The organism is Streptomyces sp. NPDC058579 (assembly GCF_042718575.1).
GTDB lineage: Bacteria > Actinomycetota > Actinomycetes > Streptomycetales > Streptomycetaceae > Streptomyces.
Window position 1 is genome coordinate 522,254 of the sequence record NZ_JBHXPI010000002.1, and the last position, 44,908, is coordinate 567,161.

A 44,908-nucleotide genomic window follows, 5' to 3' on the forward strand; every position below is an offset into this window, starting at 1 on the left:
GCTCGTGGCTGGGCCAGTCCACCTACTCGGGCCGTTGGCGGGAGGCGGTGGAACGCTCGGCGGTGGCGCTGAAGCTCATGACCTACGCGCCCACCGGCGCCCTGGTGGCCGCACCCACGACGGGTCTGCCCGAGCAGTTGGGCGGCGAGCGCAACTGGGACTACCGGTTCACCTGGATCCGTGACGCCTCGTTCTCGGTGTACGCCTTGCTGGGCCTGGGTTTCAGGGAAGAGGCGAGGGCGTTCATCAACTGGCTTCACGACCGCGTCAAGGAGAAGGCCGGCGAAGGAGACGGCACCGGGCCGCTGAACATCATGTATCGCGTCGACGGCTCCTCCGACCTGGTCGAGGAGACCCTGGAGCATTGGGAGGGGTACTGCGGCTCCGCCCCGGTCCGCATCGGCAACGGAGCGGCGGGCCAGCTGCAACTGGACATCTACGGTGAGGCGCTCGACAGCATCTACTTCGCGCACCAGCACGGCATGCATCTCGACACCGGGGGCTGGCGGGGGCTGCACACTCTGCTCGACTGGCTGGTCGATCACTGGGATCAGCCCGATGAGGGGCTGTGGGAGACCCGTGGCGGCCGGAAGGATTTCACGTACGGCCGTGTGATGTCCTGGGTGGCGTTCGACCGTGCCCTGCGGATCGCCTACGACGACGGCCGTCCCGCGGCCGGTGGCCGCTGGGTGGAAGGGCGCGACGAGATCTACGCGCAGGTGCTCAGCCGGGGATGGGATCCTGGTAAGCGGGCATTCGTTCAGCACTACGACGACGATGTCCTCGACTCGTCGTTGCTGCGGATGCCGACGGTCGGGTTCATCACGCCGGACGATCCGATGTGGCAGTCCACCTTGGAGGCGATGGGGCGAGAGCTGGTCAGCGACAGCCTGGTCTACCGCTACAACCCCGAGGCGTCACCCGACGGACTGCGCGGCTCCGAAGGAACGTTCTCCCTCTGCACGTTCATGTACGTCGACGCCCTCGCCCGGGCCGGACGCACCGATCATGCCAGGCTGGTGCTGGAGAAGATGCTCAGCTACGCCAACCACCTGGGCCTGTACTCGGAGGAGATCGGTCTGACGGGGCGGCAGTTGGGCAATTTTCCGCAGGCTTTCACGCACCTGGCGCTCATCGACGCGGCGATCACCCTGGACAGGATGCTCGAGGAAATACGCAGGGGTGGAAAGTAGTCGCACGGAGCGCGTGGGCAACGTGCACTATCCGGCAGCTGTCGGGACGGAACCGAGGAGAACGACGGTGTCACCCTCCTGGGGGACGGCCTCCTGCCTCTCGGTGACCGGGTCCAACCGGTGGTCGGCCCGCACCACGAAGAGAGTCTCGTGCTCCGGCGGCAGCGGGGCGGAAGCGGGCTGCACCACGAACCGGGCGCCCCGCTCGTAACGCTCCGCAAGGACGTGACGGACGAGGGAACGGCCGAAGAGGATGTCGCCGCCGGTGTAGGGAGCGACCACGCCGTGGCTGTCGTGCGGCGGCCCCACCCGGAAGACGGGCCCCTCGACGTTGTCCTGCATCACGACCGAGGCGAGCGCGTTGAAGTCGTCGTCGTCGGTGGCCAGGAACACGGCCGTCACTCCCTCCAGCCGCGCCCCGGGGTTGATGGCAGTGGCCAGCAGGTCGCCTGTGGCCAGGTCGATCCCCGTCTCCTTGATGCGTTCGCGCTGCTCGTCGAGTCCCGCCCACATCAGCACGTCCAGTCCCGCGGACCGCAGAGCCCGTCCCAGGTCGACCACCCACGGCTCCCCGCCCACCAGAAGAATGCGCGTGCCCGCCTCTCTGACGACGCCCAGCCGTCGGGCCATGGGCGCCGCTGTGAGCGAGTAGAGCAGGACGGTTCCCACGATCACCAGAAAGGTGACGGGAAGGATCCTCCCGGCCCCGTTGACTCCCCGGTCGACCAGGTTGGAGGCGAAGGCCGATGCCGTGGCGGCCGCGACGATGCCGCGCGGGTCCATCCATCCGATGAAGGCCCGCTCGCCTCGTGTCAGACCCGAGTGCGTCGTCGAGAGGTAAGCCACGAGCGGCCGCACCACCAGGACGAGGATCGCGATGAGGGCGAGCGAGGGAAGAAGGACCGGTACCAGGGATGCCGGGGTGACGGTGGAGGAGATGGAGACGAACAGCAGACCGATGATCAGCTGGACGAGGGTCTCGAGGAAGGGGCGCCGAGCGGGCATGTCGAAGCCGCGGATGTTGGCGACGGCCAGTCCCGTGACGATCGCGGCGATGAGCCCCGTGTCGTCCCGCACGATGTCGCAGCCCGCCGACACGGCGATCACCGCGGCCAGTTGAGACAACGTCCCCAGGGTCTCGCCGAGTCTCAGGGTGCGCAGTGCGAACCACAGCAGGGCGGTTCCCACGGCCCCGCCGACCAGCCCTACGGCCATGCTGATGGCGAACTGGCCCAGCTGGTATCCCCGGCCGATGTCGACCTGGTGCGTCGTGGCGATGGCGTGGAAGGTGAGCGCGCCGAGGATGCCGCCGATCGGGTCGGTCAGCGTTCCCTCCCAGATCAGGATGCGTCGCACCTTGTCGGTCGGCCGCACGAAGTCGAGCAGCGGACCCACGACGGTGGGGCCCGAGACGACGAGGATCACGCCGAGCATCGAGGCCACGCGGAGGGGCACGTCGAACATCGCGGGTGACACCAACGCCGTGACCAGGACCGTCAGCAGCACGCCGTACACCAGGAGTCGTCCCACGATGCCGCGGGTGTGGCCCTTGAGCTTGCGCAGGTCGAGCCCCAGACCCGCGTCGTAGAGGATCACCGCGACGGCCAGCGAGACGAGGGCGGAGAAGGTCGGCCCCATCAGCCTGTCCGGATGGATGACGTCCGTGATCGCGCCGGCGGCGAAGCCGACCGGCAGCAGGATGATCAGGGCCGGGACGCGCAGCTTGCTCGCCAGGATCTGCGAGCCGGTGGCGAGCACCAGCGTCAGGGCGAGTCCGAGAAGGATCTCGTCGTCGGTCACAGTGGCTTCCTCCGTCGGAGTCCGGGCCTGAGGTGGGTGTCCCGCGCGGGTACGGGAGCTCAGTGGCCGGACGCGGCGTCACCTTCAGGGCTGCTTCCCCCGCGCAGTTCGGCGTCGGTGAGCTCTTCCAGCTCGCCGTGGGTGTCCAGCCAGTAGAGGAGGATGACGGCCGGCATGACGAGGACCAGGGCCACCAGGGTGACGATCGCCAGCCACGTCAGCGTGGCGGGTGCGCCCGCGGCGTCGGCCACGGTCAGTGAGGTGGGGATGAGGTAGGGGCGCTGGGCCATGCCCCAGGCGATGACGGCGGAGGCGACGACGCCGACCGCCGTGACGCGCACCCACGCGTTCGGCGTCCGCAGGAGCAGCCAGGCCGTCGCGAGTGCGGCCACGCCGGCAAGGACGACGAAGAGCAGCCCCAGGCCGTGGGTGAGCCCGTGCCACACATGGGGCGAGTCCTCGTGGGTGACGAATCCGGTGATCACGGCCAGGACGGTGAGGACGGCGAGAGCACTCAGCGCCCGCAGCCGGAAGTAGCCGACCAGATCGGGAGCGTCGAACCGACGGGCGTCCCCGGTGAGGAACACCGAGCCCAGGAGGGCCGTGGTTGCGATGGCGACCAGCCCGAACATCACGGAGGTGGGGTTGGCCCAGGCGTCCGCCGAAGCCTCGGTGCCGCGTGCCGCCCGCCCCGACGCGACTCCGCCGACGGCGGCCCCGAGGAAGAACGGCGTGACGACCGAGGCCACGGCGAACACGGCACCGTACAACCGTCGACCGGCGAGCCGCTGGGTGGGCTTGCGGAACGCGAAGCCGGCGCCGCGCAGGACGAGGCCCATGGCGGCCAGCGCCAGCGGGAGCCACATCGCGGAGAACAGGGTCTGGAAGAGGACGGGGAAGCCGGTCCACATGATGACGAGGACGAAGATCAGCCAGACGTTGTTGACCTCCCAGACGGGAGCCATGGCATGGTCGATGAGCCATCGGGGCCGCTTGCCGCGTTCCGTGCCCCCGGCGGTCAGATCCCAGAAGCCGGCCCCGTAGTCCGTGCCGCCCCCGCAGGCGTACGCAGCCACGGCGAGGAGCAGCACCACGGCGATGAGGTCGGCGGTCATGGGCGGCCGTCCTCTGACCGGGCGGCTCCGCCGCCGGTAGGGGCGTCGCCCGCTGGGATTGGCTCCCGCGGCCCGTAGGGGGTGTCCGCCTCCGGCGCGTGGACCGCACCTCCCGCGGCCCGTCGCTCGTCGGCGAGCCGCCAGCGCGTGCGCATCTTGAGCAGGATGACGAGGAACGAGCCGAAGAGGAAGACGTACACGACGATCACCACCCCGAGCATGATCCACAGGGTGGTGGAGCGGGTCGAGGTCACGGCCTCGGCGACGCGCATGTTCTGGTAGACGATCCAGGGCTGGCGTCCCACCTCGGTGGCGATCCAGCCGCACTCGACGGCCACGACGGAAGCCACGCCCGCACAGGCCGCGGAGCGGTAGAACCACTTCGAGGCGGGCAGGCGGCGGTGCCGCAGCCAGACCAGCCCGTACCAGAGCGCGAGCAGGACCAGTACGGAGCCGATCACGACCATGAGGTCGAAGGCCCAGTGGGCGATGGTCGCCTGAGTGGCCGTGGGCCGCTGGTCCGCAGGGACGGAGGTCAGCCCCACGACCTTGGTGTCCGGACTGAATCCGGCCAGGATGGAGTCGAGCAGGGGGATCTTGATGCCGCCCTTGACGGTCCCGTCCTCCTGCAGGCGTCCGAAGAGGTACTCCGGCACCCGGGTGTCGGTCTCCCAGACGATCTCCAGCGCGGCGAACTTCACCGGCTGCTTGTGGAACACCGACCGGGCGATGGAGTCGCCCAGGACGAACTGCACCGGAGTGGCCACCGCGGCGATGGTGAACGGAACGGCGAAACCGAGCCGGTGGTAGTGGTCCCGGCGGCCGCGCAGCCAGCCCACGGCGTAGACGCCCGACACCACGAACCCCGCGGTGATGATCATCGCTACGACGAAGTGCCAGTACTGCGGCCCGAACATCGGGGTGAAGATGGCCTTCCAGACGTTCACGTCGACCGGGTTGCCCTCGGAGTCCAGGGAGAAGCCCTGTGGTGTGTTCATCCATGAGTTGGCGGCCAGAATGCCGAACGCGCCGAGGAGCGCTGTGGCCGGGAGGGGCAGCCCGAGCAGGAAGTGCGTACGGGGCTTCAGCCGCCGCCATCCGTACAGATAGATGGCGATGAGCACGGCCTCCAGGAAGAACGCCCAGGCTTCGACGCCGAATCCGATGCCGAATACATCACCCCACCTGCCCATCAGCCCCGGCCAGAGCAGGCCGAACTCGAAGGAGAGCACCGTGCCGGTGACGATGCCGAGCGCGAACTGCACGGCCATGACGGCCGACCAGCGCCGCGCCAGAAGCAGCGCCGTCTCGTCCTTGCGGCGCAGCCCGCGGTAGTGCATCACCAGGGTGATGAAGGGGAAGGCCACGCCCAGGGGCACCAGGATGATGTGGGACGCCAGGGTGAAGGCCATGAGCTCTCGGGCGGGCAGAAGTTGGGCCGGGGCGTCCGCCAGCAGGTGGAACGAGGTGGACATGCACGCCTTCGCTGTTCGTCACGGTCCGGGAGAGGGTCAGCCGCCGGTGGCGAAACCCGGGAGAGGGTCAGCCGCCGGTGGCGAAGCCCGGGAAGAGGGTCATCCCGCCGTCGACGTACAGGGTGGTTCCCACCACGTAGTCCATGAGGTCGGAGGAGAGTGCGACGACGGCGTGGGCGATGTCCTCGGGGTCACCGATCCGGTGGTACGGGATGAGCCTCAGGAGGTCCTCACGGGCCTCGGGCGTCTCCCAGGCGTCGCGGTTGATCGGCGTCCTGATCGCCCCGGGGGCGACCGCGTTCACCCGGATCTTCTCCGGTGCGAGCTCCTGGGCCAGGGTCTGCATCATCATCTGCACACCTCCCTTGGAGGAGGCGTAGTTGACGTGTCCGGCCCAGGGGATGATCTGGTGCACCGAACTCATGCAGATGATCTTCCCGGCGGAGGAGGACACCTCGGGGACCACGCCGCGACGCCGGAACTCCTTGGCCGCTTCCCGTGCGCACAGGAACTGACCGGTGAGATTGACGTCGATCACCTTCTGCCACTGGCCGAGGGTCATGTCGGTGAGCCGGGCGTCCCTCTGCAACCCCGCGTTGGCGACGAGCACGTCGATGGTCCCGAACTCCTCGACCATCCGGTCCATCATGGCCGTGACCTGGTCCTCCTGGGACACGTCCGCCTCGTAGGCCGCCGCACGCACCCCGAACGAAGCGATCTCCTCGACCACTTCCTCGGCGGCCTCTCGGCCCGCCACGTAGTTCACGACCACGTCGGCGCCGGCTCGGCCCAAGCCGATGGCCGTGGCCTTGCCGATGCCCGAATTGGCGCCGGTGACCAGCGCCTTCTGGCCCTGCAACAGACGTGTGGGGATCACACCCTGCGGTGCTCCCCCAGTGGATTCCACGATGCCCTGCCTCCTCGCCCGGACGCGCTCCACCCGGCTTCGGCCGGGCGGACACGGGGGCCACGCAATCACCGGCTGCGGCCGTCCGCGTTCCCCGAGCAGCGCCGTTGGGCCGTTGGGCCGAGCATCTTCGTCCGATCGGGCCAGCGGGGCCGGACCTCGGCCTCAGCCCAGCCGCTCCAGGAGGTGGTCGCCGACCCGTAGGGCATTGGCCATCGCCGTCAAGGACGGGTTGACCGCGCCGATGCTCGGGAAGAAGCTCGTGTCGACCACGTAGAGGTTGTCGAGGTCGTGGGCTTTGCAGTGGACGTCCAGCGCGGAGGCGGCGGGATCGGTCCCGAAGCGCACGGTGCCCGCCTGGTGCGCCGTCGCGCCGATCGGCATGCCCTTGTGCAGATAGATGCTGTGCGACAGCAGGTGGTGCTCGTGCATGCCCAGGTCGCCGAGCATGCCCTGCAGCTTGTGCCTCAGCCGCTTCAGGCCCTCGATGTTGTTCTTCTCGTCGAGAGCGAGACGGATGCGGCCGTCGCCGTCGAGGGTGACCCGGTTGTCGGCGAGCGGCAGGTCCTCCCCGCACAGCCAGAAGTCGACGGCATGATGCGCGAGCACCTCGAAGGGCATGTCCGGCGTGACCGTGCCGGCCCATCGCGGGGCCTCGCCGTGGATCTGCTCGGCGTCGGACTTGCCGAGCATCTGGATGCCGCCCAGCGGGAACTCCCAGTCGTCCGCGCCGAGGTACCAGTCGTGCAGCGCCAGCGTCTTCTGGAACTGGGTGTCGTTGGGCTCCTTCGACACCGCCATCAGAGCCAGGTTGTTGTGCCGCATGTAGTTCCGGCCGACCACGTCGGAGCTGTTCGCGAGACCGCGGGGATGGTGCTCGTTCGCCGAGGCCAGCAGCAGCGCCGCGGAGTTGACCGCGCCGCAGGAGACGACCACCACGTCGGCCGTGAACCGGACCTCCGAGCCGTCGGGGAGCCGGCCGACGACCGCGCTGACACTGCGTCCCCGCGCATCGGTCTCCAGCCGCACCACCTGAGTCTGCGTGACCATGTCGACGTTGGAGTGCTCCAGGGCAGGCTCGACACAGATCACCTCGGCGTCGGACTTGCCACGCACCAGACACGGGAAGCCGTCCACCCGATTGCATCGGATGCAGACGCTGGAGTGGGTGGCCCGCCCGCCGTTCTCCTGGCTGAGATCGACACCGATCGGCAGGTGGAAGGGGTGCAGGCCACGCTTCTCGAGGTCGTCGCTCAACTGCTGGATGCGCGGCTCGTGCTCCACGGGCGGATGGGCGTACGGAGCGCTCACAGGGCCCTCGGTCGGGTCCTCGCCGTGCCGTCCGTGCACCAGGTAGAGGTGCTCGGCCTGCGTGTAGTACGGCTCCAGATCCTCGTACCGGATCGGCCAGGCGGGGGAGAGGCCACCGTGGTGCCGGAGCTCACCGAAGTCCTCGGGCCGCAGCCGGAAGAGGGCGGCGCCGTAGAACTTGGTGTTCCCGCCGACGTAGTAGTTGACCTCGGGCGGGAACTCGCTGCCGTTCTTGTCCAGCCAGAACTCCGGTGCCCGGTACTTGCCCTTCACGAACACGGCCGTCGAGTCCCAGTTGTCCCGCTCGCGCGGCAGGTAGTCGCCACGCTCGACGAGGAGGACGCGTTTGCCGGACGGGGCGAGCCGGTGGGCGAGAGTGCCCCCGCCGGCGCCGGTACCGATGATGATGACGTCGTAGTGAGGGGCGTCGCCCACGACGACCACCGTCCTTGTGATCATGGCCCTGATCCGAAGATCAGGTCCTGTCCCCCCGCTGTGCGGGGGCCGGGAGGTCTCACCCGCTTGAACGTATCCGCCCTCCCCGTGCACGGCGACCGGGGGACACCCTGCCCGGTACGGCGTTCACAGCACCGCGATCGGGTTCACGGGTGATCCCGTGCCTCCGGGCAGCCGCAGCGGGGCGACCACGCACAGGAAACTCCAGCGCCCCGCCCGCGCGCACAGCCGGGCCAGGTCCTCGAACCGCAGGTAGTCCATCAGATGGACGCCCATGGCCTGCACGGCCAGGACATGGACGGGGAAGGCGATGCCCTCCACCGCGCTGGGCGCGGTGTCGTTGTTGCCGTCCCCGCCCAGGACCGAGACCTGGCGCTCGGCCAGGAACTCCATGGCGGTCGCGTGGAGGCCGGCCCGAGCCGCCGCCGCGTTCCACGGCCCGAGTTCCCTACGGCGGAGACGATGGCCCACCCGGACGAAGAGCAGGTCCCCCGGTCCGACACGAACCCCTTGCGCGGCCTCGGCGCGCGTCAGATCGTCCGGCGTCACATGGTCGCCCGGCTCAAGCCACGGCACGCCACGCAGCCGGGGGATGTCCAGCAGCACGCCCCGACCGACGATGCCGTCCGCGACCAGCTCCACGGAGAGCGCACGGGCCCCCTGGGCCGTCACGCTGCTCGCCGGTACCCCGCCGTACAGCTCCCCGTCGAACACCACGTGGCAGAGGGCGTCGAGGTGGCTGTCCGCGTCCCCGTGCACGTTCATGGCGAAGCGGTCGGTGGCGAAGTGGACACCCTCGGCACCGAGGTCATCCGGGGCGGGGCCGGTCATCCGGTGCACCGCGGGCTCGGGGTCGTCGGGGCCCGGCACGGTCTCGATCGGAGCGGCCAGCGACACCGTGCGTCCGAGGCGGACCTCCGAGACGGCGGCCACGACCCGATCGGGCGTCACGTGGCGGAGCGCGCCGGTCCGACCGTCCCCCGTCGACCGCGCCGCTCCGCGTCGCAGCCGCTCGTAGAGCGCCCTGAACTCGTGCGCGGGCATATCGGGACCGGGCACGGCCGAGGGCTGTGCGGTCGGGGTCATGGCCGCTCCCAGGGGCTGAGGCCCCATCGGAGCACATGCGTGTCGCCCGGCTCGAGCACGGTGAGATCCGTGCCGCTGCGAAAGGCGTCCGGCGGACAGGACATGGCCTCCACGGCGACACCACGCCGCCGTCTCTCGGGTTCCGCCAGCGTGTCGCCCGTGTACACCTGTACATACCGGGTGCCTTCGCCGAGCCACAGATCGACACCCCGCAGCCCGGAAGGGTGGGCCAGGCGCACGACGGCCCGGCCGTCGGGGCCGCGGTCGAGGCCGGTGAAGGCCGTGTCCAGCCGCAGATCGCCGATGGGGCGGGCCGCGCGGAAGTCGTACGCGGTCCCGTCGACCGACTCCTTGCCGATCGGCAGCCCCCGGTCGTCGGTACGGAGGAGGTACCTGGCGGGAACGGTCAGCAGCGCGGTGTCGACGAGGTCGGTGCCGACTGTCAGATAGGGGTGCTGACCCACTCCGTAAGGCGCAGGACCCGTACCGGCGTTGGTGGCGAAGACGGCGGTCTCGAGCCCGTCGGGGCCGAGCCGGTACTCGGCGCAGACATCGAGGAGGAAGGGATATCCGGGCTGAGGGCAGAGCGTCGTGCCGACCCGGACCGCGTCGTCGGTACGGGCCAGCAGCCTCCACAGGGACCAGCGCAGCAGCCCGTGGATCGCGTTGCCCTTCTCCGGTTCCGTCAGAGCGAGTCGCAGGTCCCGGTCGCCGAAGCGGTAGCGTCCGCCGCCCACCCGGTTCGGCCAGGGTACGAGCAGCTGCCCCCGCCCGCCCGTGACGGCGGACCCGGCGGAGAACCCGTCGAGCAGAGGGCGGCCGTTCATGACGTAATCCCGCAGGGCGCCGCCCAGCTGGACCACGACCGCGCTCTGCTCTTCATGCTCCAACCGCCACAGCGCACCCGTCGGGCTGGACGACGCGGAAGGGTCGTCGGGCACGACGGTCTGGACGGCCCGCTCCGTGACGGATCCGGCCTGTGGCCTCCCGGAGCCGGCTTCCCGGCGCATCAGCGAAAGCACCGCCGTGACGACGGCCTCCGGAGGCTGATCGATCTCCACCACCAACGGGTGCTCGTCGGGCTCCGGCTCCTGCAGATCCGCGAGCTGCGTCCCCAACAAGTCCGCAGGGAAGAAGTGACCGTGCCGTGTGACAAGCCGGGAACGCAGCACGTCGGGTGAGCCGTGCAGGTACACCAGAAGAACCTCGGGGCGCCCTGCCAGCAGCGGGTCCCGGTAGGCACGCTTCAGCGCGGAACAGGTCACGACGGCGTTCCGACGGGCCGCGATCGCCCCGTCCATCCACTCCCCGATCGCTTCGAGCCACGGCTCCCGTTCGCTGTCCGTGAGGGCATGCCCGGCGGCCATCTTGGCTCGATTGGCCTCGGAGTGGAACTCGTCGGCGTCCCGGTACGCCCAGCCCAGTCGATCGGCCAGGAGGCGCCCCACTGTCGACTTGCCCGACCCTGCGACGCCGACGACGAGCACCAGTCGAGGCAGCTGCTCTGTCACGGTTCCGTGTGTCACGGGAGCGGGTCCCGGACGTCAGTCCCGCATCCGCCGGGGCGCGACGCACAGCCCCCAGATGACGAGGGCGTCGATCGCGATGAACAACAAGGCCCACCACGGCGTGTACGGGAGCCACATGAAGTTGGCGATCATGCTGAGACCGGCCAGCCCCACGCCGACGACCCTGGCCCATGTGGCGCCCTTGAACACGGCGATGCCGGTGAGCACGATCAGAATGCCCAGGATGAGGTGGATCCACCCCCAGCCGGTGAGGTTGAGCTCGTAGACGTAGTTACGCGTGGCCAGGAACACGTCGTCCTTGGCGATGGCCGAAATGCCTCCGAGCAGCGTCATGATCCCGCTGAAGATCATGATGACGGCCGCGAACACCAGCCAACCGCTGCTGTACGTGTCCTCTCGCCGACCGGGTGAGCTCGCGTGGGTCGTCATGCCAGGCTCCTCCATGTCGTCCGGCCGATCCGCCGAGGCGTCTCCGTCCGGTGGACCACATACTCCAATCTGACCCCTGTCGCCCTCCGGGCGCACGTCGGCAAGGCGAGACCGGCCGGTGCCGCCGCGACCTCCAGCGCGACTGGAAGGCCACCTCCGCACGTCAGCGGCACGGGGGTCGCACCGGACGACGCCCACCGGGGGGCGTCGTGTTCCGTCCGGAATCCCACGATTCACCGCTGACAAGCCTTTGCCATGGCGAGGACTTGCCGTCATGAAGCCTTCACGACGTCGTTCACCGGTCGACAGACCCATGGCATGGACTCCCCCTCTCACGCTTTCGCCTTCCGGCGCACGCGCCGGCGGCTGATCTCGGCAGCCATCGCGGTACCCCTGCTGGCGTCGGGCCTCGCGGTTCCGCAGGCACCCGCACAAGCCGCTGCGGACGCCGTGCCCGCGGCGTGGCGAGCGCTGACCACCTGTATGTGAAGGCCGTGGCCGACGCCTGGCTGCGCGCTCGCGGCGCGCAGGCCGGCTTCGATTTCGTCCAGCCGAACGGGGGTGCCGATCGGCACCGAGGCGTTCGCACGGCCCACCGAGTGGTTCGCCCTGGACGAATGCGAGATCAGCGAGGGGGGTCTGTCCACACCGGCAGTCGAGCGGATCGTCCAGGCCCGCAGTGCGCCTCCTCCCACCCGATGGTCCCCGGGAAGGAAGCAGGAGGCACCGGCGCGGGACGTCCAGGCGCAGGAGCTGCTGCGCCGGCTGCTGCAAGCCGGGGTGGTCAGTCGGAGTCGTCCCGCGGGGCCGGGGCGCGGCCCGGTGGGTCGGCGGAGGCGAGCAGGTTCAGCACGGTGGCCTCCATGGCGTGCCGCGCCTGTTCGGCGTCGAGTCCCGTGGACCGCCAGTGGTGCCAGGCGCCCCACGTGGTCACCGCGTCCAACCCGTCGGCCAGGTCCCTGTGCTGCCGGGCCGGGAGCCGGTCGAGTTCTTCGGCGAGCACAGCCTCCAAGCGCTCGCGGGCATCGCGGAAGGCGTCCGCGGTGACCTGACGGATCCGTTCCGAGGGGTTGTCCATGCGGATCATCGCCAGACGGGCCGGGGTGATCCATTCGAGGATCCGGGAGCGCTGCTCGACCAGCGCCGCGACCCGCGCCTCCCGCGGCCCTTCGGTGGGCAACGGCCTTATCTGCGCCGCGAGTTGTTCCAGCCGGCGGGTGATGGCGGTGTCCATGAGCTGGGCCATGTCGGCGAAGTGGTGGAACACCGAGCGGCGCGAGACACCGGCGTACTCGGCGACCCGGTCGGCGGGGAACTCCGTCATGCCCTCGTCGAGCAGGGCGAGCAGCGCGTCGGCGATCTTCTCGCGGGTCTGCCGGCCGCGCTCGGTCCGGCCGTCCTTGGTCCCGGCGGGTGACAAGCCGGGCCGCCGGCTTTCCCGCACACCCTGCTCCGGCTCTTGTCCCCGCCTTTGCCGGTCCCGCTCCTCACCCTGCCGTTCCACCTGGGCTCCTCTCTCCGATTGACATTATTGCACTCCTAGTGCAACCGTAAATCTGCACTCAGAGTGCAACTTCATTAGTGGATCCGTGGAGGGGTACGCAGCACGATGTTCTTTGCCCTGGGCCGATGGTGCGCCCGCAGACCCGTACGCGTCCTCGCCGTGTGGGCGGCCGTGGTGATCGCCGTGGTGGCAGCCGTGGCCCTGCACGGCCGCGTCACCACCGAGGCCGTGGTCATCCCCGGCAGCGACAGCCAGGCGGCCCGGGACGCCGCCGAGACCCTCCCCGGACCCGCGTCCGGCAATCAGCCGATCGTCCTGCATACGACGCCGGACGGCCCGGAGTTGACCTCCGCGACCGCGCGGCGGGCGGTGGAGGCGGCCGCGGCCGACGTGGCCGCGGCGGACCATGTGGTCGCCGTCGCCACGCCGTACGGGCCCTCGGGCGGCGCGGCCATGAGCGCGGACGGGCACACCGCCTACCTGTCCGTCGGCTTGGACGTGACGGGGCGTGACATCACCCCGGAGATCAGCGAGGCCGTGCTCTCGGCCGCGGAACCCGCGCGCCGGGCGGGTATCGAGGTCACGGCAGGAGGCGACCTCGCTGCGGCCGTCGACAAGCGGTCCACCGCGCACAGTGAGCTGATCGGTCTCGCGGCGGCCGCAGTGATCCTCTTCCTCGCACTGCGCCGAATCCTCGCGGCAGGGCTGCCCCTGCTGGTGGGGGTCCTCGGGCTGGTGGTCTCGCTGTCGGTGATCGGGCTGGTGGGGCACCTCCTCGACATGCCCTCGTCCGGGGCCACCATCGCGGCGATGATCGGCCTCGGCGTGGGTATCGACTACACCCTGTTCTGTCTCACGCGCTTCCGTGGACTCCTGGCGCAGGGTCACGAGGTGCCGGAGGCGGTCGGGCACACCACAGCGAGCGCCGGCAAGGCCGCCGCTTTCGCCGGCGGCGCGGTGGCGGCGGCGCTGGCCGGGCTGGCGCTCGGCGGGCTGCCGCTGCTGTATGCCCTGGCGCTGGCCCCCGGCATCGCCGTACTCGTCGCGGTCCTGGCCGCCTTGACTCTGCTCCCGGCCCTGCTCGCCCTGCTGGGCCACCGCCTGGGTCACCGCACGGGCGGACGCCGCGAGGGCAGGCGGGCGCAGGCGAGGCCCGCGGCCACAAGGCCCGCGCCGGACCCGGCGGATCCGACCGCTTCGCCGGCCGTTCGCTCCGCGCCAACCGGCGCCGAGCACGTCGAGGACGACATCGAGGACAGCGAGGGCGCCGCCGACGTCACCGAGCCTGCGCACGCGCGTGCGCGGCGGTTTGCCGCGCACGTGGCCGACCGGCCCTGGCGCTACCTGCTCGCGAGCCTGGTCCTGCTGGCCGTCCTGGCAGCGCCGGCCGCCCGGTTGACGTTCGGCCAACTCGACGCGGGCGACAAGGCGGCCGGCACGGCGAGCCGCACCGCGTACGAGCAGCTGGCCGAGGCCTTCGGACCGGGCGCGAACGGCCCGGTCCAGGTGACCGAGACCCTGCCCACCGCGGCGGAGGGCCCCTCCGATCACCGCGTCGCCCCGGTCACCGAGGCCCTCGCGCGGACCCCCGGGATCGAGGCGGTCGGCCCGGCACGCATCGGCCCGGACGGCCGTACCGTCCTCTGGCAGGTCACCCCCACCACCGGTCCCGGCGACCGGCGGACCGTCGCCCTCGTTGAGCAGCTGCGCGGGACCACCCTGCCCGAGGCCACCGCGGGTACGGGGGCCGCCACCCACGTAGGCGGGCCCACGGCCGCCCAGGCAGACCTGAACGCCCGGCTCGCGGACCGGATGCCGGCGATCATCGCCACCGTCGTCCTGGTCGCCGGGCTGCTGCTCCTGCTCGCCTTCCGCGCGCCCGTGGTCGCGGCCAAGGCGGCCGCCATGAACCTGATCTCGGTCGCGGCCTCGTACGGCGTGCTGACCGCGGTGTTCCAGTGGGGATGGGGGGCCGACCTGCTCGGCCTCGACGGGCCGGTGCCGATCCCGGGCTACGTCCCGCTGCTGATGTTCGCCGTGCTGTTCGGGCTCTCCATGGACTACGAGGTGTTCCTGCTGACTTCCGTGCGCGAGTCCTACCTGCGACACCGCGACAACCGGCGCGCGGTCGTGGACGGGCTGACCGGTACGGCCGGGATCATCAGCTCGGCCGCGCTGATCATGCTCTGCGTGTTCCTGAGCTATCTGCTGTCCGAAGACCCGGTGGTCAAGATGTTCGGGATCGGACTGGCCGCGGCGGTGGCCCTGGACGCCACCGTCGTCCGCGGCCTCCTCGTCCCGACCAGCATGGTGCTGCTCGGGTCGCGCAACTGGTGGCTGCCGGCGTGGCTCGACCGGATCCTGCCGCGCGTGGACATAGAGGGCACCCCCACGCCCGCCCCGCGCGCTCGCGCCTGCACGGCGAAGCCCGCGGCCCAACCGTCCGAGGCCGACGCCGGTTCCCGAGCCGACCGCCTTCCCGCACCCTGATCCGCCCGCGTCGCGACCGAACCCCCGATCCTCAACCCCGACCGGACCACCTCCGCCACCCCACCCCACCCCGCCCCTACTCCGACCCGACCCCGAGGTACCGATCCATGCCGTTCCGCACCCCGCCCGCGCCCGCGTCCCCACCCGCCTCCGAGCGCCGGAACCTACGCAGGGGCCGCACTGGCCGCCCGAGCCGCCCGTACCGGCGGATGGCGGCCGTGACCGTCCTCGTGGGCGCCCTCCTGCTCACGGCCGACGCCCTGGCCCGCCAGCTCGGCGAAGAGCGGTTCGCCGACCGGATCGCCGCCCGCCAGGGCGGTGGTCTGACCTCGCCGGATGTCACCATCGACGGCCATCCGTTCCTGCTGCACGCCGCCCGGGGGCACCATCCCGAGGTCCGGGTCACGGGAGATGCCCGAACGCCCGACGGCATCCCCGTCAAGGCCGAAGTCGACCTCCACCGGGTGTCCGAACAGCTCGGCGGTTACGCGGCGGACTCGGTCGACGCCACGTTCACCGCATCGTTCGACGCGCTCGGCACGGCCGGCGACCGGGAGATGCGGCTCTCCGACGCCGGCGGCGGCCGGCTGCGGATCGAGAGCGGCGTGCTGGGTATGCCCCTGGTCATCACGGCCGAACCCCGCCTCGACGCGGGCGTCGTCACCCTGCACGCGGACAGCGCAACCCTGGCTGGCCGCACGCTCGATCCAACCGCCCGCGCCATCGCGGGGGCCCTGTCCCGCGAGCACCGGCAACTGCCGCCGCTCCCGCTGGGCATGAGGCCCACCGAGGTCACCGTAGGCCCGGACGGAATCACCGCCCACGCCGAGGCCCGCTGGGTGAACCTCACTTGACCCACCGGTTGGTGCGGCCCTTGGCCTCGCAGATCAGCCGTTCCTCGCCGCGTACGGCTTCCAGGTCGGTCCAGCGGTCGGTCGGATCGACGGGTGTCCAGCCTTTGGCCAGTAGCCACGTTCGGAAGGTGTCGGTGACCCGGTCCTCGTCACCTTCGCGGGCCAGGATCTTCTTCAGTGCCGCGAGGTCGGCCTCTTGGCTGCGGCGCAGTCGGCCGCGGCCGTCCGCATCCAGGTCGGCAGCCGCAGCCCGTATGCTGGAGGCGACGGCTCCGGCATACCAGCAGGGCCGAGCGACCGGACTTGGGGGCCCGATTGCGCGATGTCATCTATCTGTCCGTGGGCAAGCTCCAGCAGTTCCTGCCGGAGCCGCGCCGCGCGCCCCGCGCTGGGGCGGTGCGCCTGTCTACACCGTTCGGCGTCGGGGTCGACGTAGACGCGCAGGCCGCCGACAGCGAGCAGGGACGGATGCGGCATCTGCAGCAGGTGCAGAAGCATCTGGAGGGGTCGGCGCTCTGGTACGAGGAGCCTGGCCTCCGCCCCGGCGTGTGGGTGCAGTTCGAGGCGCCCATGCGCTGCGTCACGCTCCGCGGTGCCTACCGGGACCTCCTGCTCTTCGTCGACTCAGGGCCGGGCTCCGGCGGTGGCGGAGGCGCCGGCTGCCGTCTGTTGCTGCACGGCTCCGCCCAACACCTGCTGGGCTGGACGCCCCAGCTCACCGACGGCCCCACGCTGAACGAGATCGGCGGCGGCGACAGCGTCGGCTCCGTCTTCCTCACGAGGGCCGGACAGGTTGTCGAGGCGCTCTCCCCGAACTCCGATCCCGGCGCCGCCGCGCCCGCCGACGCGGCCTCGGCGTCACCCCTGGCCCCCGCCTTGAGCGCCGCGGGCATCCGTGACCTGCTGCGCGCCCTCGATGTCGGCCAGGAGGAGATCGACACCACCGCCCCGATGACCGGATACGCCCGCGTCACGGCACTGCTCCCCGAGCGGGACGGAGCACCTCGCTGTCTCGTGGCGAGCCCGCTCACGGTGGAGTACGTCGGAGAGACCCCCTGACCGGGGCGCCGACCGAAGAGGAGACGTCGATGCACGACGAGGGGTACCCCGTAGCGGTCCAGCAGCTCCGTGCCGCGCTGAGCCGGGAGTTCGGGGGCCTGATCGGCATGACGGACTTCCCGTCCGCTGTGCCTGATCCTTCGCGCGAGCGTGCCTTCCTCTCGCGGGCCCTGGCCGCCAAAGCCGTCTCCGTTCTCACGGACCGCGACCCGGACGAGGCCGCCGCGGCCGTCATCGACGGCGCCGGTGACATGGGCATCGACGCCGTCGCCTTCTCCATCGCCACTCCCGAACTGTGGCTCATCCAGGCCAAGTGGAGCGACCACGGAACGGCGGGGATCTCCGCCGACGACACCGACCGCCTGATTCATGGCCTGCGCCTGCTGACGAATCTGCGTCACAGAGACTCCAACGCCAGGTTTCAGCACCTCGCGGCCAGGGTCGACGACGTGCTCGCCTCCCCCGATTGCCGCATTCACCTGGTCCTTGCGGTGACGGGTGACGGACGACTGGCTCCTGCCGCCGAGACCGCCCTCACGCGTTCCGTCGCCGAGTTCAACGACTTCGGTGAGCTCGTGGACTTCCGCTCCCTCGCGCTCGCCGACTTCCACGCCGCGGTCCGCCAGGACGTCTCCCCGAATCGGTTCTCCGTGACCGCGACCATGGCCGACGGCTGGGTCGCCATGCACCACCCGTACGAGACCTACATGGGCGCGATCGCGGCGGACGAACTGGCCGGATGGTACGAGCAGCACGGCGAGCGGCTGTACGAGGGCAATGTTCGCCGCTACCTGGGCATGACGAAGGTGAACCAGGAGCTGGTGGGCAGCCTGATCAGCGATCCCGACCACTTCTGGTACTTCAACAACGGCGTCACCGTCGTATGCGACGACGTCCGGCCCCACTACTTCGCCCGCCGCACGGCCGGTCAGCCGGTGCGGCTGGAACTGACCAACGCCCAGATCGTCAACGGCGCGCAGACCGCCGCCTCGGCCTACCACGCCTTCCGGCAGGCCCCCGAGGCCACCGCGCAGGCCCGTGTCATGCTCCGCGTCATGTGCGTCAAGGACGCTCCGGACGGGCTCGCACGAAGCATCGCCAAGGCCAGCAACACACAGAACCACGTCGAGCCACGGGACTTCGTCGCCCTCGCCCCGGAACAGGCGCTGATCCGCGATGACTTCGCCCACACCCTGGGGAAGTCGTACGTCTACAAGCGCGGTGAACTCGACCCGTCACCGGCCAGCGGCTGCTCGATCGTCGAAGCCGCGACCGCTCTCGCCTGCGCCCACCGGGACGCGGGCCTCGTCGCACGCGTGCGGGCGGACCACGACCACCTCTGGCGCTCCGGACCGGACGGCGCGTACACCAAGCTCTTCGGCCGCCGCCCCACCGCACTCCAGATCTGGCGTTCGGTCCAGTTGACCCGTGCGATCGGCCAGGCATTGGAGGACACGTCCGACACCCTCTCCGGCCGCGACCGGGCCTTGACCGGCACCGGGTCGCTGCTGCTCAACCACATCGCCTTCCGGCTCGTCGGCGACGACGACATCGACGAGCCGGGGGACGCCTGGCAAAGCAGGGCCAACGCCGTCGCGGGGCGGATGGGCACGATCGTCCCTCTGCTGACGAGACTGCTGGCCGACATCTACGGTGAGCGCGCCCTTCTCTCCAGGGTCTTCAGCGACGCGGGCAGGTGCCGACAGATCACGGCGGCAGCGCTGGACACACTCGCTGCGGAGGGCCTTTCCAACTCGCCGGTTCTCACCTCTCCGGACCACCGCTTGCGCCCGTCCCGACGACGACCGAGCAGCGTGCGCCTGCTCGTCGACCACAGGCGGATCAAGGACGGCGCGCGACTCGTCTTCCGCACCACCACACGCCCGGAGGAGCAGGCGCTCGGCGAGTGGCTCGGCGAGGATCCGCGCCGCTATCTCGCCACCTGGGTCAATGACGCGGGTGCGCCCCTGATCTGGGCGGTGGACGGCGCTCGCTACTCCCCGAGCGGACTGGTGATGCGCATCTGGCAGGAGGCCGAGTGGGCCGAGGCTCCCGTGGCGGTGCAAGGACCCCGGTGCTGGGTCCTGCCCGGGGAAGGCACGCTCGTCGAGCTCGCCGAGGAACTCGTGGCCGACGGCGCGGCCGGATCGGGCGATGACGTCCGTGGATCGTGACATCGGGGTCCTGGGGGTCCTCGACGACCGCTACGAACTGCGCACGCGACTCGGCGTCGGCGCCATGGGGCAGGTCTGGCAGGCGTACGACCGGGAGCTGCGCCGCCCCGTCGCCGTCAAGCTCATCCATCCGCACCATCTCCCCGCCACCGGCGACCGCACGGCCGCCGACGAGCTGATCGAGCGCTTCCGCCGGGAGGCCCGGATCGTCGCGGGCTTTCGCCATCCCGGCCTCCCGGTGCTCTTCGACGCGCGCCTCGGACGCGATGCGGAGCATGTCTACATGGTGATGGAGCTCGTCCTCGGCGACACCCTCGAATCCGTGCTGAGGCACGGACAGCCGCTCACAGAGGCGCAGGTGGTCGACATCGCCCTGCAGCTCTGCGACATCCTCACGCACACCCATGCCCTCCCAGTGATCCACCGGGACCTCAAGCCGGCGAACATCATGGTGTCGCCCAGCGGCCGGATCACCGTGCTCGACTTCGGGGTGGCGGCGACGTTCAAGGGCGCTGCCCGAACCAGCCGGCGGCTGACGAGCGACCGCCAGGTTCTCGGCACCGTCGGATACCTGGCCCCCGAGCAGATCGTGAAGTCCGGGCTCATCGTCCCGCAGACCGACCTGTACGCCATGGGCTGCATCCTCTACGAACTCCTCACCGGAGAGCCGCCCTTCACCGACGTGCTGAACGCGCTCCTCCACGAGCCTCCGGTCCCGCTGTCGATGCTGCGCCCCGAGATCCACCCCATCCTGGACGCCGTCGTCACCGAGACGCTGGCCAAGCGCCAGGACGAGCGCCCCTCGTCCGCACGGGCCGTCCTCGACCGGCTGCTTCCCCTCCAGCCCGGTGCGGAGCCCACCTCCGCCGCCTCTGTCTCGCCAGCCGGCCCCGGCGCCGTGCCGGTACCGGTTCCCGAGCGCTTCAGTCACGCCCAGGCCCTCTTCGACGACGGAGACCTCGGTCAAGCCCTGCCCGCCTACACGGCCCTCGCGGAGGAACTCGGCAGGGCCGGCCCCCAGCACGCGGACCAGGCGGCCCAGTGCCGGGCTCACGCCGCCCACTGCCGCATGGGCCTCGGGCACCTCCACGAGGCGCACAAGCAGTACCGTGCTCTGCTCGACGAACTGGCACCCGTCCGCCCGTCCGACGACCCCCTTCTGCTGGAGGTTCGGCTCCACGCCGGAACTCTTCTGGTCAACCTGGGCGACTACGGCGCGGCGACGATCGAACTCACCGACCTTCACCAGTTCCTGCTGTCCCTGCCCAGGGAGCAGTACCGCCAGGAGCTGCTGGTGGTGAGCCAGCATCTGGACCGGATCAGGCGGGGTTACGCCGGCTGATGGAGGCCCGCCCCACGACGGCTGCCTCTCTGGTCCCGCGCCCGAAGGCGGCGCACCGCCCTGGGGACCGGTCGGGGACAGCCCAGCGGGGCCCGGCCGAATCGGCCGGGCCCCGCTGGGGTCGAGAGGGTGTGTCGCGTCAGCCGATGGTGAGTTTGTTCTTCCAGCCGACGCCGTCGCTGTTGCCGATGATTTCGATGCCGCTGCCTGCCATCTCCCCTCGGCTGCCGGCGTAGAAGCGGACCGCGCCGTCTACGCGGAGGGTCCAGATGTCGGGGATGCCGTCGCCGTTGGCGTCCGGGGTGCCGTGGAAGAGACGGATGTTGGTGCGGCCCCAGCCTGAGGCGCCGTACTGGGCGTCTACCCCGGTCGCGGAGTTGGCGGCGGATGCCAGGGACAGGATGTCGACGCCGCTGCCGTCGGCGTCCTTCTTGCCGGTGCGGAGCAGGAGGCGGGCGGAGACGTCGGTTCGGTAGATCATGTCCGTTACGCCGTCGCCCGTGATGTCCTGGACCGTGACGATGTCGCGTTCCAGCCAGGGCGAGCTGGACAGCTGGACGGCCTTCTCGATGCTCGCGCCGTTGTAGCCGACGAAGGCCCACAGCGCGTCGCCGACCTTCAGGAAGAAGTCCGTCTTGCCGTCGCCCGTGGCGTCCCCGGCGGAGACGATCTGGGTGATGGTGTCCGGTGCCGGCGCGTTCGACGGCAGCAGGATCTCCTGCCGCTTGTCGATGTTCACGCCGCCGTACCCGTCGCCCGGGTACACCCACAGCTTGCCCTCACGGCGGGCGACGAGGTCCTGGAGACCGTCGCCGCCGTAGACGTCACCGAGGTGGGTGATCAGGGTGTTCTTCCAGTAGCCCGACGGCGCCGAGATGTACTGCGGGAGGCCGTCGTCGCCGTTCGGGTCCTTCGCGGGGTTGCCGCGGTAGGAGCCCGACATGGAGTAGTCCAGGTCGCCCGTGCCCTTGATCAGGTCGGTGGTGGCCTCCGACGGGTAGAGCCGCAGGTTGCCGTTGCCGTCCACGACCATCAGGTCGGGCAGCTTGTCACCGGTGAAGTCACCGGGGTGGTCCGCCTGGTCCCGAGGGGTCACGTAGAAGAGGTACTTCGTCGGCTGCGACGGGTTGCCCGCGTCGTCGACCGCCCGTACGTAGAGCACGTTCGGCCCCGCGAGCGGAGGCTTGACGTTGTTCACGGTGGTCGTCGTGGTGACGGGCGCACCGTTCGTCCGCGGTGCCGAGAACGGGTACGACGCCTGGTTGAAGCCGTACTCGAACTTCACCACGTCCGTCTGGGCCGCCTTGAAGACGAAGGAACCGGCCGTGCCGAACTTCACCGTGCTCCACTTGGAGTCCTCGGAGTCGTTCTCGAAGCCGTTGTCCTTGGCATCGGCGTCCGGGAACTGCGCCGAGGAGGCCGTCGGCGACGACGGCTTCGAGTTGTCGAAGACGAAGCGGCACGGTGTCTTCGTGTGCGAGTACGGCGAGGTCGCGCCGAACTTGTCGACCGCCTTGGCCCGCCACGAGTACGTGGTCCCGTTCTTCAGGCCGCTGGTGGAGAAGGGATCGGTGTGGACCTTCGCCGAGCCGGTCTGGCTGCCGACCGACACCTTGCCCTTGCTGCCGAGCAGGTTGGTGGTGCTGCCTCCGGTCGGCCACAGCTCGAAGTGGACCGACTGGAGGTTGCTGTCCTTGTCGGTGCTGTTCGCCCAGAGGGTGATCGAGGACGCGCCCACGTTGAGGTACGGGGACGTGGTGTCGCAGCGCACCGCGTTCGGGTCGAGGACCAGGCTGGTCGGGGTCGTCGGCGGACGGTTGTACGACAGGTCGACGAACGGGTCCTGGCCGCCGTTCGCCTGGAACTTCTTCCAGGAGTACTGCGACCCCTCGTCCGAGGCCTTGAAACCGATGGTCATCGTCTTCCAGCCGCCGTCGACGGCCTTCTTCGCCGAGGACTTGACGTCGAACGCCACCCATTCGTCGGGGCAGGAGGAGGACTTCCAGCCGTGCGCGAAGCTGCCGCCGCCGATCTTGTTGCCGCTGTTCATGGACGGCGCGCTCTTCCAGTTCGTCTTGGAACTGATCGTGCCGGTCAGATGCACGGTCATGCTGCGCGCGCTGCACGACCACGAGTACGTCTCCAGGGCGCGCAGCTTGGCGCTGTGCACCGTGGAACCCTTCAGGTCGGGGTCCCAGTCGATGCTGAAGAACGACCGTGAGGTGCCCCAGGTGTCGGACTCGTAGCCGACGCGGGCCTCGTGCGTGCCGCCCTTGTTGAAGTTCTTGCCGTTGTAGAAGCTCGCGTTCGGGTGGCGGCTGTAGGCCGTCGTCCAGTCGTTCGTGTGCTTCTTGATCGACGGGTCGACGAAGACCGGGTACACCGTGCCGGGGTCGTTCAGGAAGTCCTGGTCCGGGGTCATCACCCAGTCCGAGCCCTCCAGGTCCGTCCCGACCAGCGTGCCCTTGGAGTCGGGCTGGGGGCCGTTCACTCCGGGCAGCGACAGCGTCGCCGCCGCACCCGTCTGCGACGGCTCGGGCGTCGGCTCCGCCGGCACGGGCGGCGCGGAACCCTCGATCTCACCGATCACGGACGGGTCGGCGGCCTCGTTGGTCGCCTCCGGCAGCACCTCGTTGAACGTGTCGCCCTGGTCGCCGTCGTTCATGCTGTCCGTCGGCTCGGCCGAAGCGGTCGGTGTCTCCTCCGGCTCACCGGACGGAACGGGCGACTCCGAGGGGATCACCTCGGGGGCGGTGGGGGAGGCGCTGGTGCCGCCCCCGCCGTCGGTGGACGTGGGCGTGCCCGCGCTGTCCCACATCAGCGGCGTGGGGGACTCGGCGATGTCCTGGCCCCCGGTGTCGGTGGCGGAGACGACGCCCGTGGTCGGGTCCAGCTTGAAGCTGAGGTCCGGCGAGGAAAGCCCGTACGCGAGTCGGGCGACGCGCGGGTCGGCCGCGGCCTGACGGTTCTTCACCACCAGGAGCTGGGCGAAGCCGCCGTCATCGGCGGTGAGGACGAGGTCGGCGCCGGGCAGGATCTCCGGATAGAGCGCCCTGGAGCCGTCGATGATCGGGGTGGGTACGGCGTCGGGCCAGGTCACCACGATGTCGTGGCCGTTGACGGTGAGGGTGGCGAGAACATTGCCCGTGGCCGTGGTCGCCATGGGCGCGCCGGCCACCGTTCCCGGCAGCAGCGAGACGCGCTGCGCACCGGCCCGTGACGCGCGGTCGTCCGCCTCGCCCTGTGCGCCCTCGCCCTGCGCGCTCTTGCCTTGCGCGCCCTCGCCCTGCGCGGCCCTGGCCTTCGAGCCTGCCGAGAAGACGACGCCCACGTTGGTGGCCTTCGTCGCCCAGCCGGCGTCGACCCGCTTCAGGTCGGTGTCGATGGCCTTCCAGACCCCGTCGACCTTGGCGCGGATCGGGCTGGCGTGGATCCGCCGCTGCATCAGGCCGTCCGGCCTGGCCCACGTCGTCGAGTACGCCGTGCGCATCGCGGTGGCCTCGACGGCCTTGCCGGTCTTCCGGGCCAGCGCCCCGGCGTCGGACTCGCTCAGCGGAGCGCTGTTCCTGGTGCGCGGGGCCGCGTCGCCCCGGCGGTCCTCGGGACCGCTGTCGAGACCGACGTACGTGAGGCCCGAGGCCACGACGACGGCTGCCGCCACGGCCGCGACCGGTCGACGCCCGGGCACGCGGCGCCATCTGCTCGTCATGAGCGAGGTTCCTTCCCCCTCGAGAACCGGCTTACGGCAGACGGCCGACCGGGCTCCTGTGGCTGGTCACGCGGGCACGGCGGTGCGCGCACCGGCGTGACGGATGCCTGCAGATCATGGCTTACGGGGGATCAGTCGTCACGCGGCGGCCACGAATTCTCCACACGGAGCCGGACGCTTTTCTTCGGGCGAGGACGGTCGCGCCGCCGGGACAGGGGAGTAATCGGCCGTAGACGAAGCGGGTATTCCTGCCCGTTATCCGGAGGAAATGCGCGCGGTATTGCCGCAGTTGATGCTCCTTCATCCCCTTGGGCGGGCAACAGCGCTTTACCTCGTTGACATGGTGGTTGAAGGGCTCTTGAGCGGGTTGTGAACGGGGAATTCCGATTCGGCCGATGTATGGCTGTGATCATCACCACGTGAACACTTTCCGCCTGGTCTTTACGCGCAACTCACACACAGAATGACCGCGTTCACTGGCCTCACCTGCGGTCCGCCCAGGCGCCGCTTCATGTCGTCCGGGGGGACCTCACCCGTGCCTGCTTTCCTGTCCGCGCGCCGAAGGCGCCTGCGTGCCGCGGTGGTTCCGGCCGTCGGTGCCGCGCTGCTGCTCACGCTCCTGCCGACGCAGGCCGCCGCCCTGCCGCCCGATCCGGCCAAGGACGAGGTGCCCCGCGAGGAACTCGTCCTGGAGAACCTCCCCGAGGAGAAGCCGGTCGACGGGGCGACCCGTAACGCCGGCCTCGGCACGATCGCGGCCGAGCCGCCGCCCGCCCACGACGAGGCTCCGGCGGGCACCGCGACCCCGCCGGCCGGCGGCACGGCCGCCGTGACCTTCGGCAGCCCCGCCCCGCAGCAGGCCTCCTCCACCTCCGGCAACACCGCTGTACGGCAGGCCGCGTTCACCACCGGCAGCACCACCCGCAGCACGACCGCCAGCGCCACAGGCACCACCGCCACCACCACCACCGCCAGCTCCACCGCCCCAGCCGCCCTCGAGCCCGTCGGCACCCTGCCCGTGAAGCTCGGCCAGGCACCCGGCGCCGCGACGCCCACCGGCACCTGGCAGGTCGGCGTCTACCCGCGCACCGCGCCCGAGGCCGACAGCGTCGACGGCGCGGTCGTCACCGTGACCGCGCCCTCCACCGGCTCCGTCCCGGTCTCCGTGCAGCTCGACTACAAGGCGTACCAGAACCTGTACGGCGCCGACTGGGCCTCCCGGCTGACGTTCGTCCAGTTCCCGGAGTGCTACCTGACCACCCCGGACGTCGAGGAGTGCCGTACCTACGACGAGCTGGAGACGGTCAACGACACCAAGACCAAGACCATCACGGCCACGGTCGACACCGCCGCCGACGGCACCGTCACCCCGGCCGTCGCCCCGCGCGCCACGACCCCGCCGTCGGGCGTCTTCCAGGCCTCCTACGTCCGCTCCACAGGCGTACGGCAGGTCGCCGACGGCGGCGACAGGGCCGTCGTCGGCGCCGTCGACTCGGGCATGGGCGAGGGCGGCTCCTTCCGGGCCACGCCCCTGATCTCCAACGGCAAGTGGGAGGCCGGAACCTCCTCCGGCGCGTTCAGCTGGTCGTACCCGCTCGACGTGCCGTCGGCGCCGGCCGGTCCGTCGCCGGAGATCTCCTTCGACTACAACTCGCAGGCGGTGGACGGCAGGACCGCCTCCTCCTCCCCGCAGACCTCCTGGCTCGGCGAGGGCTGGGACTACGACCCCGGCCACATCGAGCGCCGCTACCGCACCTGCAAGGACGACCGCGAGGCGACCTCGGCCGGTGAGCCGAACAACACGGCGAAGAAGGCCAAGACCTCCGACCTGTGCTGGGTCTCGTACAACGCCGTCATGTCCCACCAGGGCCGTACGCTCGAACTGGTCCGTGAAGGCACCGGCAACACCTACCGCCCCCAGCACGACGACGGCACCCGCGTCGAGCTGAAGACCGGCGGCACCAACGGGGACAACAACGGCGAGTACTGGGTCGTCACCGCGACCGACGGCACCCAGTACTTCTACGGCCTGAACAAGATCGGTGACGGTCACGCCGACACCCAGTCGGTGTTCACCGTGCCCGTCTTCGGCAACCACCCCGGCGAGCCGTGCCACGCCGAGACCTTCGCGGCCTCCCGCTGCAACGACGACGCCACCAAGCAGCAGGCCTGGCACTGGGGCCTGGACAAGGTGATCGACGTCCACGGCAACGTGATGATCGTCAACTGGCACAAGTCGACGAACTACTACGCCGTCAACAAGAAGTTCAAGACCCCGGAGAAGTACGACCGCGGCGGCCTACCGGACTCCATCGAGTACGGTCTGCGCGCGGGCGCGCTGGGCGCGGAGCCCGCGGCCAAGATCGACTTCCTGCTGTGGCAGCGGTGCGTGCAGGACGACACGGTCTGCGCCTCCGAGAAGTTCGACGACACCAAGAACCCCGCCTCCTACCGCCCCTGGTGGGACAGCCCCGGCAACCTCAACTGCAAGGCCGGCTCGAAGCTGTGCCCGGGCTTCCCCTCCTTCTGGAACCGGCTGCGGCTCGGCGGGATCACCACCTACGCCCACCGCCCCGGCACCACGGGCCTGGCCAAGGTCGACACCTATCTGCTCAACCACTCGTTCCCCCGCGACTGGTACGACACCGCGCCCGGACTTTGGCTGAACGCCGTCACCCGCTACGGCTTCAAGCCCGGCGACACCAGCGGCACCCTGCTGTCGAAGGCCGGCGTCAGCTTCAAGCCGTACGTCGTCGGCACCGGCACCGCCCATCCGCTGAGCGGCTACCTGAAGGACAAGCAGCTCCCCAACCTCGTACCCCGCAGCAGCTCCGACGCGCGCCCCGGCTTCACCCGCCCGCGCATCGGCACCGTCTCCACCGAGCACGGCGGTGACGTCGAGGTCACGTACAAGGGCGGCTGCAAGGTCCAGCCAAGTGTCGCGCCCGAGGACAACCACGGCACCTGCTTCCCGCTGCGCTGGTCCCCCGACGGTGAGGTGGAGAAGCCGGCCCTCGCCTGGTTCAACAAGTACGTCGTGCACACCGTGACCGAGACCGACCGCATCACCGGTGTCTCCGACCGGATCACCCACCGCTACGACTACGCCGACGCGGCCTGGACCAAGAGCGACGACGAGTTCACCAAGCCCGCCCTGCGCACCTACAGCGAGTGGCGCGGCTACCGGCAGGTCTCCACGGTCAAGGGCAGCAAGAACGTTCCCGCCACGGGCAGCCCGCAGACCCAGTCCCGTTCCGTCGTGCGGTACTTCCGCGGCGCGGGCGGTGCGGTCAAGGACTCCAAGGACGCCGTCACCCTCGTGGCGGACGACGCCGCCCAGTACGCCGGCATGCCCGCCGAGACGATCGTGTACGACGGATCCGGCGGCCGGGTCGTCAAGCGCACCCTGACGTTCCCCTGGTCCGAGGAGACCGCCTCGCGCACCCGCGACGGCGGCCTGTCACCCCTCAAGGCGTACCGCGCCGGCGTGAAGCGTTCGGACGCGATCCAGTACGTCGGATCCAGCTGGCAGGCGGTCCGTACGGAGACGGAGGCGGACCCCGACACGGGCATCCCCGTCCAGATGCAGACGGCCGTCGTGAAGCCGAACGGCACGGGCGAGACGCTCAGCGACTACAACTGCACCACGACCACGCTGGCCCAGAACACCACGGCCCACATCATCGGCGCCCCGACGGCCACCCGTAAGACGGCGACCTCGTGCGCGAGCCAGGCGTCCGCCGACCCGGCGACCCAGCTGATCAGCTCGGTCCGGATCTCGTACGACGACCAGGCGTGGGGCGCCCCGCCGCTCAAGGGCCTCGTCACCTCCGCCGCCGAGATCGACGGCGCGGGCACCTCGCACTCCGTCGTCACCACGACGACGTACGACCCGCTGGGCCGCACCCGCAAGGTGACCGAGCCGACGGTCGGCACCACCGAGACCCAGTACACCCCCGGCGACACGGGCGGTCCGGTCACCGGCGTCAAGGTCATCAACCCCAAGGGGCACGCGACCGTCCGCACCTTCGACCCGGGCCGCGGCTCGGAACTCACCGTCACCGACCCCAACGGCAAGGTCGTCAGGACCGAGTACGACGCCTTCGGGCGGCTCGTCAAGGGCTGGTCGACGGGCCGTTCCTCGGGCACGCAGACGCCTGACGTCATGATCGGCTACCAGATGGCCGAGACCACCCCGACGGTCACCAGGCCGACGGCCGTGATCGCCCAGAGCCTCAAGGACGACGGCACCTACGCCAAGCAGGTCACCGTCTACGACGGCATGATGCGCGCCGTCCAGACCCAGCGCGAGGCCCACGGCCCCGGCCGGATCATCACCGACACCCGCTACAACGACCACGGCCTGGTCGGCGAGCAGACCGGTGCGTACGTCGCGAAGGGAGAGCCGGAGGCCGCCCAGTTCAAGCGGGTGTCCGACGGGCTCGTCCCGAGCCTGGTCCGTACCCGCTACGACGGTCTGGAGCGACCGGTCCGGGCGACGACCTACCACAGCGGCGACACCGCGTTCTGGTCGACGACCACCTACGGCGACACCAACACCTACAGCCGGCCCTCCGGCGGCGCCGCGCCGGCCACCAACACCTGGACCGACGCCCGCGGCCGGATCACCCTGATCCAGCACTACACGAACAGCGCGAGCAGCCGCTGGCGCGACACCCGCTACGGCTACGACGCCCGCGGCAACCGCGACAAGGTCACCGACCCGGCGGGCAACGTCTGGACCTACACCCATGACGCCCGCGGCCGGATCACCTCCGCCACGGACCCGGACACCGGGGACATCTCCTACGGCTACGACAGCGCGGACCGCCAGACCAGCGTGACCGACCTCCGGGGCGCGATCCACACCTCGTACGACCAGTTGGGCCGCGTCGTCGCGGTCCGCGAGGGCACGACGGGCTCGGCGCCCGTCAAGGAGTACACCTACGACGACATCGCCGGCGGCATCGGACAGCGGACCTCCGCGATCCGTCATGACGCGAGCGGCGACTACATCAGCCGCGTCACCGGATTCGACGCGCGCTACCAGCCCACCGGCCGCCAGGTGGTGATCCCCGCCAACTCCATGACCACCGGCGTCTCCGGCACGTACGGCTACGCGTACAGCTACACCCCGACGGGCAAGCCGCTGTCGGTGACGCTGCCGGCCGCGGGCGGTCTCGCCCAGGAGAAGGTCATCACCCGCTACAACAGCGACGGCCTCGCCGAGACCACCTCCGGGGACACCTGGTACACCTCGGACATCACCTACTCGCCCTACGGGGAGCCGCTGCGCACGGTCACAGGACCGCAGCCCTACCGCGTGTGGACGACCAACTTCGTCGACCAGCACACCGGACGCGTCCAGCGCACGGTGGCGGACCGCGAGACCGTGAACTCCCACCGGATCTCCGACAGCACCTACGCGTACGACGTCGCGGGCAACATCAGCGGCTTCGCCCGTAAGCTGACCGACGGCGCGGTCACGACGAGGGACACCCAGTGCTTCACCTATGACGCGATGGGCGAGCTCACCCAGGCCTGGACGTCCAACCTCACGCCGCAGGGCGACGGCACGGGCTGCAAGGCGGCGAACGGCGCCGCCTGGGGGCCGCGCACGGACGGCTGGCCCTCCAGCGGTCCGGTGGCCGAGGCCCCCGACCAGGTGACCGACGGCGAGAGCCCGGACAGCGTGCTGACGGCCTCGCTCGCCGCCGGAGCCCCCGCCACCGGGACCGTCGACACCGGCACCACCTCCTACTGGCAGTCGTTCCGGTTCGACCTGATCGGCAACCGGGCCTCGCTCGTGGAGCACAACACCAAGGACGCGACCAAGGACGTCACGTTCACCTACGGGTACGGCAAGACCGTCACGGGCAACGGGACCTCCCCGTCGTACACGGCCCAGCCCCACACACTGTCCTGGGTCTCGACGGCCCCGGCAGGCGGCGGCAGCTCGTACGTCAACGACGCCTACGGCAACACCACCAAGCGCGACCTCGCCACCACCACGCAGGATCTGACGTGGACGCGCGAGAACAAGCTCGCGACGCTCACCGAAGACGGTGTCACGACGAAGTACGTCTACGACGCCGACGGCAACCGCATCCTGGAGAACAGCCCCGCCGGCAGCGTGCTCAACGTGGACGGCGCCGAACTGACCACCGCCGCAGGGAAGATCACCCGCGCGACGCGGGGCTACGCCCAGCAGGGCGCGCCCACGGTCGTCCGGTCCACGGTGAACGGCGCCACCACCGGCCACAAGCTCACGGTGCTGCTCTCCGACCACCTCGGCACCGCCACCACGGCGATCGAGCAGACCACCAACCAGCCCATCACCCGCAGGGCCTTCAAGCCCTACGGCGAGGTGCGCGGACCGAAGCCGGCCTGGGTCGACAGGCGGTCGTACCTGGGCGTCGGCATCGACGACCCGAGCGGCCTCACCCACATCGGGGCGCGTGAGTACGACGCGTCCACCGGCCGCTTCATCTCCGCGGACCCCGTGGTGGACCTGTCCGACCCGCTCCAGATGAACGGGTACGCGTACAGCAACAACAGCCCCATCACCAACAGCGACCCGACCGGCCTGTTCTTCTTCGGCCTCTTCATGAACATCAAGAAGATGTTCATGCAGCTCACCGGCATCGGGCTGCACGCCAACCCGGGTCTGAAGAAGCCGGTCGCCAAGGCTCCGGTGGTGAAGCACGAGGGCTTCCAGAAGATCCTGAACTCCATCTACCTCCGGGAGGTCAAGCCCGGGGCGAAGATCACCGGTGACGGCAAGGCCGGCACGGCGTTCATCCACGAGCTGAACTACGGCAAGCCCGTCAACGGCAGATGGCACGTCCCGAAGGTCCCCGACTTGATAACGCGTCTGTCCAACCTCCTGGAGGCGGACCGCAAGGCGCGGTTGAAGGGCGGCAAGGGTGTGCTCACCGACTCCGAGCTCAGGCTCGCCAGGGCCGAGTCGAAAGAGCTCTGGCACGCCGTGAACCTCAGGGACATCGACGGCAGGATGACGGCGCACGTGAAGGCGAACCCGGCGAAGGAGAAGAGCCTCATCGCCAGCCGCAAGACCGCCGTGAGCGCCGAGGCCATGTCGGACATCACCGGCCAGAAGTTCGAGGTCGATCCGAAGGACCAATCGCGCAACCCGAAGCCGAAGGCCACGGGCAACCCGAGCAGAGTGGGCGGCTTCATGAAGTCGTTCGGCATCGCCGGCGGCGCGCTGACCGGCGTGGGCGGGGCGGCCGGGAACATCAAGGAACACGGAGTGAAGGACGGTCTGAAGGAGACGTTCGAGGATATGGTCGACCCACTGGGGGTGGAGGACGCGATGAACGCCGATCCGTGTGCCAACCCCGCCGCCTGTATCGCGTAAGGGAATCGAGCACGTGGTGACGGAACCGATCGCATCGCGCACGTTTCTCGGGGAGATGCTGGAGAGCTTCCCCGAGATGCGTGAGCCGGTCGAGGAGAAGGTCCGGGCGGCCGTCGAGCTGACCGGCGACCCGGAGGACGGGGACACGGTCAGGACGGACGTGTACGGCCGTCTCTGGGACCTGTTCAACGACGTGCTGCGGCCGGCGCTCGCGGCGGAGCAGGGTCCCGAGCGGTCGGAGGTGCTGCGGCGCTCCTTCTCCTTCCTGGAGAGGGTCGCCGCCTCACCCGAGCCCGTCGTACGGGAGTTCCTCGGCGGCCTGACCGGCGACTACCTGATCGGCGAGGACGGCCCGGTCTCCTACGCCCACGCGGGGCCGGAGGTCCGCGCCGTCATGGTCCGCGCCTGCGAGGACTGGGGCATGCCGGTCCCGGCCGACTGGACGTCTTCGTAGAGCAGGAACTGAAGAAGGGCCCGCACCTCCGACGAGGTGCGGGCCCTTCCCGCTGTCCGTGCACGGTCGTCAGCCACCGCCCTCCCGCAGCCAGGCCAGCTTCTCCTCGGCGGCCCGCTGGCGGGGATGGCCCGGGCCGTAGATGCGCACGTAGTCGCGGACGCAGCGGTCGAGCAGAGCGGCCGCCTCGGCGTGCCGTCCCACGTCGATCAGTACGTTGGCGAGGTTGTCCCGGGTCGACACGGTGACCGGGTGGTCCTCGCCGTTCAGGGCGACCCGGCCGGCCAGGACCTCCCGCAGGACGGGGACGGCGTCCTCGTAGCGCTCCATGGCGTGGAGAACGGCCGCCAGGTTGTTGCGTGCGACGAAGGTGGTTTCGTCGTGGGGTCCCACGGTCGACTCGAAGGACCGGATGACGGCACGGAGCTGCGCCTCCGCCTCGGTATGGCGGTTCAGCCGGACCAGTACGGCACCGAGATTGGCCCGCGCCGCCGCGGTGCGCTCGTGGTCGGGCCCGTAGCGCTGCTCAAGGCGTGGCACGAGGCGGCGCAACGCCCGCTCGGACTCCTTGTGGCGGCCGCACTTGAGCAAGGAGGCGGCGTGGGAGTTGGCGGCGGTCAGCACGTCCGGGTGGTCGGGGCCGAGCAGCTTGGTGCGTCGCTCCAGGACGTCCCGCTGCAGCGGTTCGGCCTCGGGAGCGCGCCTGAGGTCCTCCAGGACGGAGGCGAGACCGGCCGCGCTGCGCAGGGTGTCGAGGTGATCGCGTCCCAGGGTCTCCGACTGGCCGCGGAAGGTGTCGCGCCAGGCCGATTCGGCGAGGCGCAGCTGTCCGGTCCGGTGGAGGACGTCCGCGAGTTCGGCCGAGGTGCGGAGGTACTCCTCGTGGCGGTCGCCGAGAACGGTCCACTGGCCCCGGGCCACCTGCTGGTAGTACGACACCGCGTCCTCGCCGCGACCGGGGGTCGCCGCGAGGACCCGGGCCAGCTCCCGCACCGCGTCGAGCGCCTCCGGGTGCTCGGGGCCGAGGCGCTCGACGACGGCCCGGGCACGCATGGTGTGCAACTCCTCGGGGGAGATCGCGATCCGCGCGATCTCCTGCTCCGGACTGCCTTTCGTCACCTCCGTGAGGGTGATGTGCCAGGCACCCGCCGCCGAGGCCTGCCCCTGCCCCTGTTCCTGTTCCTGATCCTGGGCCTGCTCCTGGTACCGGCGCCCGTCCGCACCGTTCCCCGAGTCCCCTTCTGCGGCCTTGCGCCGCCACCACCGGCTCATCGCGACTGTCTCCTCCTGTCCGGGCGAGTGCCTCAGGCACCCGCGTGTACGTGGGCGGCCCACAGGCTCGGGCTGGCGGCGAACGCGGTGCGGCACTCCAGGACCGCCTGGTGCAGCGCGGCCGCCGTGCGGCTGTCGTCCAGTACCGGACCGTCGTCGTCGGAACGCAGCCCCCGGTAGAGGAGGCGGGTGACACGGACGGCCACGGCGTCGTGCACCGCCCAGAGCGTGCCGACGGCGTGGGGATATCCCGCGAGCTGGAACGCGGACGTGATGTGGATGGACTCGTCGGCCAGGTCCCCGTCGGCGCGCGCCGTCTCGCAGGCCGAGAGCACCGCGAGCCGCGCGGCCGGCAGTTCGAGCCGGGCGATCTGGCGGACCGTCAACGGCCGGGTCCGATGGTCGTGCACGAGCAGCCGGCCCGCCGAGGGGTCGGCGGGTTCACTGACGCCGTGGCAGGCGAAGTGGACGCACGGGTGATCCGGCAGGGCGGCCATGACGTGGTCGAAGGTGGCCTCTTCCCCGTACAGCACATCGGTCGGCAGCAGCGCGCTCAGCGCCTTCACCTCGCGTCGTGCCCCGCCGAGCGGCCGGGCTCCCGGGGTGTCGGGGAGGGCCACGGCGAGCAGCCGGCCGGGCGGCCGCGGGGCGGCGGCGCGGTCCCGGGCGTACTTGAGCGCTCTGACGGTCGGCGTGTACGAGGAGACCACACGGTCCATGACGGTCCTGGGCCCTGCCGCACTCTCAGGACGCGGCACGCGATCGGGGCTCTCGCCGTGGTGACCCGCCGCGTGCAGGGGCAGGGCGGCCAGCGTCCCGCCCGGCGACCACCACAGCCGGGGCAGCTCGCCCTCGGGCGCACCGGTGAGACCGAGCCGGTCGAGCACCGGGCCTGTGACGTGGTCCCAGGTCCAGGCCAGGACCTCCGCGACGGTCCGCTGGGCGTCCTTGTCGCGGGAGGGGTCCATCGCGTCGGCGAGCGCGAGCCGGAGCCTGTCCGCCTGTTCGGCGACGGCGTCCGGGGTGGCACGCGGCAGCGGCACGAGGAGGACGCCTTCCGGGTGCAGGACCAGGGCGTCGCTGCGGTAGCCGCTGCAGTAGGCGAGCACGACGGGGCCGTCCGCCGCGCACGCGAGCAGGGTGTTCTCGTCCGGTGCGGTGAGGAAGTCGGAGAAGCCCGGTGCTCGGCGGATCCGCGCCACCAGCTCCTCCAGCCGGCTCGCCAGTGTGTGCCGCTGCTCCGAGGGGGTGATCGGTAGTCGGCCGAGGGCGGCTTCCGCCACGTCCGCGGCCTCCAGCGCTTCGATACGGTCCCGGATCGAGACGAACGCCTCGGCGAGACCCGGGTGGGCGGCGCGCAGCCGGCCGAGTCCGTCCCGGGTGGTCATGGCCCGGCTCAGCAGGACGCCCCGGCCCTGCTCCAGGAGCGCCACCGCGCGTTCCGGACGTCCCGCGTTGACCGCGCACGCGGCGGCCTCGGCGGCCAGGCCCCGCACCCGGGACAGACCGCGCTCCTGGTCACTGCGGGCAAGCCGACGCGAAGCGGCGAACGGCAGGAGTTCCAGGGCCACTTCATGGCCGCGCAGGGCCTCGTCCCAGCGGAGGCCGGCGGCCGCCGCGGCTCCCCAGTCCCAGGCCGCCAGAACCCGCTCGTGGGCGGGGATGGCCCTCGTGCCCGCGGCCTGCCGGTAGGCGTCCTCGGCGGCCGACAGCACCCCAGGGTCACCGTCCTGGTCGTGCAGGGCACGTAACGCGTCGCCGTACGCCCTCAGAAAGGTGCCGTGCGCCGAGCCGCCCTCCGGGGCCGACCAGACGGCCCGGCCCAGATCGCTGACCGCCTGCTCCAACAGCCCCTCACCGCCGCTGTGATGATGTCGCGTCAGACGGGCGGATCCGAGGTTGGAGAGCACGAGCGCAAGCGCCGGATCCCCGTACGGGGCGTGCTCCGCGGCCTCTTCGAGCAGGGCGATCGCCTCGTCGAGGTCCGACACGTCGGAACTCCCCCCGAACCGCGTGCGCAGGGCGTTGGCCAGGTGGTTCAGCCGGTCCGCGCGGACCGGTCCGGACCGCGGGGCCAGGGCCAGGGCCCGGCGGGCCGCGCGGATCGCCTCGTCGGAGGCGGCCGTGTCGCCGGTCGAGCCGTGCCAACTCTGCAGAACCACACCGAGGTTGGCGAGGCGTGCGACCCGAGCGGCGGGATTCGCCGCGGCAGCCTCGGCGGCGTCCCGAGCCAGCCTGGTGGCTTCCCGCAGAGAGCCCAGGTCGTCCGTCTGCTCGGCGCGCTCCCAGAGGGTGACGGCTAGGTTCGCCAAGGTGTTGGCGTGCGCGCCGGTGCCGGGCCGCTGCTGGGCGAGGGCGGACCGCAGGACGATGATCGCCTCGTCGAGAACGCCTTCGTCCCCGGTCATCTGGGCGAGTCGGTGCAGGGTGTTGCCGAGGCTGTTCATCCTCATGGCCTGCTCGGGGGAGCCGGCCGCGAACAGAGGCAGGGCCTCGCGCAGCAGCTGCGCCGACTGACGCAGCAGTTCGGGGTCACCGTTGTTCTCCGCGGTCAGACGCAGCGCGATGCCCAGACAGGCGAGCCGCTCGGGGCGGTCGGGGTGGCCGGCGCGGGTCTCGGCCAGCGAGGCGCGGTGCACGTCCAGCATCTCCGCCAAGTCCCCCTCTTCGGGGTGGTGTTCGTTCCAATGGCGAAGCCCCTGGGCGAGGTTCCCCAGGGTGAGCCGACGGGCCTCGCTGCCCGGTGGACTCTCCCGCACCACGGCCCGCCACAGGTCCAGGGCGTCGCGCAGCGCGGTGGTGTCGCCGCTCTGGAGATAGGCGCTGTGCAGCGCCGTGGCGAGGTTGTTGCGGTAGCCGAGTCGGTCGGGCGAACCGGGTGGAACGATCTCCAGCGCGTCCCGCAAGGCGCTCGTGGCCCGCTCCAGGTCCGTCCCGGGGCCCGCCGGGTCGCCCTGCCCGCCGTACTTGTGCCGAGCCTGCAGGGCCTCGCCCAGCGAGGCCAGTGCCTGCGCGCCGGTCTTGGCGTCCTGCGGCAGATCGGCAGCCCGTTCGAACAGCTCGATCGCCTGGTCGAGATCGCTCGCCTGCCCGTGGACGCCGAAGCGCTGGCGGTACGCCAGGGCGAGCAGCACGATGTCCTGGCGGTGTACGCGATCGCCGGAGAGCACCCGTTCACGGCCGAGGGTGATCAGCGCTTCCACATCACCTGTGTCGCCCGCCAGTTGCCACCGGCGGTACAGGGCGATCAGGAGATTTCCGGCGAGATGCGGCACCAAGGCGGCACTCTTCGCGGCCGCGAGTTCCTGACGGTACGCCCGGACGGCCTCGTCGAGCGCACTGCGGTCGCCCGTCCTCAGATGGTGCCCCAGCAGTTGATCGGCACCCGGCTGCCCACCGGGTCCTTCGGCTGCCGTCGCATCCGCCGCATCCGCCGCGCTGACCACGACCACCCCCGGTTGAAGCCCCGGACCGCACATCCACGCGTGTCGTCCACGTTACGGCCCGTGTTCACGATAGCCAAGAAGCCATCGGATCGTTGAGGTCCGGCCGTACAATCAGCCCCACGTGACAACCGGCGTTCTGGGGGAGCGGAAGCGTGGCGCACACGGCCGACGGGGCGGGCACCGGTGACGGGGCGGACGCCAGCGACGGGGCGGACGCGGCCGACGGGGCGGGCACCGGCGACGGGCGGCTCGGGGAGCTCTGCCGCCGGCTCTCGGACCCCTCCTCCTCACCGGAGTTCGGCGCTCTGGGCGAGCAGGGCGCCCGGCTCGTCGAGACCATCGTCTCCGCCCTGCGCGACGGCCGATCGCCCGAACAACTCGACGATCTTCTCGACGAGTTGGAAGAGCTGCTCCTCGCGGCGGGGCACAGCGCCGGACTCGGCTCCTACCGCACGACGCCCCTTCCTCCCACCCCCGGCTTCCAGGGCCTGCCGGTGGCCGGGCCTGGGCATCCCGCGCTGTACGTGCTGGCCTGCCCCACGGGCCGGTGCGGGCGCGTGGAGGCACCGGACGCCGACGCCCCGGACCGGCCCGCCTGTGGCATCCTCGGCCGGCCGCTGAGCGAAGTCCCCCTCCGGTGACCAGCGCCTTCCTCAGCGCGCTGGGGGGCCGGATCGCCGACCGGTGGCTGACGCTCCTCGCGCTGCCCGGGCTGCTCTTCATCGCCGCCGTCACCACGGCGACGGTGCTCGGCCACGAACACTGGTCCGACGTGGGGCAGTTGCGGACCTGGATCGACACCGTAGCCGCTTCCCCCGTGTCCCGCAGCGCCGGCACCATCGCTCTCGTGGCCCTTGCGCTGCTGCTCGGCGCGGCGGCGATCGGCACGGCCGCCCAGACCCTCGGCACCGGACTGGAACTCCTCTGGTGCGCCGAGCCCCGCGGGCCCCTGCTGCGGCGCCTCGCCGACCGTAGGTCGCGCCGTTGGCGCGCCGCCGACGCCGTGTTCCGCGCCGCCCTTGTCACGGCCGGCCGCGCCCGCGTCACCGGGGCGGACGACGCCGACCGGCTCGCCGACCTCGCGGAACGCCAACTCGCCGAGCGCGACCGGATCGCGGCCGTCGCGCCACGCCACCCGTTCTCCATGGGCGACCGGCTCGCCGCGCCCGGGCAGCGGCTCTGGCGCGCGTACCGCCTGGACCTGGCGGCGGCCTGGCCCCACCTGTGGCTCCTCGCCGCCGACGGCACCCGCGCCGAACTGCACGCCGCTCGCGTACGGTTCGGGGCGGCGGCGCGCCTGTGCGCCTGGGGCGCCGGCTACCTGGTCCTCGGCTCGTGGTGGTGGCCGGCCGCCCTGGTCGGGATCTGCGCCGTCGCCGCGGGCCTCCGCCGAGGCCGGGCCGCGGCCGACGCGTTCGCCGAACTCACCGAGGCCCTCGCCGACCTGCACGTCCGCGACCTGGCGGCCGCCCTCGGCATCGACTCCCCGTCGGGCATGGACCGCGCGCTCGGCGAGCGCCTCTCCCGGGCTCTGCGGAAGACCGGCTGACGGGGTCGCCTCTCCCGGCGCGGATCGGTCCGTAGGTCAGGACGTCACGCGGTGCTGGAGGGCCGGTTGCCAGGTGGGGACGGGGGCTTCCGGCGGGGAGTCGGTGCGGCGGCCGCCACGGGCGAAGAAGGCTTCCAGAGGGAGGATCGCCGCGCCCACGGTGACCGCGTCCGGGCCCAGGGTGCCCAGTTCGATACGGGTCCGCTCGGCCGGGTAGCGCAGGGCGAAGGCGGCCGCGTGGGGCTTGACCGTCTCCAGGAAGCGGGAGCCGAGCTGGAGGCCCGCCCAGCCGCCGACGAGGATGCGCTCGGGCTGGAAGAGGTTGATCAGGTCGGCGAAGCCGGCGCCCAGGTACTCGGCGGTCTCCTCCAGGACGGCGAGCGCCGTCGCGTCGGGCTCCGCGTCCGAGCCCTCCGGCGGGTACGCGGCCGTGAGCATCGATGTCAGCGCCGTCTCCTCGTCCGCCCCGACGGGCGGTTTGCCACCCGCCTCCCGCCAGCGCTCCAGGAGCGCCTCGGCGCCCGCGTACGCCTCCAGGCAGCCCTGGGAACCGCAGCGGCAGCGGCGCCCCCGGACCCGTACCGTCAGATGGCCCCACTCGATCGCCCGGCCCGACTCCGTGCCCTCGCCGATCACGCACGCGCCGACACCCGAACCGAAGAGCACGACCACGGCCTCGGAGACCCCGCGCCCCGCGCCGAACCACATCTCGGCCTGGCCGAGCGTCTTGGAGCCGTTGTCGATGAGGTACGGCACGCTCTCGGGCACCGCGCCCGTCTCCCGGAGCAGCCGCTCCAGCGGGACGGCGTCCCAGCCCGTGGTCTGGCCGTGCACCACCGCGCCGTCCTCGGGCGTGTGGGCGACGATGCCGGGGACGCCGACGCCGACGCCGAGCAGCCGCTCCGCGGGCACGTCCGCGGCGCGCAGCACCTCGGCGATGCCGTCGCGCACGTGACCGACCACGATGCCGACCTCGTACCGGCCGTGCGGGCCAGGGCCGCCGGGACCGCCGCCAGGGCCGCCGCCCGGGCCTGCGCCCGGGACGCCCGGACCCTCCGTAGCCAACGGCCGTTCCACGCGCGCGAGTTCGGTGAGGGCGAGGTCGAACAGCTCCACCCTGATGCGGGTCTCGCCGACGTCGACGCCGATCATGCAGCCGCTGCCGGGCCTCACGCGCAGCAGGGTGCGGGGGCGGCCGCCCGCCGAGTCGACGCTGCCGGCCTCCTCCACGAGGCCCTCGGCCAGGAGCTCGCCGACCACGTTGCTGACCGAGCCCGAGCTCAGGCCGGTCGCCGGGCCGAGCGTCAGGCGGCTCTGCGGCCCGTCGAAATACAGTCGCCGCAAGACGGCGGTGCGGTTCTCCCGCCGCAGGTCACGCACCGTACGGCTGCTCTTCGCTCGCACTCTGCCCCCAGTTCCTGAAGTACCTGATCGCAAGATACCCCTGTCGGGGCCCTTGACGCGACCTTCTCTCGGCATTTAACTCACGTCCTAAAATAAGCCGGGAGGGTGTACGGGGCGAGCACGGGACGTCTCGCCCGCCCCACCTCCTCCCCGGACTCCGTCACTCCCCGAAAGGGCCTTGAGGAGCCATGCACAGAATCAGAGCCGCGGTCACCGGTGCCGTCACCCTCTCCCTCGTCCTCACCGCCGCCGCCTGCGGAGGCGGCACCTCCGACGGTTCCGGCTCCAACTCCCAGCCGAAGACGCTCACGTACTGGGCCTCCAACCAGGGCTCCAGCATCGAGGTCGACAAGAAGGTCCTGCAGCCCGAACTCGACCAGTTCGAGCGGGAGACGGGCATCAAGGTGAAGCTGGAGGTGGTGCCCTGGTCGGACCTGCTCAACCGGATCCTCACCGCCACCACCTCAGGCCAGGGCCCCGACGTCCTCAACATAGGCAACACCTGGAGCGCCTCGCTGCAGTCCACCGGCGCCCTGCTGCCCTGGGACGACGCGGCCTTCGCGAAGATCGGCGGCAAGGACCGCTTCGTCGACTCCGCGCTCGGCTCCACCGGCGCCCCCGGCGAGGACCCGGCCGCCGTCCCGCTGTACTCCATGGCCTACGCGCTCTACTACAACAAGAAGATGTTCAAGGACGCCGGCATCGACAAGCCGCCGGCCACCTGGGACGAACTGGAGTCCACCGGCAAGCTCCTGAGCAAGGACGGCAAGTGGGCCATCGGCGTCGAGGGCGCCAACCTCTCCAACAACATCCACCAGGTCTTCGTCCTCGGCAAGCAGCACGGCGCCGACTTCTTCACCGCCGACGGCAAGGCCGACTTCACCTCCGACGGGGCCGTCGCCGCCGTCAAGCAGTACGTCGACCTCATGGCCGGCCAGAAGATCGTCGCGCCCGGCAACGCGGAGTACGCCCAGAACCAGTCGCTCAGCGACTTCGCCAAGGACAAGACGGCCATGGTCCTGTGGCAGACCCCCTCGCAGACCTTCGCCTCCCAGGGCATGAGCGAGGACGAGTGGGGCGTCGCCCCCGCGCCCGTACCCTCCGGCGCGCCCGGCCAGGGCACCTCCGTCAACTCCATGGTCGCCGGCATCAACCTGGCCGTCTTCAAGAACACCAAGAACCTCGACGGCGCAACGAAGTTCGTGAAGTTCATGACCGGCGACGAGGAGCAGAAGACCCTCAACCAGGCCTACGGTTCCGTCCCGCCGGTCAAGAGCGCGCAGGCGGACCCCGCCTTCGACACCCCCTCGCTCAAGGTCATCCGCGACACGCTCGCCACCAGCGCGTCCGCCCTGCCGCAGGTCCCCGAGGAGTCCCAGTTCGAGACCGTCGTGGGCACCGCGGTCAAGGAGCTCTTCGCCGACGCGGCGGCCGGCCGCCCCGTCACCGCCCAGTCGGTGAAGGCCGCGCTCGACAAGGCCCAGCAGCAGATGCCCAAGAAGTAGGCACGGGAAGAACAAGGCCGGACCACTCATGACATCGACCGTCACGCACCAGGCAGGGCCGCGGACGGTGCGGAAGACCCCGTCCGGAGAGGCGCGCACCCCGCGCCGCCGCTCCGGACGGCTGCGCCGCATCTCGCTGCCGTACCTGCTGCTCCTGCCCGCCCTCCTCCTCGAACTCCTCGTCCACCTCGTGCCGATGGTCATCGGCATCGCCATGAGCTTCAAGGAGCTCACCCAGTTCACCATCCGGAACTGGGGCGACGCACCCTGGGCCGGCCTCGACAACTACGCGCTCTCGATCGACTTCGACGCCCCCGTGGGGCAGGCCCTGCTGAAGTCCTTCGTGACGACCTGCGTGTTCACCGTCGCGTCCGTGGGCCTGTGCTGGCTGCTCGGCACCGCCGCCGCCGTCTTCCTGCAGGAGTCCTTCCGCGGCCGCGGCCTGCTGCGCGCGCTCTTCCTCGTGCCGTACGCACTGCCCGTCTACGCCGCCGTCATCACCTGGGCCTTCATGTTCCAGCGCGACAACGGCCTGATCAACCACGTCCTGCACGACCAGCTCGGCATCGGCGACAGCCCCGCCTTCTGGCTCATCGGCGACAACAGCTTCTGGGCGCTGCTCGTCGTCTCCGTCTGGAAGGGCTGGCCGTTCGCCTTCCTCATCGTCATGGCCGGTCTGCAGAACATCCCGCGCGAGCTGTACGAGGCGGCCGCCCTGGACGGCGCCGGGGTGTGGAAGCAGATCCGGCACATCACCCTGGCTTCGCTGCGACCCGTCAACCAGGTCCTCGTCCTCGTGCTGTTCCTGTGGACCTTCAACGACTTCAACACGCCGTTCGTGCTCTTCGGCAAGGCGGCGCCCGAAGCGGCCGACCTGATCTCCCTGCACATCTACCAGTCCTCGTTCCAGACCTGGAACTTCGGCACCGGCTCGGCGATGTCCGTCCTGCTGCTGCTCTTCCTGCTCCTCGTCACGGGCGTCTACCTGCTGCTCACCAGCCGAGGAAGGAAGACCGGCGATGCCTGAACCCGCGCCCGCGCCCGCACCGGCGCCCGCGCCCGCCATGCGGAGGCCGCCGCGATCGCCGATGGCCGCACCCCGTTCCTTCCTCTGGACCCGGCGGATCTTCCTCACCCTCCTCACCGGCTTCGTCCTGCTGCCGGTGTACGTGATGGTCTCCAGCTCCCTCAAGCCGCTGGAGGACGTCTCGGAGAAGTTCCAGTGGATCCCGAGCGCGCTCACCCTCCGGCCGTACGTCGACATCTGGCAGACCGTCCCACTGGCCGACTACTTCGTGAACTCCCTCGTCGTGGCCGGCGCGGCGACCGTCTGCTCCGTGGTGGTCGCCGTCTTCGCGGCGTACGCGGTCAGCCGGTACGGCTTCCGGGGCAAGCGGGTCTTCACCGTGACCGTGCTCTCCACGCAGATGTTCCCCGGCATCCTCTTCCTGCTGCCGCTGTTCCTCATCTACGTCAACATCGGCAACGCCACCGGGATCGCGCTCTTCGGCTCACGCGGCGGGCTGATCCTGACGTACCTCACCTTCTCGCTGCCGTTCTCCATCTGGATGCTGATCGGCTACTTCGACTCGATCCCCCGTGACCTGGACGAAGCGGCCAAGGTCGACGGCTGCGGGCCGCTCGGCGCCCTGTTCCGGGTGATCGTCCCGGCGGCGATCCCGGGCATCGTCGCCGTCGCCGTCTACGCGTTCATGACCGCGTGGGGCGAGGTCCTGTTCGCCTCCGTGATGACGAACGACACCACCCGCACCCTCGCCGTCGGCCTCCAGGGCTACGCCACCCAGAACGACGTGTACTGGAACCAGGTCATGGCGGCCTCGCTCGTCGTGAGCGTCCCCGTCGTCGCCGGCTTCCTGCTCCTCCAGCGCTACCTCGTCGCCGGCCTGACGGCAGGTGCGGTGAAGTGACGCTCTTCAGCAGCCCCGTGTCTCCACCGATGTCTCCACCGCAGTCCCCACCGACGTCAGAGAGGTCCTCCGTGTCCGACTCCACCGACGCCCGCACGCCCTCGGCGCTCGACCTGGGCGCCTTCCCCGCCGGCTTCTCCTGGGGCACCGCGACCTCCGCCTACCAGATCGAGGGCGCCGTGGCCGAGGACGGCCGCGGCCCGTCCATCTGGGACACCTTCTCCCACACCCCGGGCGCCATCGACAACGGCGACCACGGCGACGTCGCCTGCGACCACTACCACCGCTGGCCCGAGGACGTCGCCCTGATGCGCGGCCTCGGCGTCGACGCGTACCGGCTGTCGATCGCCTGGCCCCGCGTCCTGCCGACCGGCGACGGCGCCCTCAACGCGCCGGGCCTCGACTTCTACGACCGGCTCGTCGACGGCCTGCTCGACGCCGGGATCACGCCCTCGGTCACCCTCTACCACTGGGACCTGCCCCAGGCCCTCCAGGACCGGGGCGGCTGGGCCGAGCGCGAGACCGCCGAACACTTCGGCCGGTACGCCGAGATCGTGGGCGCCCGCCTCGGCGACCGGGTCACCCAGTGGGCCACCCTCAACGAGCCGCTCTGCTCGGCCTGGATCGGCCACCTGGAGGGCCGGATGGCCCCCGGCCTGACCGACCTCACCGCCGCCGTCCGGGCCTCGTACCACCTGCTCCTCGGCCACGGCCTCGCCGCCCAGGCCCTCCGCGCCGCCGCCCCCGCTGCCCAGGTCGGCATCGTCACCAACCACTCGACCGTGACGCCCGCGTCCACCCGGCCCGAGGACATCGCCGCCGCCGGCCGCATGGACGGCCACACCAACCGCTGGTGGCTCGACCCCGTGTACGGCCGCGGCTTCCCCGCCGACCTGCGTGAGCTCTACGGCGTCGAGCTGCCCGAACGGCCGGGCGACCTCGCCACGATCGCCACCCCGCTGGACTGGCACGGCGTCAACTACTACTTCCCGGTCACCGTCGCCGACGACCCCGCCGGACCCGTCCCGTACGCCCGTGAGGTCCGCCTGCCGGACGTGCCCCGCACCGGCATGGACTGGCAGATCGACGGCGGCGGGCTCGAAGCGCTCCTGATGCGGCTCACCGACGACTACGGCGCCCGCCGGCTGTACGTCACCGAGAACGGCTCCGCCTTCCCCGACCGCGTGGGCCCCGACGGCACGGTCGACGACCCCGAGCGGACCGCGTACCTGGAGGAACACGTGGCCGCCTGCGCCCGCGCCCTGCGCAAGGGCGCACCGCTCGCCGGCTACTACGCGTGGTCCCTGCTCGACAACTTCGAGTGGGCCTACGGCTACGACAAGCGCTTCGGCCTCGTCCACGTCGACTACGCCACGCAGCGGCGGACCGTGAAGGGGAGCGGCCTGCGGTACGCGGACATCATCCGCGCCCACCGGGGCCTGACCGCCTGACCGTTCCGTCGGTGGGGCCCCCCCCGGGGGGGGGGGGCCCCCCGCCGGAGGCCGCCCGCAAGGCCGAGCGCCGGCCAAGCCCACC

28 protein-coding genes (1 of these 28 only partly in view) are annotated in these 44,908 nt (G+C 71.0%); 15 read left to right on the top strand and 13 right to left on the bottom strand.

Annotation, left to right across the window (positions count from 1 at the left end):
• Positions 1 to 1,193, top strand: the 3' portion of a protein-coding gene (locus ACFWRO_RS05185; protein ID WP_384504437.1) for a glycoside hydrolase family 15 protein. It extends 655 nt beyond the left edge of the window; 1,193 of the gene's 1,848 nt are visible here — the last part of the coding sequence; the start codon falls outside the window, past its left edge; its stop codon occupies positions 1,191 to 1,193.
• Positions 1,194 to 1,220: 27 nt separating this feature from the next.
• Here the strand turns inward: ACFWRO_RS05185 and ACFWRO_RS05190 are convergent, their stop codons facing one another.
• The 9 genes from ACFWRO_RS05190 to ACFWRO_RS05230 form a co-directional block, all read right to left on the bottom strand.
• Positions 1,221 to 2,993 (bottom strand): cation:proton antiporter, encoded by a 1,773-nt coding sequence (locus ACFWRO_RS05190; protein WP_384504439.1) that lies wholly within the window; start codon positions 2,991 to 2,993, stop codon positions 1,221 to 1,223.
• A gap of 59 nt (positions 2,994 to 3,052) precedes the next feature.
• Positions 3,053 to 4,108: a cytochrome d ubiquinol oxidase subunit II gene (locus ACFWRO_RS05195; RefSeq protein WP_384504441.1), complete on the bottom strand. Its 1,056-nt coding sequence runs from the start codon at positions 4,106 to 4,108 to the stop codon at positions 3,053 to 3,055.
• The gene (locus tag ACFWRO_RS05200; RefSeq protein ID WP_384504443.1) at positions 4,105 to 5,583 is read right to left on the bottom strand and encodes a cytochrome ubiquinol oxidase subunit I; all 1,479 of its coding nucleotides are present in this window, start codon (positions 5,581 to 5,583) and stop codon (positions 4,105 to 4,107) included. Before ACFWRO_RS05200 ends, ACFWRO_RS05195 begins: the two co-directional genes overlap by 4 nt.
• A gap of 67 nt (positions 5,584 to 5,650) precedes the next feature.
• Positions 5,651 to 6,445 carry an SDR family oxidoreductase gene (locus ACFWRO_RS05205; protein WP_384504520.1) on the bottom strand — a complete coding sequence of 265 codons (795 nt, stop codon included), beginning with the start codon at positions 6,443 to 6,445 and terminating at the stop codon, positions 5,651 to 5,653.
• 210 nt (positions 6,446 to 6,655) lie between these two features.
• Positions 6,656 to 8,260 (bottom strand): GMC oxidoreductase, encoded by a 1,605-nt coding sequence (locus ACFWRO_RS05210; RefSeq protein ID WP_384504445.1) that lies wholly within the window; start codon positions 8,258 to 8,260, stop codon positions 6,656 to 6,658.
• 123 nt (positions 8,261 to 8,383) lie between these two features.
• On the bottom strand, positions 8,384 to 9,301 hold the full coding sequence (locus tag ACFWRO_RS05215; protein ID WP_384504522.1) for a cyclase family protein: 918 nt from the start codon (positions 9,299 to 9,301) through the stop codon (positions 8,384 to 8,386).
• A gap of 38 nt (positions 9,302 to 9,339) precedes the next feature.
• Complete coding sequence (locus ACFWRO_RS05220) at positions 9,340 to 10,854, bottom strand: gluconokinase, GntK/IdnK-type (protein WP_384504446.1); 1,515 nt, start codon at positions 10,852 to 10,854, stop codon at positions 9,340 to 9,342.
• 33 nt (positions 10,855 to 10,887) lie between these two features.
• The gene (locus ACFWRO_RS05225) at positions 10,888 to 11,301 is read right to left on the bottom strand and encodes a hypothetical protein (RefSeq protein WP_384504448.1); all 414 of its coding nucleotides are present in this window, start codon (positions 11,299 to 11,301) and stop codon (positions 10,888 to 10,890) included.
• Between the two features lie 784 nt (positions 11,302 to 12,085).
• Positions 12,086 to 12,721, bottom strand: coding sequence for a TetR/AcrR family transcriptional regulator (locus ACFWRO_RS05230; protein ID WP_384504449.1), 636 nt, complete (start codon positions 12,719 to 12,721; stop codon positions 12,086 to 12,088).
• 189 nt (positions 12,722 to 12,910) lie between these two features.
• Here ACFWRO_RS05230 and ACFWRO_RS05235 point away from each other — a divergent pair, with 189 nt between their 5' ends.
• From ACFWRO_RS05235 to ACFWRO_RS05255, 5 genes are all read left to right on the top strand, one after another.
• Positions 12,911 to 15,295 (top strand): MMPL family transporter, encoded by a 2,385-nt coding sequence (locus ACFWRO_RS05235; RefSeq protein WP_384504451.1) that lies wholly within the window; start codon positions 12,911 to 12,913, stop codon positions 15,293 to 15,295.
• A 218-nt stretch (positions 15,296 to 15,513) separates the two neighbouring features.
• Complete coding sequence (locus tag ACFWRO_RS05240) at positions 15,514 to 16,149, top strand: DUF2993 domain-containing protein (RefSeq protein ID WP_384504453.1); 636 nt, start codon at positions 15,514 to 15,516, stop codon at positions 16,147 to 16,149.
• Between the two features lie 315 nt (positions 16,150 to 16,464).
• The gene (locus ACFWRO_RS05245; RefSeq protein WP_384504455.1) at positions 16,465 to 17,208 is read left to right on the top strand and encodes an SAVMC3_10250 family protein; all 744 of its coding nucleotides are present in this window, start codon (positions 16,465 to 16,467) and stop codon (positions 17,206 to 17,208) included.
• Between the two features lie 29 nt (positions 17,209 to 17,237).
• Positions 17,238 to 19,382 (top strand): AIPR family protein, encoded by a 2,145-nt coding sequence (locus ACFWRO_RS05250; protein WP_384504456.1) that lies wholly within the window; start codon positions 17,238 to 17,240, stop codon positions 19,380 to 19,382.
• Positions 19,363 to 20,724 carry a serine/threonine-protein kinase gene (locus ACFWRO_RS05255; protein ID WP_384504458.1) on the top strand — a complete coding sequence of 454 codons (1,362 nt, stop codon included), beginning with the start codon at positions 19,363 to 19,365 and terminating at the stop codon, positions 20,722 to 20,724. The genes ACFWRO_RS05250 and ACFWRO_RS05255 overlap by 20 nt, the downstream gene beginning before the upstream one ends.
• 139 nt (positions 20,725 to 20,863) lie before the next feature.
• Here the strand turns inward: ACFWRO_RS05255 and ACFWRO_RS05260 are convergent, their stop codons facing one another.
• Entirely contained in the window at positions 20,864 to 24,433 is a 3,570-nt protein-coding gene (locus ACFWRO_RS05260) for a DNRLRE domain-containing protein (RefSeq protein ID WP_384504459.1), read from the bottom strand.
• A gap of 535 nt (positions 24,434 to 24,968) precedes the next feature.
• On the opposite strand from ACFWRO_RS05260, the gene ACFWRO_RS05265 reads away from it, so the two are divergent.
• Together ACFWRO_RS05265 and ACFWRO_RS05270 are read left to right on the top strand one after the other, a co-directional pair.
• The gene (locus ACFWRO_RS05265) at positions 24,969 to 31,814 is read left to right on the top strand and encodes an RHS repeat-associated core domain-containing protein (RefSeq protein WP_384504460.1); all 6,846 of its coding nucleotides are present in this window, start codon (positions 24,969 to 24,971) and stop codon (positions 31,812 to 31,814) included.
• A 16-nt stretch (positions 31,815 to 31,830) separates the two neighbouring features.
• A complete protein-coding gene (locus ACFWRO_RS05270; protein ID WP_384504461.1) occupies positions 31,831 to 32,268 on the top strand; it encodes a hypothetical protein in 438 nt (145 codons plus the stop codon).
• Positions 32,269 to 32,337: 69 nt separating this feature from the next.
• Here the strand turns inward: ACFWRO_RS05270 and ACFWRO_RS05275 are convergent, their stop codons facing one another.
• On the bottom strand, positions 32,338 to 33,540 hold the full coding sequence (locus ACFWRO_RS05275; protein ID WP_384504462.1) for a tetratricopeptide repeat protein: 1,203 nt from the start codon (positions 33,538 to 33,540) through the stop codon (positions 32,338 to 32,340).
• A 32-nt stretch (positions 33,541 to 33,572) separates the two neighbouring features.
• Positions 33,573 to 36,674, bottom strand: a complete 3,102-nt coding sequence (locus tag ACFWRO_RS05280) for a CHAT domain-containing protein (protein ID WP_384504463.1) — start codon at positions 36,672 to 36,674, stop codon at positions 33,573 to 33,575.
• On the opposite strand from ACFWRO_RS05280, the gene ACFWRO_RS05285 reads away from it, so the two are divergent.
• Genes ACFWRO_RS05285 through ACFWRO_RS05295 form a run of 3 tightly spaced genes read left to right on the top strand, consistent with a single transcriptional unit; the run spans position 36,633 to position 38,535 of the window.
• The gene (locus ACFWRO_RS05285) at positions 36,633 to 37,082 is read left to right on the top strand and encodes a hypothetical protein (RefSeq protein ID WP_384504465.1); all 450 of its coding nucleotides are present in this window, start codon (positions 36,633 to 36,635) and stop codon (positions 37,080 to 37,082) included. The two genes, ACFWRO_RS05280 and ACFWRO_RS05285, sit on opposite strands and share 42 nt — an antisense overlap.
• 56 nt (positions 37,083 to 37,138) lie before the next feature.
• Positions 37,139 to 37,627, top strand: a complete 489-nt coding sequence (locus ACFWRO_RS05290) for a hypothetical protein (RefSeq protein ID WP_384504467.1) — start codon at positions 37,139 to 37,141, stop codon at positions 37,625 to 37,627.
• Positions 37,624 to 38,535 carry a hypothetical protein gene (locus ACFWRO_RS05295; RefSeq protein WP_384504469.1) on the top strand — a complete coding sequence of 304 codons (912 nt, stop codon included), beginning with the start codon at positions 37,624 to 37,626 and terminating at the stop codon, positions 38,533 to 38,535. The genes ACFWRO_RS05290 and ACFWRO_RS05295 overlap by 4 nt, the downstream gene beginning before the upstream one ends.
• A 36-nt stretch (positions 38,536 to 38,571) precedes the next feature.
• Here the strand turns inward: ACFWRO_RS05295 and ACFWRO_RS05300 are convergent, their stop codons facing one another.
• On the bottom strand, positions 38,572 to 39,939 hold the full coding sequence (locus ACFWRO_RS05300) for an ROK family protein (protein ID WP_384504471.1): 1,368 nt from the start codon (positions 39,937 to 39,939) through the stop codon (positions 38,572 to 38,574).
• A 188-nt stretch (positions 39,940 to 40,127) separates the two neighbouring features.
• Between ACFWRO_RS05300 and ACFWRO_RS05305 the strand changes: the two genes are divergently transcribed.
• The 4 genes from ACFWRO_RS05305 to ACFWRO_RS05320 all read left to right on the top strand — a co-directional run bounded on the left by ACFWRO_RS05305 (position 40,128) and on the right by ACFWRO_RS05320 (position 44,823).
• Positions 40,128 to 41,444, top strand: a complete 1,317-nt coding sequence (locus ACFWRO_RS05305) for an extracellular solute-binding protein (RefSeq protein ID WP_384504473.1) — start codon at positions 40,128 to 40,130, stop codon at positions 41,442 to 41,444.
• A 28-nt stretch (positions 41,445 to 41,472) separates the two neighbouring features.
• A complete protein-coding gene (locus ACFWRO_RS05310) occupies positions 41,473 to 42,471 on the top strand; it encodes a carbohydrate ABC transporter permease (RefSeq protein WP_384504475.1) in 999 nt (332 codons plus the stop codon).
• Between the two features lie 61 nt (positions 42,472 to 42,532).
• Entirely contained in the window at positions 42,533 to 43,372 is an 840-nt protein-coding gene (locus tag ACFWRO_RS05315; RefSeq protein ID WP_384504525.1) for a carbohydrate ABC transporter permease, read from the top strand.
• Positions 43,373 to 43,401: 29 nt separating this feature from the next.
• Entirely contained in the window at positions 43,402 to 44,823 is a 1,422-nt protein-coding gene (locus ACFWRO_RS05320; protein ID WP_384504476.1) for a GH1 family beta-glucosidase, read from the top strand.
• Positions 44,824 to 44,908: the final 85 nt, after the last annotated feature.

Coding starts and splice junctions, on each gene's coding strand:
- ACFWRO_RS05225 (WP_384504448.1), bottom strand. CDS start 11,301: ATGACGACCCACGCGAGCTCACCCGGTCGGCGAGAGGACACGTACAGC.
- ACFWRO_RS05310 (WP_384504475.1), top strand. CDS start 41,473: ATGACATCGACCGTCACGCACCAGGCAGGGCCGCGGACGGTGCGGAAG.
- ACFWRO_RS05305 (WP_384504473.1), top strand. CDS start 40,128: ATGCACAGAATCAGAGCCGCGGTCACCGGTGCCGTCACCCTCTCCCTC.
- ACFWRO_RS05250 (WP_384504456.1), top strand. CDS start 17,238: ATGCACGACGAGGGGTACCCCGTAGCGGTCCAGCAGCTCCGTGCCGCG.
- ACFWRO_RS05215 (WP_384504522.1), bottom strand. CDS start 9,301: ATGCCCGCGCACGAGTTCAGGGCGCTCTACGAGCGGCTGCGACGCGGA.
- ACFWRO_RS05200 (WP_384504443.1), bottom strand. CDS start 5,583: ATGTCCACCTCGTTCCACCTGCTGGCGGACGCCCCGGCCCAACTTCTG.
- ACFWRO_RS05235 (WP_384504451.1), top strand. CDS start 12,911: ATGTTCTTTGCCCTGGGCCGATGGTGCGCCCGCAGACCCGTACGCGTC.
- ACFWRO_RS05255 (WP_384504458.1), top strand. CDS start 19,363: ATGACGTCCGTGGATCGTGACATCGGGGTCCTGGGGGTCCTCGACGAC.
- ACFWRO_RS05315 (WP_384504525.1), top strand. CDS start 42,533: ATGGCCGCACCCCGTTCCTTCCTCTGGACCCGGCGGATCTTCCTCACC.
- ACFWRO_RS05260 (WP_384504459.1), bottom strand. CDS start 24,433: ATGACGAGCAGATGGCGCCGCGTGCCCGGGCGTCGACCGGTCGCGGCC.
- ACFWRO_RS05320 (WP_384504476.1), top strand. CDS start 43,402: ATGTCTCCACCGCAGTCCCCACCGACGTCAGAGAGGTCCTCCGTGTCC.
- ACFWRO_RS05275 (WP_384504462.1), bottom strand. CDS start 33,540: ATGAGCCGGTGGTGGCGGCGCAAGGCCGCAGAAGGGGACTCGGGGAAC.
- ACFWRO_RS05210 (WP_384504445.1), bottom strand. CDS start 8,260: ATGATCACAAGGACGGTGGTCGTCGTGGGCGACGCCCCTCACTACGAC.
- ACFWRO_RS05195 (WP_384504441.1), bottom strand. CDS start 4,108: ATGACCGCCGACCTCATCGCCGTGGTGCTGCTCCTCGCCGTGGCTGCG.